This window comes from Epibacterium sp. ABV4_022 (assembly GCF_056159345.1).
Map to the genome: position 1 here is coordinate 3,967,008 of NZ_JBSWVA010000001.1, position 56,548 is coordinate 4,023,555.

Below are 56,548 nucleotides of genomic sequence, written 5' to 3' on the forward strand. Positions count from 1 at the left end.
CGAGTGGCGGTGATCGTGAACGATATGAGCGAGGTCAACATTGATGCCGATCTGGTGCGCGAGGGCGGCGCTGACCTCAGCCAGACCGAGGAAACGCTGGTGGAGATGTCAAACGGCTGCATCTGCTGCACCCTGCGCGATGACCTTCTGGCGGAGGTGCGCCGCCTGGCGGCTGAGAACCGCTTTGACTACTTGCTGATTGAATCCACCGGGATTTCCGAGCCCCTGCCCGTCGCCGCAACCTTTGATTTCCGCGATGCCGAGGGAGAGAGCCTCTCGGATGTGGCGCGTCTGGACACAATGGTCACGGTGGTCGACGCGGTGAACCTGCTGAACGATTTTGCCAGCCACGACTTGCTGGCAGACCGGGGCGAAACACTGGGCGAAGAGGACGAGCGCTCCCTCGTGCATCTGCTGACCGATCAGATGGAGTTTGCGGATGTGGTGGTGCTGAACAAGGTGAGCCTTGCCAGCCTCGAACAAGTAGACGCCGCGCGCAAGATCATCCGCAGCCTCAACGCCGATGCCGAGATCATCGAGACCGATTTCAGCGAAGTGCCTGCCGACAAGATCCTCGACACCAAGCTGTTTGATTTCGAAAAGGCACACGAGCACCCGATGTGGGCCAAGGAGCTTTATGGTTTTGCCGATCATGTGCCGGAAACCGAAGAATACGGCATCGCGTCCTTTGTCTATCGCGCACGTGCGCCGTTTGATCCCGGCAAGTTGCATGCGGTGCTGAACGGCAATCTGCCCGGCGTGATCCGCGCCAAGGGCCATTTCTGGGTTGCCACCCGCCCCGAGTGGGTGGCGGAATTTTCGCTCGCGGGGGCGCTATCAAGCGTGGCGCCCTTGGGAACTTGGTGGGCCTCCGTTCCGGCAGAACGCTGGCCGACCCACCAGCAGGCGCGGGACTATATGCAGGCGCATTGGCAGGAGCCCTTTGGTGATCGCCGTCAGGAACTGGTGTTCATCGGTGCAGGCATCGATTGGCCCGCGATCAAATCCACATTGGATGCTTGCCTGATCCCCGAAGCAACGGCCGAGAATCTGCCGGACTACGCGGATCTGGACGATCCCTTCCCGCTGTGGCGGCGGGCCGATCAGGCGGCGTAACCATGCGACGTCGGGATAAGAACGGCAACCGGGGGGCAGTCGCACTGCCCACCCGGCGCAGGCGTGAGGACCCAATGGCAGCTTATGATCGCCTGCCCGCACCTTTGCGCGCCTGGCTGCAGGAGGCCGCATTGCCCTGGTCGGCGCAGTCCTGCCAGCGCATCTGGCAAGCCGCGCGCCGTGACGGCCTGTCGCCAGAGGCCGCCTTGGCCCGGCTGGATGCCGCCGAACGTAAGACCCTGAACCGCAGCGCTCGCGTTTAATCCCGCGCGGTGCAGCGCAAGCGAACACTTTCTTTCTGCGACGAACTCATGTATGGGCGGAACTATCTGAGACGATGTGCCCAGACCCCGGCACGCGAAAGAAAGATAGCATAAGGGTCGGCGGCAATGGGGCCGCCACGCAATTAGGAGACCCGGGATACGCCTGGGAGCGCTCCGACTTAGGATACGATAGATGTTCAACGTAACGACGAAAACAATGCAGTGGGGCGAAGAAACGCTCACACTGGAAACCGGTAAGGTTGCGCGCCAGGCAGATGGCACCGTGATCGCGACCCTCGGCGAAACCTCGGTCATGGCCAACGTGACCTACGCCCGCGAACAAAAGCCCGGTCAGGATTTCTTTCCGCTGACCGTGCACTACCAGGAAAAATACTACGCCGCCGGTAAGATTCCGGGCGGCTTTTTCAAACGTGAAGCGCGTCCGACTGAAAAAGAGACGCTGACTGCACGTCTGATCGACCGTCCGATCCGCCCGCTGTTCGTTCCCGGCTTCAAAAACGAAGTTCTGGTGATGTGCACCGTGCTGTCCCACGATCTGGTCAATGACCCAGACATCGTCGCGATGATCGCGGCCTCCGCGGCGCTGACGATCTCTGGCGTGCCGTTCATGGGTCCGATCGCGGGTGCGCGCGTCGGTTATGAGGATGGCGAGTACATCCTGAACCCGACCGTCGACGACATGCAGGACCTGCGCCTCAACCCCGAGCAGCGTCTGGACCTTGTTGTTGCAGGCACCAAAGACGCCGTGATGATGGTCGAATCCGAAGCTTACGAGCTGACCGAAGAAGAAATGCTCGGCGCTGTGACCTTCGCACATGAGCAGATTCAGCCGGTCATCGACCTGATCGTCTCGCTCGCGGAAGAAACCGCAAAAGAGCCGTTCGACTTCACCCCGCCGGATTACTCCGACCTCTATGCTGCCGTCAAAGCAGCAGGCGAAGAGAAGATGCGCGCAGCCTATGCGATCTCTGACAAGCAGGAACGCGTTGCTGCCGTTGGCGCCGCCAAGGAAGAGATCATCGCATCCCTGACCGAAGAGCAGCAGGAAGACGGCAACCTCGGCTCCGCGCTGAAGAAGCTCGAATCCGTTGTTCTGCGGGGCGACGTTGTGAAAAACGGTCGCCGCATCGACGGTCGTGCACTGGATCAGGTCCGCGCGATTGAGTGCCAGACCGGCCTTCTGCCGCGTACACACGGTTCTGCTCTGTTCACCCGTGGTGAAACGCAGGGTCTCGTGGTGACCACGCTGGGCACCGGCGACGATGAGCAGTTCATCGACGCGCTGCACGGCAATTTCAAATCGAACTTCCTGCTGCACTACAACTTCCCGCCCTACTCGGTTGGTGAAGTGGGCCGCGTGGGCTCGCCCGGTCGTCGTGAAATCGGTCACGGTAAACTGGCATGGCGCGCGCTGCAGGCGGTTCTGCCAGCACCGACCGACTTCCCCTACACCATCCGCGTGGTCTCCGAGATCACCGAATCGAACGGCTCCTCCTCCATGGCCTCTGTCTGTGGTGGATCGCTGTCGATGATGGACGCAGGTGTGCCGCTGAAAGCACCGGTTGCCGGTGTGGCCATGGGCCTCGTGCTGGAAGACGACGGTTCCTACGGCATCCTGACCGATATTCTTGGCGACGAGGATCACCTCGGCGACATGGACTTCAAGGTTGCGGGTACCGAAGCAGGCATCACCTCCCTGCAGATGGACATCAAGGTTGCAGGCATCACACCTGAAATCATGAAAAACGCGCTGGCTCAGGCCAAAGCGGGTCGTCTGCACATCCTTGGTGAGATGGCAAAATCGCTGACCGAAGCGTCCGAGTTCTCGCAGCACGCGCCGCGCATCGAGACCATGCAGGTTCCGACCGACAAGATCCGTGAAGTCATCGGCTCCGGCGGCAAGGTCATCCGCGAGATCGTCGAAGTCTCCGGTGCCAAGGTCGACATCAACGACGATGGCGTGATCAAGATTGCCTCCGCAAACGGCGAAGCGATCCAGAAGGCCTATGACATGATCCACGCGATCGTGGCAGAGCCGGAAGAAGGCGCGATCTACACCGGCAAGGTTGTGAAGATCGTCGACTTCGGTGCCTTCGTGAACTTCTTTGGCAAGCGCGATGGCCTGGTGCATGTGTCCCAGATCGAAAACCGCCGCCTGAACCACCCCAGCGACGTGCTGAAGGAAGGTCAGGAAGTGAAAGTCAAGCTCCTGGGCTTTGACGACCGCGGCAAGGTGCGCCTGTCCATGAAGGTCGTGGATCAGGAAACCGGCGAGCCAATCGCAGCCGAGAAGAAAGAAGAGGCGGAATAAGCCTTTTCCCGCCACACGCGGATCTGACATAAGATGCCCGGGACAGGAGTGTCCCGGGCATTTTTTGGTCGCGCGTCACTGACGTTGCCGCAGGCCACCGGAAAGGATCACATGAGCCGCGTTACCCTTGTTACCGTTGCCTATAACTCTGCTGCCGTTCTGCCGACGTTGCTGGCCTCGGTTCCCGAAGATGTGGACTGTGTGATCGTCGACAATGGCTCGCAGGATACCGACGAGGTCCGGCACCTCGCGGCGACGCATGGCGCAGAACTGGTGGTCTCAGAGCACAACATCGGTTTTGGACCGGGCTGCAATCTCGGCGCGGCACATGGAACCGGCGAGTTCCTGTTCTTCGTCAACCCGGATGCGACGCTGTCTCCGGGCGCGGTAGAGGCGCTTTTGGCAGCGGCCGATGCGCATCCCGAGGCCTGCGCCTTCAATCCGCGCCTGCGCGAGGGCAATGGCAAGATTGCCTTCAAACGGCGCAGCAAGCTGTTGCCAAAACCGCTCTGGCTGCCGCGCGAGGCGGCGGAGCGCGACGGGGACCTACCCGTCCTGCAAGGGTCAGCGATTTTTGTGCGGCGCGCCGCCTTTGAGGCGGTTGGCGGGTTTGACCCCGAGATCTTTCTCTATCACGAGGATGACGACCTCAGCTTGCGGCTGCGCCAGACCTGCGGCCCGCTGCGCCTGGTGACAGCGGCAGAGGTTGTGCATCTGTTTGGCGAATCCACTGCGCGCTCGCCGCGGACAGCGGCGTTGAAGGCCTGGTACATGGGACAATCCCGCGTCTATGCGTGCCGCAAGCACGGTATGTCCAGCGCCTTTGCTGTGGCCCTGAGGGACGCGATGATGCAGCTCCTGTCACCATTGACACTGCTCTCGGCACGCAAGCGCGCCAAGCACTGGGCCTATCTGCGTGGAGTCTGGGCCGCGCGGAATGCGCCCAGCGCCAATCAGCCTTTCCTGACGGACTAAGCGGGCCGCGTTGCACAGCCAGCCCCAACAGGCTAAGTCCGCAGACATTGTTTCAAAGTCACAAGGTGTTTGAATGGCGCTGCCCCTCTGGAAGATCAAACGCGAGCTGACCCGTCCTTTTTTACAGCTCAAACGTTTGCCGCCGCGGCTGACGAGCCTTTTGTTTTCAAAAACCTACTATGATCGCGTTCTGGCCCCCCGCAAACAGGTGACTGAGGGCACGGCATCAACTACGGGGAAGGTCGCGATCTATCTGATCTTTCCCCAGACCGGGGTACTGGCATCGCATCTGGAAGCCTTGCGTTACCTTGCAGCCAATGGCTACGCGCCGGTCGTTGTGTCGAATCTACCGCTGAACGACGTGGACCGCAGCACGATCCATGAACACGCATGCCTGCTGATAGAGCGGCCGAACTACGGGTATGACTTCGGAGGGTATCGCGATGGCGTGCTGGAAATCGCCCAACGGTATGCAGACGTCGAACGACTGGTTCTCTTGAATGATTCTGCCTGGTTCCCTCTTCCGGGATCTACCAACTGGCTGCATGAGGCGGAACAGCTCGATCTGGACTACGTCGGCGCCGCAACCAACTATGGGCACGCCCGGGTGAATCCCGAAGAGTTTCGCACCCTGCGCTGGAGTTACTCCAGTGACCACCGAAACTTCCACTACTGCTCCTTCGCCCTGATGATCAGCGGCAAGCTGTTCTCGGACCCTTCCTTTCAGCGGTTCTGGCGCAGCTTCCCGCTCACCAACAACAAGACCGTGACGGTGCGTCGCGGCGAAATCGGCATGTCGCAATGGGTGATCCGCAATCAATTCACCCATGCCAGCACCCTGGACATCGAGGGTCTCGATCAGCACCTCTCGGCACTGCCCGATGATGAGCTGAGACATATCGCTGAACAGACCGTGATCCCGGAAATGCCGCAGATGCAGGACATTCTGGTAACGACGCTGGCGGGAACCCCAACCCGCGAAGACCTGATCGGCCTCATCCTGACCAGCATCGCACGCCAGGGGATCAGCTACACGCAGCCGCGACTGGTGCATCGTGACTTTGGCTTTGCCTTCCTGAAGAAGTCACCGATCTGGCTCGACGAAACAGCGTCGAATCTGACTTTGGCATTTGCCCGCGACCTGGATGGGCCCTTTGGTCAGGTGATCTGGGACGAGGCGCTGGATCTGCGCCGCACCCGCGCCAAAGCGTTTGCCCCCGTCGCAGACTAAGCGAACATAGAACGGGCCACGGCATACCCACCGTGGCCCATATTTTTCTTGCGATACCGAACCGCTGATGGTCGGTGCGCCCGCCTTACTCTGGCGCCTTGGTCTTGCGCAGGTAGGGGAAGATGGTCTCGAACTCACCGAACTTCGCCTTGGCGTCCTCATTGGACACGCTTGGCGGAATGATGACGTCCTCGCCCGGCACCCAGTTTGCGGGGGTCGCAACGCCTTTGCCGGACATCTGCAACCCGTCGAGCGCGCGCAGGATCTCGGCAAAGTTCCGCCCCACAGTCATCGGGTAGGTCATCGACAGCTTCAGTTGCTTGTCCGGACCAATGATGAACACAGAACGCACGGTGGCGCTGTCGGCCGGCGTGCGACCGTCGGGCAGGTAGGCCTCGGCGGGCAGCATGTCGAACGCCTTGGACACCGCCAGCCCCTCGTCAGCGATGATCGGGAACCCCGCTTCCGCCTTGCCGTAGGATTCGATGTCGCCCTTCCATTTGCGGTGATCCTCGGCGCTGTCGACAGAGACGCCGATCACCTTGGTGTTGCGGGCTTCCCATTCCTTGCCCAGTTGCGCCACGGCAGAGAATTCCGTGGTGCAGACCGGGGTGAAGTCCTTGGGGTGGGAGAAGAGAATCGCCCAGCTGTCGCCGATCCAGTCATGAAAGGTAATGGTGCCCTGATCGGTCTCGGCCGTGAAATTCGGCACCACGTCGTTAATGCGCAAACCCATTTGAGTGCTCCTTCTTGTGCAAGTCACGTGAATCGCTGGGTCAAACCTACTCCGTTTCCGCCCGTGTTAAAGCACATTGCCCATCCGCGGCGGAAATTGTCGCAGACCACCCTACCTGCCCGCCCCGGAGAAGCTTTGATCGAAAGGGCCGTGAGCAAGGCGCGGAATCGCGCGCGTCAGAATTTGATCAAAAATCCGACTTGTGGTGGGACACGGTCGCTGCCACACTGCCGGCAACGCGCCGGAAACCGGCCCGAGCCATCGTCTCGACAAGGGAGCAAACCATGCTTGAGAAACGCGAATTCTATATCAATGGTCAGTGGGTCTCTCCTGCGACCGCCAACGACTATGCCGTCATCGATCCGTCGACGGAGGAACCCTGCACGGTGATTTCTCTGGGCAGCCAATCGGATACCGATGCCGCCGTTGCCGCCGCCAAGGCCGCCCTGCCTGGTTGGATGGCCACCCCGCCATCCGAGCGTATCGCGCTGGTGGAGAAACTGATCGAGGTCTACAACACCCGCGCCGAGGATCTGGCGCAGGCCATGTCCACCGAGATGGGTGCCCCGATCGATCTGTCGCGCTCCAGCCAGGTGGGTGCAGGCACATGGCACCTGAACGGCTTTATCGAGGCGGCCAAGAATTTCCAGTTTGAACGCCCGCTTGGCGATCACGCCCCCAACGATCGCATCATCTACGAGGCGGTCGGCGTCGCGGCGCTGATCACCCCGTGGAACTGGCCGATGAACCAGATCACGCTCAAATTCGGGGCCGCCGCGATCGCGGGCTGTACCATGGTGCTGAAACCGTCTGAGCAAAGCCCGCTCAACGCGATGATCTTTGCCGAGATCGTGGATGAGGCCGGTTTCCCGCCCGGTGTGTTCAACCTCGTGAACGGCGATGGCGCGGGTGTCGGCACCCAGCTGTCCTCGCACCCGGATGTGGATATGGTGTCCTTCACCGGCTCGACCCGCGCCGGCACCGCGATCTCCAAGGCGGCAGCTGACACGCTGAAGAAGGTGCATCTGGAACTGGGCGGCAAAGGGGCGAACCTCGTGTTTGAGGACGCCGATGAAAAGGCGGTGAAGCGTGGCGTGCTGCACATGATGCAGAACACCGGCCAGAGCTGTAACGCGCCCTCCCGCATGCTGGTGCAAAAGGGCATCTACGACCGCGTGGTCGAAGAAGCTGCCGCAGTGGCCAGTAAGGTCGAAGTCGGCCCCGCATCCCAGGAAGGTCGCCATATCGGCCCCGTGGTCAATGAGCTGCAATGGACCAAGATCCAGGATCTGATCCAGAAGGGCATCGACGAGGGTGCCCGTCTGGTTGCCGGTGGCACCGGTCGCCCGGACGGTCTGAACAAGGGCTACTATGTGAAGCCGACGGTCTTTGCCGATGTGAACAATCAGATGACCATCGCGCGTGAAGAGATTTTTGGCCCGGTGATGACCATCATCCCGTTCGAAACCGAGGAAGAAGCGGTCGAGATCGCCAATGACACGCCCTATGGCCTGACCAACTACGTGCAGACACAGGACGGCGCGCGCGCCAACCGCATGGCGCGGGTTCTGCGCTCCGGCATGGTGGAGATGAACGGCAAATCCCGCAGCGCCGGTGCCCCCTTTGGCGGCATGAAGCAATCCGGCAATGGCCGCGAAGGTGGCGTCTGGGGGCTTGAGGACTTTCTCGAGGTGAAAGCCGTGGGCGGCTGGACCCCCGAAAGCTGATCCGGGCACCCCGCCTTAATACACACAGATGGACCGCCCCTGAACCGGGCGGTCCTTTTGTTTGATCCCGTTCCTGACAAGATCCGGGAGCAACGTCTTAAAACATTTACCGAAACTTGCGAGAATTCGCGCGGTATTCACGCTCTGCCCGGGCGTATTTTTCAGATCTGTTTTCAGACCCCGTGTTAGGCTGACCTCGCCCCGGAGGTGCGCAATGGACTTTTTGAACGCTTTGGGCCTGACCGGAGACTGCCCGACAGATCGCATTCCAGCCACTTTGGCAGGATCGTCAAAGCCGGTGGTGACGCGGATCGTCGCCTATCCCGACGCGCATCTGATCGCTGACAAGCTCAGCCGACTGGAGCGTTACTGCGCCAGTCCGCTGCGCCTGGAGGCAACACCTGTCGGTGGCAGCGGTCTGTCTCTGGCGCTGCATCCCGCGTCATCCCCGGCGGACCTTGAAACACGATGTGCAATCCTGCTTGGGCTGCTGCTGCGCGCCGGCTTTGACGGGGTGTCCTCCAGCGGGGCGGGCCTCACATGGCAGCAGGCGCCGGAGCCGGTCGGGCTTGATACCGGCGGATCTCCGCGGCTGTCAGACCACCTGCTGCGCCTGATCGCGGCCGACCCCGCCCGCGCCTGGCGGTTGCAGGATGCGGCGGCAGAGCTTGGCGTATCCAGCCGCAGCCTGCAACGCTACCTGTTGGCGGAGGGCAGTACGTTCTCGACCGCCCTGCGACAGGCCCGCACCAAATCCGCCGCCAGCCTTTTGCGCGCGTCACGGATCAGCCTTGCCGAGATCGGCTTTTGCTGCGGGTATGCCGATCAGGCGCATTTTCAACGCGAATTCCGCGCTGTTTCTGGCGCGACGCCCCGGCATTTCCGCGCCGGGGACGGGCAGATGCGCAAACCTGCGAGAGCCTAAAACGGGGCCTTCGCCCGAAACTTCTGCGACACCCCGCCCTCGGGATGCTTCAGCCGCAGCTCCTCGGAATGCAGCATCATGCGCGTATGCTCCAGCGCTGCCCCTGATGCGTAGAGCGGATCGCCGAGGATCGGATGACCCAGCGCAAGCATATGAACCCGCAACTGATGGGACCGGCCTGTCTTGGGGTGCAGCCGCACCCGGGTTTCATCCGCACCGTAGCTTATGACCTTCCAGTCGGTATGGGCAGGCTTGCCGGTTTCCGTGCAGACCTTTTGCAGCGGACGGTTGGGCCAATCCACGATCAACGGCAGATCAACGGTCCCCGAACGCGGCTCCAGCTTGCCGGTTAGACGGGCCACATAGGCTTTCTTCGTCATGCGCTTTTCGAATTGCAGCCCCAGATGCCGCTGCGCATGCGCGGTCATCGCAAAAACCATCACGCCGGAGGTATCCCGGTCGAGCCGATGCACCAGCAAGGCCTCGGGAAACACCGCCTGGATACGACTGATCAGACAGTCCGACAGATGCGCGCCCTTGCCTGGCACCGACAGCAACCCCGCAGGCTTGTTGACCACCAGGATCTGAGAATCATGGTGCAGGATCTCGAGCGGGTCGCTCGGCGGGCAATAGGCACTGGATACGGTCATGCGCGCTGCGTAGCGGCGTCGGGACCGCAACGCAAGCGTCCGCCGCAGGACCCGTCACGCACCACACCCGCGATCATCTGGGATATCGTGCCGGATCAGGTCGCCGCCGTCTCAGGTCTGCGCGGGGGACGTGGCGCATCCCAGACCGCGCCGCCTTCGGGGTTCAACACCCCCCACAGATAGACACCGCGGTTGTACCAGTTGACCACGATCTCCCGCTCGCCCTCAAAGATCACCACGCAATAGGATGTATCCGTGATGGTGCAGGAATCACGGTCGAGCAGCTGCGTGATGAAGGGTTCCGCAGTGTAGCTCTTGATATTAACCCATATGCGGTTGAGCTTGCTCGAAAAGAACATCGGGCCAAGGATGATCACCGCGCCGGCCAGCAGCAGGGCGGGGCCGGACAGGTTGCGAAACGGGTTCACGCCCGTGAGCTTGTCACCATAGGCGACAAACACCAGACGCCCGATCCCACCAACCAGAACAAAAACCGCAAGCAAGGACATGGATTGCGTCACCTGTTGCGTCATGCCCGTCACAGCGGACACGTCTACTCCTAAATCCAAAACGTCACCTTCGTAATATCTGAGAATCAAACTGAATCGTCGCCAGCCCGTGGCTGGTACGAGGAAGATTTGGCGAGGGTTTGAGGCCCCAAAATGGCAAAGACGAGACGAACAGATGACAACCGATGGCTGTCGTCGCGAGATGGCGTGCGTCAGGCTTCGCGTGCCGGTGCCGCCTCGGTCAGCGCCTTCCGCCCCTTGCGCCGCATCTCGCGCAGCAGCGATGTGGAATAGATCACCAGCGCGGCCCAGATCAGCGGGAAGGCCACCATGCGCGCACCGCCAAAGGGCTCTTTGAAGACAAAGACGGCGACCAGAAAAATCATCGTCGGGGCAATATATTGCAGGATCGCAATGGTCGAGAGTTTCAGCAGCTTGGCGCCATTGGCATAAATGATCAGCGGCACCGCCGTGACCACGCCGCAGCCCAGCAGCAGCAGCGTATCATGGCGCAGGGCGGCAAAATGGCTCTGTCCGGTGGCGGTGAGATAACCGATATAGCCGAGCGCCGGAATGGTGAGGATCAGCACCTCCAGCAGGAAGCCCTGATTGGGGCCGATGGGCAGGGACTTCTTGAAGAACGCGTAGAACCCCCAGGACACGGTCAGACCCAGCGCGGCCAGCGGCAGCCGCCCCGTTTCCACGGTCAGGATGATCACCGCAAGCGTCGCAAGGCCAACCGCCACCATCTGGGCACGCGTCAGCCGCTCGCCCAGCAACAAGGCGCCCAGCGCGATCGAGAACAGCGGATTGATGTAGTAGCCCAGCGCCGCCTCCAGCGCGTAGCCGGAGCCGACGGACCAGACGTAGATCCCCCAGTTCACCGAGACGAACGCCGCTGTCACACAGCCCATCGCCAGCACGCGCGGATTGCACAGCGCAGCCTTGAGGTCATTCATCCGCCCCAGCAACAGCAGCAGAACGGCGGCGATGGGGACCGACCAGATCACCCTGTGTGCCACCACTTCTGTCGGCGGGATATGGGCCAGCATTTTCATGTAGAGCGGCAGGAACCCCCACATGAAATAGGCTGTCAGTGCAAAGGCGAGGCCCTGAGGCGTGTCCTCGTTTGTCGCTGTGCTGCTCATGACCGGACCTCCCCGTCCTGCGAATCATATGCCCGGCTGAAACACGCCAACGCCTTCATACACAAAAGAAAACCGCAGCGCCGCTGATCCATCGGGCGCTGCGGTCCAATCTGGCTAGCAGATCGATCAGATCTTTACACGATCCGATTTGGGATCATACATCGGCCGGAGCGATGCCTCGGCGCGCACCCGGGTGCCGCATACGTCGATCTCGTAGGTCGACGCCAGAACCTGCGCCGCGGTTTCCCCCGCGCAAGGGACATATCCCAGGCCGATGGCGCCGCCGAGGGTGTGACCGTAGTTCCCAGACGACAGGTAGCCCACATACTCGCCATCGCGCAGGATCGGCTCGTTGTGAAACAGCAACGGCTCCGGGTCGGTGAGGCGGAATTGCACAAGACGTGTTTGAGGGCCGATCTCCTTGCGCTGTGCCACCGCAGCACGGCCGATGAAGTCGCAGCCCTTGTCGAGCTTGACCGCAAACCCCAGCCCGGCATCCACCACATGATCCTCGCAGGTGATGTCATGGCCGAAATGGCGAAAGCCTTTCTCGATCCGGCAGCTGTCCATCATGTGCATGCCGCAGAGCTTGAGATCCATCTCCTGCCCGGCCTGCCACAGGGTTTCGAACACATGACCCGCCATGTCGGTGGGCACATAGATTTCCCACCCCAGCTCGCCCACATAGGTGACGCGGTGAACGCGCGCCAGCCCCATGCCGATCTCGATCTCCTGCGCGGTGCCAAAGGGGTTCACGGTGTTGGAAAAATCATTGGGCGAGACCTTCTGCAACAGGGAGCGCGCGTTTGGTCCCATCACCGCCAGCACGCCTTCGCCCGCCGTCACATCGGTGATGACCACGTTGAAGTCCCCCTTGTGGCGCGCCATCCAGGTCTGATCGGCGAGCCGCGTGGCCGCCGGTGTCACCACGAGGTAGGCTGTTTCCGACAGCCGGGTGACGGTCACGTCGGCCTCGATCCCGCCCCTGCGGTTGAGGAACTGGGTATAGACGATCTTGCCCACCGGCACGGCATAATCACCGCCGCCGATGTGGTTCAGGAACGCCTCAGCCTCCGGCCCTTCGACGCGGATCTTGCCGAAGGAGGACATGTCGTACATGCCGACATTCTCGCGCACAGCACGATGTTCCGCGGCGGAGTTTTCAAACCAGTTCTGGCGTTTCCAGCTGTATTCATAGTCTTTGTTCTGGTCCGGCTGCGCAAACCAGTTGGCGCGCTCCCAGCCGGCCAGTTCGCCGAAGACGGCGCCCTGATCCTTCAGATGGTGATGGAAGGGCGTTCGACGCACCCCGCGTGCCGTTGCCTTCTGCCGGTAGGGGAAGTGATCCGCATACAGCAGGCCAAGCGTTTCTCTGGAGCGTTCAAACAGATAGTGTCGGTTGCCCTGAAAGGGCTGCATACGCGCGATGTCGACATCGCCGAGGTCAAAGGGTTTCTCGCCCTCCTCCATCCACTGCGCCAGCGCCATGCCCGCGCCGCCTGCGGATTGAATACCGATTGAATTGAACCCCGCCGCGACCCAGACATTGTCCATCTCCGGCGCCAGACCCAGGTGATAGGCATCATCCGGGGTGAAGCTCTCCGGCCCGTTAAAGAACGTATGTATCCCGGCCTCGGCCAGCATCGGCATCCGGTTCACCGCGGCCTCCAGGATCGGCTCAAAGTGATCGAAATCCTCCGGCAGCTGATCAAATTCGAAACTGTCGGGGATGCCCGCCATGCCCCAGGGTTTTGCATTCGGCTCAAACGCGCCAAGCAGGATCTTGCCCGCGTCCTCCTTGTAGTAGGCGCATTCGTCCGGCACCCGCAGCACCGGCAGTTGGGTGAGGTCGGGGATGTTCTCGGTGACGATATAGAAATGTTCGCAGGCATGCAGCGGGACGTTGACACCGGCCATGCGCCCCACCTCTCGGCCCCACATGCCGGCGCAGTTGACGATCATGTCGCAGGCGATGTGCCCCTGATCCGCGCCGTCATCAGAACACCAGTCGACACCGGTGACACGACGCCCGTCGCGACGGATGCCGCTGACCTTCACACGTTCCTTGATCAGCGCGCCCTGTTGCCGTGCCCCCTTTGCCAGCGCCAGCGCGATATTGGCCGGATCCCCCTGCCCGTCCCGCGGCAGCCAGACACCTGCGGTGACGTCCTCGATATTGAGGTGATCGTAGCGGGCCTTGACCTCCTGGGGCGAGATCTCCTCGACCTCCACCCCGAAGGCGCGTGCCATGGCGGCCTGGCGAAAGATTTCTTCGCGGCGCTCCTCGGTCAGAGCCACGGTGATCGAACCGCAGCGCTTGAACCCGGTGGCAACGCCGGTTTCCGCCTCCAGCGCGCCATAGAGTTCCTGACTGTATTTCGCCAGCTTGGTCATATTCGCGGTGGCGCGCAGCTGCGCGATGAGGCCCGCCGCGTGCCAGGTGGTCCCGGAGGTGAGCTGCTTGCGTTCCAGAAGCACCACATCCTTCCAGCCGAGTTTGGTCAGGTGATAGGCGACGGAACAGCCCACGACGCCACCGCCGATGATGACGACACGGGCCTGTTCGGGAAGATCTGCCATGGGGAGGCTCCTTTCATGCAGGCGGTTCGCCGGGGGTGCTGCCCCCGGACCCCCGGGATATTTGAGAGAAGATGAAGGTTCAGGCGCGCAGGCGCAGGTTGTCCGGGTCCCAGAGCGGTTGATCGGGCTGCACCACGGCGCGGTGTTTGCTGCCGTAGATTTCCACCTCGAGTTCGGTGCCCGGGGACGCAAGATCCGCCCGGACCATGCCCAGCGCGATCGAGGCGCCGACCCGGTAGCCCCAGTCGCCCGACGTGGTTTCACCGACAATCTCGTCTCCCTTCCAGAGGCAGGACATATAGGGCGCGTCCGCCTCAGCCGCGTCGACCAGAAGGGTCACAAAGCGTTTCTTTGGCCCTTCTTTCTGCTCGGCCAGGAGCGCCGCCTTGCCCGGGAAATCCTGCACTTTGTCGAGCCTCACAAACCGGTCCAACCCGCCTTCAAACAGGCTGTAGTCGGTGGACAGGTCTCCCTTCCACGCGCGATAGCCCTTTTCGATGCGCAAACTGTTCAGCGCATACATGCCGAAGGGCTTAGCACCCGCCTCCCGGATCGCGGCGTAGATCACGGGCATGTGGTCGTTCAGCGCGTGCACCTCCCAGCCGAGTTCACCGGCGAAGGACACGCGCACGAGATGGGCAGGCTGTCCGGCCACGGTGGCCGCCTGATGGCTGAGCCATCCGCGCGTGAGGTCGGCATCCGTCAGCGGGCCGAGGATCTCGCGCGATTTTGGCCCGGTGACGATCAGCGTGTCGCGCGTGGTGGTGACATCCTCCAGCCGGATCCCCTCCGGCAGGGCCGCGCGCAGGAGATCACGGTCGTGCCATTGGGCGCTGGCGGCGGTGATCAGGGTAAAGGCGTCTTCGTCGTGGCGCAGGCAGGACATCTCTGTCAGGATGCGGCCACGCGGATCAGCGACATAGACAAGGTTCATCCGCCCCACCTTGGGCAGGGCACCGGTGATGAGGCCGCGCAACGCCTCTGCCGCGCCGTCGCCGGAGATCGCAAACCGCGAAAACCCCGGCAGATCCAGCACGCCGCAGTGATCGCGCACCGCCTCGCATTCCTCCCGGATGCGTTGCTGCCAGGGACCGGAGCGTTCCCAGGTGTGGGTCGCCTCTGGCGCGGTGTCATCGCCCGGCTGCGCGAACCAGTTGGCGCGCTCCCAGCCATTGTAGACCCCCATCTGGCCGCCTTGCGCAAGAACCTGATCATGCACCGGCGAGCGTTTCTTGTTGCGCCCGGCGGGCCATTCGTGACGGGGGAAATGCATGGCGTATTCGTTGCCATAGACCTCCATGCCCTTTTGCACGCAATAGTCGTGATCGGTGTAGTCGGTGAACCGGCGCGGGTCGCAGGACCACATGTCCCATTCGGTCTGCCCGTCGACGATCCATTCCGCCAGCACCTTGCCCGCGCCGCCGCCCTGGGCGATGCCGAAGGTAAAGACGCAGGCCTCGAAGGCATTCTTGACGCCGGGCATGGGGCCGAGCAGCGGCAGGCCATCGGGGGCGTAGGGGATCGGGCCATTGATCACCCGCGAGACACCGGACCGGGCCATCAGCGGCACCCGCGCCATTGCGTCGGTGACGATATCCTCGATCCGGTCAAGGTCATCGGACCAGAGCTGGAAAGAGAAATCCTCCGGCATCGGATCATCCGATGTGTCCCAATGGGCGCGGCAGTTCGGCTCGTAGGGGCCGAGGTTGTAGCCGTGTTTTTCCTGGCGCAGGTAGTAGGAGACATCGACGTCGCGCAAGAGCGGCAGCTTCTTGCCGGTGGCCTTGGTGTGGGCCTCGATCTCGGGGATTTCCTCGGTCAGCAGATACTGGTGGCTCATCACCATCATCGGCACGGTGCGACCGCCGTAGGGTTTGAACCACTCACCGACCCGTTGCGCATAATAGCCGGCGGCATTCACCACATGGTCGCAGGCGATGTCGCCCTTGTCGGTATGCACGATCCAGCCGTCGCCGGTCTGGGTGACACCGGTGGCGGGGCAGAATCGGATGATCCGCTGCCCCATGTCGCGCGCGCCCTTGGCCAGTGCCTGGGTCACCTGTGCCGGGTCGATGTCGCCGTCGTTGGGATCATACAGCGCTCCGGCCAGATCATGCGTCTCTATAAAGGGATAAAGCGCCTTCACCTCTTCCGGTGTCAGGATCTTGATATCCATCCCCTGATAGCGCCCCATGGCGGCGGCGCGTTCGAACTCCTGCATGCGCTCCTTGGAATGCGCCAGCCGGATCGACCCGGTCTGGTGGTAGTTCATCGGATAGTCGACCTCTGCGCCGAGGCGGGTATAAAGCTCGGTCGAGTAGCGCTGCATGTTCATGATCGACCACGATGTCGAAAACGTCGGCACATTGCCTGCCGCGTGCCAGGTGGAGCCGGCGGTCAGCTCGTTCTTTTCCAGAAGAACGCAGTCGGTCCAGCCCTTCTTGGCCAGATGATACAGCGCGGAGCAGCCGACAACGCCGCCTCCGATGATGACGACGCGGGCCTGTGTGGGAAAATCAGACATGGTCGGCTCCTTCTTGCAGGGGGTGGCAGGTCAGGCGTTTTGCGGCAGGCCGTCGGCGATCTCGTAATAGTCGCCCTTGTCGGCCACGAAGATGTGCTTTTCGAGGGTGATCCCAGTGGGGGCGGCAACCGCACCGAGGGCAAAACTGGTGGTGTCTTCCTCCAGCGCCTTCCAGAACAGGAAGGAGCCGCATGTGGCGCAGAACCCGCGCTTGGCACCGGGGCTGGAGGCAAACCAGGTGACATCGCCGGTGATGGTCAGATCCGTGTCCGTCACATAGGCCGAGGACCAGATGCCGCCGGACTGGCGCCGGCATTGGCCGCAGTGGCACATCGACGGCCCCCGTGGGGCCGCCTCGGTTTCAAACTGGATATTGCCGCACAGGCAGTGTCCCTTGATCATGATGCTGTCTCCAGATTTGGGGTGCTGCTGGCGCCCAGAAGGACGCCATAGACAATGAAACAGATCGCCAGCAGGCGGCGGATCCAGACGTTGAAGACCGCTGCCAGCGCCGCACGCCCCATGCCGACGCCCAGCAATGTGAAGCCGGTGTAGCTGAGCGTTGTCAGCGTCAGCGCGGTTGGCACGAAGACGGCCATCTGCGACCAGATCGGCACATCGGGCTGCACGAACTGCGAGAAGGCGGCGAGGTAGCCCGCGACGCTCTTGGGGTTGATCGTCGCCACCGCCAGCGCATGCAGGTAGACATGCCGCGCCGGACGTTCGGCCACCGGCACCGGGTTCGTCGAATTGCGCCAGCCGCGGACACCCTGAAAGATCAGAAAACCCGCGCCGGCCAGCTTTGCGATGAAAAACCCGGTGGGCGAGGCCGCAATCAACGCCGTGATCCCAAGCGCGGACAGCAGCAGGAACGCAGTCGCCTGGGTCAGGATGCCCAGCACCCCCAGCATCGCCTTGCCGAACCCCAGGCTCATGCCGTTGGAGATGCAATTGACCGCATTCGGCCCCGGCGTGGTGACAAAAGCGGCCCAGAACAGGGCAAAGACGATCCAGGCATCAAAGCTCATGCGCAGCCCCCAGCGTGATGACAAACGCCCCTCGCGCGGCGCGCGGCAAAGGGTGGAGGACCGCAGCCAGTCGCATCAATACACCGGCGGCGCGATGACCCAGATGACGACACAGGGCACGTCATAGGGGTTCGACCACTGAAAGGGCTCGTGGCGGATACGGAAACTGTCGCCGGGGCCGACGGTGAAATGCCGGGTCCCGATCTGCAGATCGAGGTGGCCGGAGATCACATAGGCCACCTCTTGTGTCGGGCGATGGGCCGGCGCCTGCATGCGCGCGTGCGGGGCAAAGGTGGAATGCACCATCTCGAAGTCGTCAGTCAGATCGGGTGAGAGCAGTTCCTCGATCAGCCCTTCCTCGCCGGAGCCCATGGGCCGCCGGGCCCCCGCACGCACAATATAGCCCTGCTCCGCCACCGGGGCGGAGGCATGGGCAAACAGCATCGACATCGGCACATCCAGGCATTTTGCAATCTGCCGCAGGTCGGAGATCGACGGCTCCGACTTATCCCGCTCCACCTGGCTGAGCCATCCCACCGAGCGCCCCATGCGGGCCGAAAGATCCGCAAGCGTGATCCCCCGCGCCCGCCGCAGCGCGCGCAGATCAGCGCCAAGCGTGGTGAGAGCGGGCGTGTGGTCGTTCAAATGCGCCTCCAGCGGGGTTGTGAAATTTACATCTCAATTTTCACCATGCCCGATTCTCGTGAAATTCCAAAGCGAAATTTCACGGGCACTGTCAGGACAAAAAAAACCGGCGCACGCTGCGCCGGTTGTCTACAGTTTAGATCGTTGGATCGGCCGCAGGCTCAGAGCGTGCCAAAGACCTGCGCAAGCAGCGCCTGGAGATGCTCGGCATCTTCGGCGGTGAAGGCCGCGGGCCGGTCGCTATCGATATCAAGCACGGCGATCACCTCGCCTTTGCCGTTGCGCACCGGCAGCACGATCTCTGATCGGGTGGAGGAGGAGCAGGCGATATGGCCGGGGAAGGCCTCGACGTCCTCGACCAGTTGCACCTCGCCGGTGCGTGCGGCCGCCCCGCAGACTCCGCGCGAGAACGGAATGACCAGGCATCCGTGACCGCCCTGATAGGGGCCGATCTTGAGCACCTCGGGTTCGGTCACCCGATAAAATCCCGTCCAGTCGAAGCGCGCATCGGCATGATGCAGCTCACACGCCACTGTCGCCATCAACGCAACCGCGTCGGTTTCGCCCTCGGTCAATGCCGCCACCGTCTTGGCCAGCTCGGAATAGTTCACCCGCATTGGAGTTTTGCCTTTTCTGAATATGAAGAGGAGGGTCACCCCTCCTCAATTCTGTCCCATCTCGGGGACAGCGCGCGTCGCCCGGGGTCAGACCCGCTCGATGGCGATCGCCGTGCCCTCACCGCCGCCAATGCAGATTGCCGCAACGCCGCGCTGCAACCCGCGGGTCTCAAGCGCGTGCAGCAGAGTCACGATAATACGTGCACCCGACGCGCCGATCGGATGCCCCAGGGCACAGGCGCCACCGTTCACGTTCACCTTCTCACGCGACAGGCCCATCTCCCGCATGAAGGCCATGGGAACCACCGCAAAGGCTTCGTTCACCTCCCACAGGTCCACGTCTTCCACATCCCAACCGATCCGGGTCAGCAGCTTGCGCGCGGCAGGAACCGGCGCGGTGGTGAACCATCCCGGCGCCTGGGCGTGGCTGGCGTGCCCCAGAATATGCGCCTTGACCTGCAACCCGCGCGCCGCCGCCGCATCCTCAGACGCCAGCACCAGCGCCGCAGCGCCGTCCGAGATCGAAGAGGCATTCGCCGCCGTCACGGTGCCGTTTTCGCGGAACGCCGGTTTCAGCGTCGGGATCTTGTCGGGACGCGCCGATTTCGGCTGCTCGTCAGAGTCGGTCACCACCTCACCTTTGCGTGTTTTCACAAGCACTTCGGTGATTTCATTGGCAAATGCGCCACTGTCCTGCGCGGCCAGCGCATTGGACAGCGACCCCAGCGCAAACTCATCCTGCTCCTCGCGGCTGAACTGGTAGAACTCCGCGCAGTCCTCCGCAAAGGTCCCCATCAGGCGCCCCTTGTCATAGGCATCTTCCAGCCCGTCGAGGAACATGTGGTCGATGACCTGACCATGCCCGATCCGGGCGCCCGCGCGCATCTTCGGCAGCAAGTAGGGCGCATTGGTCATGCTCTCCATGCCGCCGGCGACCATCACATCCGCCCCGCCGAGCGCCAGCCGGTCGAACGCCATCATCGCCGCCTTCATGCCGGAGCCACACATCTTGTTCAGCGTGGTGGCGGGGACTTCCTCGCTCAGCCCCGCGGCGAACCCGGCCTGACGCGCCGGCGCCTGTCCCTGCCCGGCGGGCAGCACACAGCCCATCAGCACCTCATCCACCGCGGTCGCACCCGCGCGCTGCAACGCGGCCTTGATCGCCGCGCCGCCCAGCTCGGCTGCGGTTACACCTTCATACATCCCTTGGAAACCGCCCATCGGTGTCCGGGCCGCGCCTGCGATCGCAATTCTGGCCATTCTTTCGACTCCTTCAATTTTCTAAACTATCCATACTGAATGATAACATTTAAGGTCTAGGGTGAGTTCCAAGTAAGACGAGCCGAGGAACATGAAATGAGCCTGACGAGCACCGAAGCGGACGGCGCACAAGTGGTTACCGTAAACGCCCAGCGCATTGATGCGGCCATGGCTATCCAGTTCAAGGAAGACATGCGCACGGAAACCGAAGCCGGTCCAAAGCGCGTGATCCTTGACCTGTCCAGGGTCGATTTCATCGACTCCAGTGGTCTGGGCGCGATTGTCGCCGCGATGAAGCAACTTGGCAAGGAGCGCAAGCTGGACCTCGCCGGGCTGACCCCGATGGTGGACAAGGTCTTTCGCCTGACCCGAATGGACACGGTCTTTAATCTCTATGATACGCTCCAGGATGCTCTGGACCCCGAACACGTTGAAAATTGACGCAGCCCAACCCGCCTGTGGAGCCTGAACTTCATGGTTGATTCCTTCGCCTGCTCCTTCAGGGCGACCGAACTGGATGCCCGTCGGGGGATCGTCTCGGTGGTCGAGCGCCTGAAGGAAATGGGTATTCCGAATACCCGGGTCGACGAGGTACAGATCGCCCTCGCCGAGGCGGTAAATAATGTGGTGGAGCATGCCTATGCAGAAACCGCCACCGGCGATGTGCTGATCAGGTGCAATCTGCACCCCGACCGGCTCTGGGTCGAGATTCGCGATGCCGGCGCGCCCTTTCCAGCCTCCAAGCTGCCGGAGGGGCGGGCCGTCGACGTCAACACCGATACGCCGCTGGAAGATCTGCCCGAAGGAGGATTCGGCTGGTTTCTGATCCGCGAATTGACGAGCGACATCCAGTATCAGCGCAACATGGACAACAACCAGCTGTCCTTGTGCTTTGAAATTCAGCTCACCAACTGACGTTGCCCCGCGCCGCATCACCGGTCTGCGCGCGGATCAGCAAAGTGACGCGAATTTAGCTCAGATGCCCGACAACTCTGCCGCCGCTTCACAAATCTGCCGCAATCCGGACCCACGAGCGCCCGAAAGGTAAGCAACAAATCAACGTGTAGCTGAACCAAAGCTTCCCCCGGCGCTGTGTGTTTCTGCCCCCACCAAGTGCATGGCGCCGGGGTGTCTTTGCCGGTGCTGGCCACCGGCGTTTGTTTTGCTCTCCTGCCTCCTTGCGCGTTCCTCCGGTCCTGCACCGCCAGACGAGATGTTGCGACCGGCGCACTGCCATGGTCGGACTCTGCCCGCATCGCCCACTGGACAAAGCCCCCGCGTGTGTCGGTGCACGCCTCAGCCAGAGTTCCGAGGGCTGCATTTGCGGTTTTCATTGCGCTTGCTCCTGAAATCTCGTGGATTTTACGCCGGCGATATAGGATGAATGACCCTGCCACCCGGGGCCAAAAAGAGGAGGAACCGCATGCGTGATTTCCATCAACCGGGCCGCTCTGCGGTCTTTGCGCAGAACGGCATCTGTGCCACGTCGCACCCGCTGGCGGCACAGGTCGCCATCGACATTCTGAAACGCGGCGGCAACGCGATGGATGCGGCGATCGCCGGGGCGGTTCTTCTGGGCATCTGTGAACCGATGATGACCGGGATCGGCGGCGATTGCTTTGCTCTGTACACCCGCGCCGGCGAAGACACCGTCCGGGCCCTGAACGGATCCGGCCGCGCCGCCCGGGCCGCGCAGGCCGAAGCGCTGCGCGCGCGGGGGCTGCAAACAGTGCCTTTGCACTCGGTCGACGCGGTCACGATACCCGGCGCCATCGATGCGTTCTGCCATCTCTCTGCAAACGAAGGAAAACTTGACCTCGGCACGGTACTGGCCCCCGCCATTCACTACGCCGAAGAAGGCGTCCCGGTCGCGCCGCGGGTTGCCTTTGACTGGGGCAACAACGCCGGCACGCTCCAGGGGGCGGCGCGCGACAGCTATCTTCTGAACGGACGCGCCCCACAGGTCGCCGAGATGTTTCGCGCCCCGGGCCAGGCCGAGGTGCTGCGGCGGATCGCGCGCGACGGGCGCGATGCCTTTTACAGCGGTGAGGTCGCCGAGGATATGGTCGCTGCCCTGTCCCAGCTGGGCGGCGTGCAAACGGTCGAGGATTTTGCCGCGACACGCTCTACCGTGGCCGCGCCGATTTCAGGTCACTACAAGGATGTGGAGCTGTGGGAGCATCCCCCCAACGGCCAGGGCGCGACGGCGATCCTGATGCTTAATATCCTGAAGCATTTTGACATCGCCGCGCTTGATCCCTTTGGCGCTCAACGCGCGCATATCGAGGCCGAAGCCGCCAAGCTGGCCTATGATGCGCGCAACCGGTTCATCACCGACCCGGATCACATGTCCCGGCTCGACCACATGCTGGCGCCGGAGACAGCCGCCAGCCTTGCCGCATTGATCGACCCCAAGCGCGCAATGACGGCCCCGCAGGACATCAGCGAAGCGGTGCACAAGGATACGGTCTATATCACCGTGGTCGACAAGGACCGCATGAGCGTCTCGCTGATCTACTCGCTCTTCCACGGCTTCGGCTCTGGCATCGCGTCCGAGAAATTCGGCATCCTGATGCAGAACCGCGGGGCCGGATTCTGCCTTGACCCCGGCCACCCCAACGAGCTCGCGGGCGGCAAGCGCCCGATGCACACCATCATCCCCGCCATGCTGGCAGAACAGGGGCGTGTCACCATGCCGTTTGGCGTCATGGGGGGCGCGTATCAGCCAAACGGGCATGCGCGGTTTGTCTCCAACCTGCGCGATTTTGGCATGGACCCGCAGGCGGCGATCGACGCGCCGCGCGCATTCTCGGATGCGGGCGTGCTCAAGGTCGAACGCGGCTATCGCGACGCGGTGCGCTCCGAGCTGTCAGAGATGGGCCACACGGTCGAGGTTCCGGACACACCGATCGGCGGCGCCCAGGCGATCCGCCTTCACGACAACGGCGTGCTGGAAGGCGCAAGCGATCCGCGCAAGGACGGTTGCGCGCTCGGCTACTGACATCGGCCACCGATGCCGGGTCGGGCCTGGCATCGGGACGCCGCCGCACCCGCTAGTTCAGTTGATACTGTAGCTGATAGTTGCCATCGTCAAAGCCGGTGAACATCTCGTAGACATCCGGATGGCTCACCGGCTCGCCAGAATAGTCCGCAATCAGGTTCTGCTCTGAGACATACGCAACATAGTAGGTCTGATCGTTTTCAGCGAGCAGGTGGTAATAGGGCTGTTCCTTGGCGGGACGGCTTTCTTCGGGGATTGCTTCATACCATTCCTCGGTATTTGCAAACTCCGGATCCACATCAAAGACCACGCCCCGAAACGGGTGCTTGCGGTGACGAACGACCTGGCCAAGATTATATTTTGCGCGTGTTTTCAGCATGTTTCCGGCCCTCTTCTCACACTGTACTAGCGTTTTCTTCCCCCTGTTGTCCAACCTCGGTGGCGAGGTTTTGCAGAAACAATCTGTCAGAGCGGTCTTTACAGTCGGTCAACCTGATCGTTTCAAACAAACTTTTAGTGATCGGCGGCAGCCCCCCGGCCCTGTCAATAGGGATTTCTTCTGCCCCCGCAATTGGCTAAACTGCAAAAAAAACCAAATAGGCAGAGGCAATGAGCAGAATCATAAGTGCCCTGGCGCTCCTGTTGGCTTTGGCCGCCTGTGGTGGTGGGTATAATTCCCCGCCGCGCAATCTGGACAATGCCTGCAGCATCATCACCGAGCGTCCCAAATATCTTCGCGCCTTCCGCGCCGCAGAGCGCCGGTGGGGGGTTCCCGTGCATGTGCAGATGGCGACGATCCATCAGGAAAGCCGCTTTGACGGCAAGGCCCGCACACCGCACAAATATGTGCTCGGCATCATCCCGATGGGACGGATCTCCAGTGCCTATGGCTATGGCCAGGCGCTCGACGGGACCTGGGACGACTACAAGGACGACACCGGCCGCCGCTTTGCCCGGCGGGATCGGATCGACGACGCGACCGATTTCATGGGCTGGTACATGGCGCGCAGCTACCAGCGCAACGGCATCCCGCTGACCGACGCCCGCAACCAGTATCTGGCCTATCACGAAGGCCACACCGGATATGCCCGCGGCAGCTATCGCAGCAAGAGCTGGCTGTTGAGAGTGGCCAACAAGGTGGAAGCGCGCTCCAACGCCTATCAGGTCCAGTTGAGCGGCTGCCGCAAGTTTCGCTAGAACACCTGCCCCGCGCATAGGCCCGCGCGGGGCGCAATTCGATTCAGCGGTCGCGTTTGGGACGCGAAATGCTGAACAGGCTGGACCGAAACGACATCCCGGTCTGCATATCCCCCAGGATCACCGTGGTTTCCTCGCCGGCGCCGCCATGGATCACCCATTTACGCAGCTGCACCGGATTGTCGGTGAACATCAGCTCGATGCTGCCGTGCTCCGGGTTCTTGGGGTCCTGTGCCCGCACCACCGTCGACACCCCGTCAAACCCGTGCCCCACGACCATGTTGGCCTGCCCGAGATTGACCCGGCGCGCCAGGATGATCGACAACGGCGTCCGGCTCAGCGGATAGGTCTCCGGCGGCTGGTTCGACTTGGGGTCCATGATCGCAACGGTTCCGGCTTCCGCCAGCACCAGGCCGGAATGCGGTGGATCATACTCGAAGCGCACCTTGCCCGGACGGCGGATATACAGCTGCCCGGTGGACAGGCTGCCGTCGTCATTCACCTGCGTGAAGTCCGCCTGCGCGGTGGCAAAGCTGTTCAGATAGGCCGAGATTTCATTCAGGCTCAGCTTCTCCGCCGCGGTTGCCGCGGTGGAGGCCAGCGTGGTTGCGCCAAGCGCAAGAGCAAAGACAAACTGTTTCATGATGTAGAAGATATGCGCGTGTGACCCAAAGTGAAGAGGCCGGGCAGAGCGCCCGGCCTTTTGTCGCCTATTGCTCGGGAACGAGGATTTCCCTTTTGCCCACGTGGTTTGCGGGCGAAACGAGGCCTTCTTCCTCCATCTGCTCCACCAACCTCGCGGCCTTGTTATAGCCAATGCCCAGCTTGCGCTGGATGTAGGAGGTCGAACATTTGCGGTCCTTGATGACAATAGCAACCGCCTGATCGTAGAGTGCATCCTCGCCATTGGTGTTGCCGCCTGTATTGAGGCCCAGCACCGCGTCGATATTGTCGGCCTTCTCGTCATCGGGGCCTTCGACCACGCCGCCGACGTAATCGGGCGGGCCGAATTGTTTCAGGTGGTTCACCACCTCCTCGACCTCTTCGTCCGACACAAACGGGCCGTGGCAGCGGGTGATCTTGGCGCCACCCGCCATATAGAGCATGTCACCCATGCCCAGAAGCTGCTCGGCGCCCATCTCGCCCAGGATCGTGCGGCTGTCGACCTTGGAGGTCACCTGGAAGGAAATCCGCGTCGGGAAGTTTGCCTTGATGGTGCCGGTGATGACGTCCACGGAGGGGCGCTGCGTGGCCATGATGAGGTGAATACCCGAGGCCCGCGCCATCTGCGCCAGACGCTGGATGCAGGCCTCGATCTCCTTGCCCGCAACCATCATCAGGTCGGCCATCTCGTCGACGATGACGACGATATAGGGCAGTTTCTTGGGCTCGAACTCTTCGGTCTCGAACACGGGCTCGCCGGTGTCGTCGTCAAACCCCGTCTGCACGGTGCGGCTGAACATCTCGCCCTTGGCCAGCGCCTCAGAGACGCGGCCATTGTAACCCGCGATATTGCGCACGCCCATCTTGGACATCTTGCGATAACGGTCTTCCATCTCGCCCACGACCCATTTCAGGGCCACAACCGCCTTCTTCGGGTCCGTCACAACAGGCGAGAGCAGATGCGGGATGCCATCATAGACCGACAATTCCAGCATCTTCGGGTCGATCATGATCAGGCGGCAATCCTCGGGCGTGAGCTTATAGAGAAGCGACAGGATCATGGTGTTGATCGCCACAGACTTACCGGAGCCGGTGGTCCCCGCGATCAGCAGGTGGGGCATCTTGGCGAGGTTGGCGACCATACTGTCGCCGCCGATGTCCTTGCCCAGCGCCAGCGGCAGGTTCTGGGTGCCATCGCCAAAGTCCCGGCTGGCGAGGATTTCGCGCAGCACCACTTTTTCGCGGTTCTCGTTGGGCAGTTCGATCCCGATCACCGAGCGGCCGGGAACCGTGGACACACGAGCCGACAGCGCCGACATCGACCGTGCGATGTCATCCGCCAGACCGATCACGCGCGACGCCTTGAGACCGGGCGCGGGCTCCAGCTCGTACATGGTGACCACCGGACCGGGCCGGACCGAGACGATCTCGCCCTTGACGCCATAGTCGTCCAGCACGGATTCCAGCATGCGTGCGTTTTCTTCCAGCGCCTCGTCGCTGAGGTGATGCCGCTCGATGGCGGCCGGGTTGGTCAGCAGGGACAGGGGCGGCAGTTCAAAATCGCTGCTGTCGTCCTGGAACAGGGTGGGCTGGGCTTCTGCCTTCGCACGCGTCGAGGGCTGCACCGGCTTGCGTTGCGGCTGTTCGACCACGGCCTTGCGCGGCTCGGCCACCGGAATGTCCATCGGCGCCATGGCCGCCGCCGGTTTTGGATCGGCGCGCGGTGTGATCGGAACCCGCGGCAGCTCCGCCCCGCCAGTGTCGGGCGTGGCGTCCTGTACTGTCGAGACGGGAGCGTCTGGCAGGGCTGTTGGCGGGGCTTCGGGCAGGTCCTCGGTCGGGACCTGATCGCTCAGGAACACGTCCGGCGCTTGCGGCTCCACCATCGTTTCGGCCACCGGATGCGCGGGCGCCTGCGGGATCGGGGTCGGGACCGGGGCCTGCGGGGGCGTAGCCATCTCTTCCGGATGCGCCGACAGCGGCGGTTCCGCAACGTGAGATGCCTGCTGCGCCGGGGCATTGAAGATCAGCGGCTCGGGCCGTTTGCCACGCCCTTTGGTCAACGGCAGGTTTGGATCGGGTTGCGGCGGCTCGTGCTGGGCGCGACGGATCCGCACCGCATTGGCAATTTTCTGTGCGATCCGTTCGTCGCCGGGCACATCATCATCGACATGCGCAACCGGTGCCGGGTCGACCAATTCGGGCTCCGGCATTTCCACCGGTTCCGCCCGGCGGATCAAGTTGGTGGCCCGGCTGAACAAACCGCCACGTTCTTCCACCTGCGGCGCAGGCTCCGGTGCTGGCGCAGGCGCATGCAGGCCGAACTGCGGCTCGGTTCGTGCAAAATGGTTTTCCGGCAACGGGTCGCTGTAGACCAGCGGATCTTCCTCGGTCTCTGCCTCAACCGCCATGGCCCGCCGTTCGGCGCGCCTCGCCTGCCAGTTGCGCGCCGCCTGCAGACCACCGCTGGCGCCACGCCCCGTCAGGCTCGCCAATGTACCATAGGCGAGGATCATCCCCACCAGCAGGAACCGCCCGATCCGGGACAGCTCCGAACGGGTGAACCCCAACACAAACGCGCCGAGCGCCACCATCGCCAAGGCGGTCAGAAACGACAGGAACTTGACCAGAAAAGCCAGCCCGAAGGGCAGCAGCGCCAACAGGCCGCCAAGTGCGGTATTGCCGATCATGCCCCCGAGGCCAAAGCTGTGAAACGCTCTCCACTCCGCGTCCGGCACCAGGGTCTCATAGTGCAGCGCGACCACAATCAGCCAGAACACCAGCATCAGCGCGGGCCAGAGAATTCGCTCCTCGCCCTTGTGCAGCAGGAACCGCCCGCCCCAGGCAAAGAGGAACACCGAAATCGCCCAGGACCCTTTGCCCAGAAAGGTAATCAGCAGGAAAGAAATCGACGCACCGGTCTGGCCAAGCCAGTTCTGCACCGGGGCATCCGTGGACACCATCCAGTTGCTGTCGTCCGGCGTGTAGCTGCCGATCATCGCAGCCACCAGCAGCCCGATACCGATCAAAAGGAGCCCGATCAGCTCCTTGCCACGTTTCTCAATGGCTGCCTGCATGTTGCTGTCCAGAAGCGGATCCCGCCCGCGGGTTTGAAATGCCATGCCTACCTCGGTTCGCTCGCGTGGGGCATCGGCTGTTTCGCTCTTGGATCAGCCCCACCGGTGTTTCGTCTTGCTTTTGGCCTGCCCCCGACATCTGCGGAAGCAGGCAGTCCTGTCATCTCAATAGAGACAATCGCGCAGCACCGTAAGGGCGGTGCGTGTTTGTTCCTCTGACGCAACCAGCGCCACGCGGATATATCCGTGTCCGGGGTTTTCTGCCCCCTTGCCCTGCGCCAGGAACGCGCCGGGCAGCACCCGCACGCCGGTCTCCTGCCAGAGCCTCAGCGTCGCCGCCTCGCCATCCTCGACCGGCAGCCACAGGAAGAACCCTGCCTCAGGTGACATGTAGCCGTTCAGCCCTGCAAACACCTCGTCCGCGATGCGGTATTTTTCCTGATAGAGCGCGCGGTTCTCAACCACATGCGCCTCATCCGCCCAGACCCGGGCGGCCGCGGCCTGCAAGGGGCCCGGCATCGGTGCGCCGGCATAGGCGCGCAGTTTCTTCACCTGCACCAGCGTTTCGGGTCCACCGGCCAACAGGCCGGAGCGCAGCCCCGGCAGGTTGGAGCGTTTGGAGAGCGAGTTGAACAGAACCACCCGCTCCGGGTCTGCGCCCATTTCATCTGCCACGGTGAGGGCGCCGACGGGGGCCTCGTCGCGATATATCTCGGAATAGCACTCATCCGCGAAGATCTTGAAATCGTACTTCTCTGCCAGCGCAATCAACTGCTGCCAGTAGGCGCGCGAGGCCACCGCGCCCTGCGGGTTCGCGGGCGAGCAGATATAGGCCACGGCGGTGCGGTTCAGCACATCCTCGGGCAACGACGCATAATCCGGCAGGTGGCCGGTCTCTTCGGTTGCGGGCACGAACACCGGCTCCGCCGCAACCGAAATCGCTGCGATCATATAGACCTGATAAAACGGGTTCGGGATCAGAACCACTGGCCGCTGGCGGTTCTTTTCCTCGGGGCAAAGCGCCATGGCCGCATTATAAAGCCCCTCGCGGGTGCCGTTGAGGGCCATCAGCCGGGTCGCCGGATCAAGCGTCACGCCATAGCGCTGCGCCGCCCAGTCCGCCATCGCACCGCGCAACGCGTCGGTGCCCTCGTTCTGCGGGTAGTTGTTGAACGCAGAGGCATTCTCCACGATCACATCGGTGACCCATGCGGGAAATTCGTGTTTTGGCTCGCCAATGGTCAATTGCACCACATCGCCACCAGGCGCGTGATGGTCAAGAAGCGCACGCAAACGCGGAAACGCGTAGGGCGGCAGATGGGCAAACCGCTCGGGAAACTTCATGTCTGTGCCTCAATACCGGGATCGTAATCGCCCCGTTTGCCCCGCAAGTTACAGGCCAAACGGGCATGCGTCCACCCGCTGATGGCGCGGATGCAACAGTGTGTCTTTCAGGCCAGTGCGGCCTCGATACCCGCGCCTACGCGCAGCAGCGCCTCCTCGCAGTCGGGCTGACCGATCACCTGCAATCCGCAACTGGGGGTGCCCGTGGGCAGCGAGAGCGCGCAGACGCCCATCAGGTTGCCAATGCGGGTGTTGCGCAAGGTCATCAGGTTCGAGGTGACGTAGTAGTCGTGATCGCTCTGCAAGCGGGCCAGGTTGGGCGGCAGGATGGGGGCCGCAGGGGCCAGCACCGCGTCAAATCCCGCAACCGCCTGATCCCAGACCATGCGCACCTGCTCCAACTTGGCCCAGGCCGCCACGTAATCCGCACCGGAGAAGTCCGCACCGGAGCGGAACCGGGCAAGGATTTCCGGGAACATCAGATCCGGTGTCGCCTCGATCACGTCTTTCCACAGACCGTAGGCTTCGGTGGTGTAGAGAATCGCAGAGAGCGCCATGGCCTCCGGCAGCTCCGGCACTGCAAGCGGGACGATCTCCGCCCCCGCCTCGCGCAGCTTGTCCAGCGCGGCGGCATGGGCAGTGGCCACCTCCGGCGCAAGATCGTCCTGCGCCACCGTCTGAAGGTCCGCAAATCGCTTGCCCTCGACCGATGCGCCCTCCAGATCCGGCGCAGTGGCCGCGCCTTCGATCAGCGCCAGCATCAGGGCGGCATCCTCAACCGTGCGCCCAAGCGGGCCAATGGTGTCGAACTTCAGGCACAGGGGCACAACGCCCTCAAGACTGACGCGGCCGGAGGTGGTCTTGAGCCCCACAAGGTCATTCCACGCCGACGGGATCCGCACCGACCCGCCGGTATCGGACCCGATCGCACCTGCCGCCAGCCCAAAGGCCACCGAAGCCGCCGCACCTGACGACGACCCGCCGGGCACCGCCTCGGGGTCATTGACGCAGGGCGGTGTCGCCTTGACCGGGTTCAGGCCAAGACCGGAGAACGCCAGCTCGCTCATATGCGTCTTGCCCAGGCACACCGCGCCCATGGCGGTTGCATTTTCCAGCACCAGCGCATCGCGATCCGGCACCCGGCCTTTCAGCAGATCCGAGCCCGACTCGGTTTCCACCCCGGCACTGTCGAACAGATCCTTCCAGCTGAGCGGCACCCCGTCGAGCGGCGAGCGGCGCAGGCCGGATTTTGCGCGTTCCTGCGCGGCCTTAGCCTCGGCCAAGGCGCGGTCGCGGGTGACTTGCGTGTAGATTCGCGCGGTCTCGGGATGGCTATCGATGGCCGCCAGATAGGTCTCTGTCAGTGCCACCGGGTCGATCTCTCCCGCGGCGATACCGCGGCCCAGTTGGGCGGCGCTCATGGTCAGCCAGTCCTGCATCGCGTGTGCCTTCTCGTGATCCCCGTGACGGGGCGGATTTCAATGTGTCGCCACCGTAGCGAGAGCGTTCCGGGCACACAATCCCGCGCGACCCTGCCACGAAACCCGCAAGCTGCGGCAGCGTGCCTCTGGACAATGGCATGGACAATTCCCCGGCGGGGCGCATATTGCGGGGCATGACTGATACGCGTGATATCCTGATCGTGGGCGGTGGCCTCAACGGCCCCTCGCTTGCCCTGGCGCTGGCACAGGCCGGCCACTCCGTGACGCTGATTGATGCGCTGCCCGCGCCGATCCGCGAGGATGCGGGCTTTGATGGCCGGTCTTATGCGCTGGCGCTCGCGTCCACGCGGCTTTTGCAGCAGATTGGCATCTGGGCCCGCATAGAAGATCACGCACAGCCGATGAACGAGATCAAGGTCAGCGACGGCATCGCCGGGCGCGGCCCCTCACCGCTGTTTCTGCATTTTGAGGCAAGCGATCTGGACGAAGGTCCGATGGGCTATATGGTCGAGGATCGCTATCTCCGCCGCGCCTTGTTGGAGGCGCTGGAGGCGGAGCCCAAGATCACGCAGATTTCAGGCCAGCGGGTGGTTGCACAGACCGTCAGCAGGGACGCGGTCACCGTCACGCTTGAGGATGGCACGCAGCTCTCGGGCGCGCTTTTGGTGGGCGCGGATGGTCGCCAAAGCGGCACCGCCGAACGCGCCGGCATCAAGCGCACCGGCTGGGACTATGGCCAGACCGCGCTGGTCTGCGCCATCTCGCACGCACAACCGCACGACGGCATCGCGCATCAGTTCTTCATGCCGCCGGGGCCGCTGGCGATCCTGCCGCTGCCCGGCCATCGCAGTTCCATCGTCTGGAGCGAAACCCACGCGGAGGCCGCCCGCATTCAAGCACTCTCGGATGAGGATTACCTCACCGTGCTGCGCCCGCGATTTGGGTCGTTTCTCGGAGAGATCGGGCTGGAGGGAAAGCGCTTCAGCTATCCGCTGAAACTGAGCCTTGCCAATGCGTTCTACGGCGAACGGCTGGCGCTGGTGGGGGATGCCGCACATGGGTTGCATCCGATCGCGGGTCAGGGGCTCAATGCTGGTCTGCGCGATATTGCAAGCCTTGCCGAAGTGCTGACCGATGCCGCCCGGCGCGGTGAGGACATCGCAAGCCCGCTTGTGCTGGCGCGGTATCAGCAGTGGCGGCGGTTTGACACGACGTCCCTGGCACTGGCGACAGATGTGTTCAACAAGCTGTTTTCCAATGACAATCCGATCCTGCGCGCCACCCGTGACCTGGGCCTCGGGCTGACCAACGCGCTGCCCGGACTGCGCCGGGGTTTTGTGCGCGAAGCCGCAGGGCTCTCGGGGGATCTGCCGCGTCTGTTGCGCGGGCGCCCGCTCTGACCGCGCGCCCGGGGCCAGGTCACTCCAGCGGGCGCGCCTCATCCGTCAGCATCACGGGGATCCCGTTGCGGATCGGAAAGGCGAGGTTTGCAGGCCGCGAAATCAGCTCCTGCGCCTCGGCGTCATATTCCAGCACCGTCTGAGTAACCGGGCACACAAGCGCCTCCAGCATGTGCCGGTCAAAGGCAGGTGTTGTTTCATTCATTGCAGTTTTTCCTCAAGCGAGCCGCCGCGCAGGGCAAACTCCATCAATGTGACCAGCGTTTCACGCCGGGTTGTGAGGCTGGGGGCTTCGAGCAGCGCCTGCTTGTCCTCGGGTTCGAAATCCAGCAGCATCGACAGCGAGTTCACCAACAGCTCATCCCCCGCTTCATCCAGCACGCCCCAGTCGGTCGACATCCCGCGCGCCTCCAGATAGCGCCCCAGCAGCTCCAACAGCGCCGCGCGGTCAAAGGCTGCATCCCCTTCGGCGTGCCCAAGATCCGCATCAAACCCGTTCCAGTCCACCGAACAGCGCCGATAGGGGGTGAACCCCTCGACCTCGGCCATGACGCGGAACCGCGAGAGGCCGCACAGCGTGATGAAATACCGCCCGTCTTCGGTTTCGGAAAACTGGGTCACCCGCCCGGCACATCCGATCACATGCAGGCCGCTCCCCTCCGCCTTACGGGCGCTACAGGGCTGGATCATGCCGATGACGCGATGGCGGGTCTTGAGGGCATCCTCGAGCATCTGAAGATAGCGCGGCTCAAAGATATGCAGCGGAAGCTTTGCCCGGGGCAGCAGAAGTGCCCCGGGCAAAGGAAAGACTGGGATCGTATCCGGCAGGTCTGCGGCTTTTATCATGACAGAGAACCTAGCGCCGCATTCGCGTCAGGCAAATATCATCGAGCTGAGCTTGCGGCGGCCATTGAGCACCACCGGATCATTGGGCTTCAGGGCCTCGAAAATGGTGAACAGCTGGGCTTTGGCCGCGCCGTCGTTCCACTCGCGGTCACGCCGGAACAACTCCAGCAGCTCCTGCACCGCCGCCTCGGCATCGCCTGCGGCGTGCAGGGCCTGCGCCAGATCAAAGCGGACCTGATGGTCGTCGGGATTGGCCTCGACCGCGGCACGCAGATCGGCGACCGGGCCTGCGTTCTCCGCCTGCCGCGCCAGTTCGATCTGGGCATGCGCCGCCTCGATTTCGGCCGCCGTGGAAATCTCGGCGGGGGCACCGTTCAGCACCGCTTCGGCCTGATCCAGTTCGCCCAGAGCCACGTGACACCGCGCCAGGCCGCTGTAGGCCGCGGCGTTCTTGTCGTCCTCTCCCAGGATCGCGGCAAAGACCTGCGCCGCATCCGCAGCCGCGCCTTCCTCCAGCATCTGCTCTGCCGTTTCCAACGCCTCGCCCAACCCGCCATCTGCAGTACTGCCCGCGGTCTCCGCCAGCTTTTGCAGAAAGGCGTCGATTTCCGACTGCGGCAGCGCGCCCTGGAACATGTCCACCGGGCGCCCCTGATAAAAGGCGACGACGGATGGGATCGACTGCAGCGGCAGCCCCTGCTGCGCCAACGCGGCGGCCAGGCGCTGGTTGTCGTCAACGTTGATCTTGGCCATCTTGACCGCGCCCTTGGCCTTGGTCACCGCTGTCTCCAGCATCGGGCCCAGCGTCTTGCAGGGACCACACCACGGCGCCCAGAAATCCACGATCACCGGGACCTCCATGGAGGCATCGACAACCTCTGCCATAAAGGTCTCTTCGGTCACATCCTTGATGAGATCGCCCGCAGGTGCCGCGCTCGCACCACCGCCCAGAATGTCCATCATTGCTCCGCACTCCTTTCGAGTCTTGCTTGCGCCCTATATGCGATTTCAGCGCCGGAAAACCAAGGGATGAGTTTGGCACCAAGCGTGCGTCTTGCGCACGCCGCACCGGCAGGTGCGGCGCCCGGCCCAACAAAAATGCGCGCCCCTTGGGGCGCGCGTCTTTTGGCGGGAGCCTCCCCGCCCCTTGATCCCGGAGATCAGAGATCGAATGTGGCAAAGACCGGCGCGTGATCGCTTGGCTTTTCCCACCCGCGCGCGTCGCGCAGGATGCGGCTGGAATGGGTGGCGTTGGTGATGTCGGGCGTGGTCCAGACATGATCCAGCCTGCGTCCCTTGTCGGCGGCGTCCCAGTCCTTGGCCCGATAGCTCCACCAGCTATAAAGCTGCCCGTCGGGAATGTCGTTGCGCGTGACATCGGCCCAGCCGCCCGCCTCCATCACCTGCGCCAGATGCTCCACCTCGATCGGCGTGTGGCTCACCACTTTCAACAGTTTCTTGTGGTCCCAGACGTCATCCTCGCGCGGCGCGATATTGAGATCCCCGACCAGCACCGATTTCTCGGGCCGGTCCGCATGGAACCAGTCCCGCATCTCGGTCAGGTAGTCGAGCTTCTGGCCGAATTTCACGTTCTTCTCGCGATCCGGCTCATCCCCGCCAGCGGGCACATAGAAATTGTGGATGGTCACGCCGTTTTCCAGCCGCCCGGCCACATGGCGGGCATGGCCGAGGCTGGCAAAATCCTTGTCGCCCACATCCTCGATCGGCAGCCGGGACAGGATCGCCACGCCATTATAGCCCTTCTGCCCGCGCGCAACCATATGGGTATATCCCAGCGCCCGGAACGCCTCCATCGGGATCTTCTCGACCGGGCTTTTGCATTCCTGCAGGCAGAGCACATCCGGCCCCTCTTCCTGCAGCAGCTTGATCACGATCGGTTCGCGCAGGCGCACGGAGTTGATGTTCCATGTGGCGAGGGTAAAGGACATGCGGGCTCTCTATCTCTGGCAAGTGTTTGCCGGGATATTGCCTGTGCCGCGCCCGAGATACCAGTGGGGCGCCTGCGGTTTCCTGCGCAATCTCGACGCCGTGAAAGGCCTTGCAAAACACCACGCCCCATATTCTACACTTGCACAAGAGACGCACAGACACGGGACTGGCCGAACTGATGGTACCGGTATTGGGGCAACGCCCCGGGCACCCTTACAAAAAGGCCTATGACTGGTGGCCGCCGCCGGCGCCTGCTGCTTCGCCCTGACGGGGCGATTCCACCACACTCTAGTCTCCCAAACGCCAGGAGGATTCTCATGGCACAGGCCGTTTTGCAGCCCGAGGACGCGTGCGTTCTCGTCTCTTTCACCGATGGCACATCCGCCCGCTACCCCTATATCTGGTTGCGCGACAATGACCCCGCCGGGTTTCATCCCGACACGCAGGAGCGGGTCACCGATCTCTCCGCGATCCCGCCCGACATCACCGCAGCATCCGTTGCGATCTCCGGCTCGCATCTGATGGTTCACTGGCAGGATGCGGCCCAGAGCAGCAGTCGCTTTGACCTGACCTGGCTGCGTGCACATGTGCCAGGCACACGAGCGTCTGATCCGGCGCGCACCGGGTTTCAGCCCTGGCGCAGCGATCTGGGCGCCGACGGCATCCCGCGCGTCGCGGCGCAGGAGGTGCTGACCTCGGATCGCATGCTGCGCAGCTGGCTGGAGCAGACCCAGATCATGGGCCTGTCGATCATCGAGGGGCTTGCCGACACAACCGAGGCCGGCATGGAGGTTGCCCGCCGCATCGGCTTTCTGCGGCAGACAAATTTTGGCGTCACGTTTGAGGTGAAATCCAAACCCAATCCCAACAACCTCGCCTACACCCCCATCGCCCTGCCCCTGCACACGGATCTGACCAATCAGGAGCTACCGCCGGGGTTTCAGTTCCTGCACTGCCTCGCCAATGAGGCTGTCGGGGGTGGTTCGCTGTTTTGTGACGGCTACGCCATCGCCGAGGACCTGCGCGACCAAGACCCCGAGAGTTTTGAGCTGCTTTCCACCGTCTCGGTCCCGTTCCGCTTTCACGACCATGAGACCGACATTCGCAACCGCAAGAAGGTCATCAACCTCGACGAAGACGGCCGCGTGATCGAGATCTGCTTTAACGCCCATCTGGCGGATAACTTCGACCTCGAGCCCGCATTGATGCAGCGCTACTACCGGGCCTATCGGCAGTTCATGATCCTGACCCGGTCGCCTGAATACCTCGTGACGCTCAAACTCAACGGCGGCGAGATGGTGGTTTTCGACAATCGGCGCGTGCTGCACGGGCGTGACGCCTTTGACCCGCAAACGGGCTATCGCCACCTGCACGGGTGCTACGTGGATCGCGGTGAGTTCGAGAGCCGCCTGCGCGTTTTGCACCGCACAGCCTGACACGCACAAATTGACACGGCACAAAAAAAGGCCGGGCGCGAAGCCCGGCCAGTCCAACAGGGAGGATGCATATCATAACCCGGATATGCGCGGGATTTCTGATGTGTCTCGACCGCATAACGTGTGCAGCCGAAACTTGTTCCACACCTGATTGTTGCCTAGGCCACCAACCGGTAACCGCCTGATTCCGTCACAAGGAGCCTCGCATTCGACGGATCGGGCTCGATCTTCTGGCGCAGACGATAGATATGGGTCTCCAGCGTATGGGTTGTAACCCCTGCGTTGTATCCCCAGACCTCATGCAGCAAGACGTCGCGGGGCACCACGCCATCGTTGGAGCGGTAGAGGAACTTCAGGATGTTGGTTTCCTTCTCGGTCAGACGGATCTTGCGCTCGTCTTCGGTGATCAGGATCTTCATCGCGGGTTTGAACGTATAGGGCCCAAGCACAAAAACCGCGTCCTCGGATTGTTCGTGCTGGCGCAGCTGGGCACGGATGCGGGCCAACAGCACCGGGAACTTGAACGGTTTGGTGACATAGTCATTGGCGCCGGCATCAAGCCCCAGGATCGTGTCCGCGTCACTGTCGTGACCGGTCAGCATCAGGATCGGCGACTTCACACCCTGCTTGCGCATCAGGCGGCACAGCTCGCGCCCATCGGTGTCGGGCAGCCCAACGTCGAGGATGATCAGATCATAGATCGCTTCCTTGGCGCGCTCCATTGCGCCCTGCCCGTCACCGGCTTCGAAGACGTCGAAATCTTCGGTCATAACAAGCTGTTCGCTCAGCGCTTCGCGCAGATCCTCGTCATCATCAACGAGCAGGATTTTCTTCAACTGGGCCATGTGGTGTCTCCTGTTGTCTTGTGTTCACAGATGTGTGCCTGCCCGCGAAAGAACAAGCTTTGCCATCACGGCTTCACGTCGACGTGTCCCCAGGCGCGGAAATATTTCACTTTTGCAGCAATTGAGCATAGGAGTAGGCTCCTGATGTTACAGCCGGGACCAAGACCTGATGAGCCTATTGCCGACAATGCTGGAGCGGATCGCCCGTGCCCGTGTGGATCTGAGGATGGGATTGCCGGTGATCCTGACCACCGGCGACACTGCCATCCTTGCCATTGCGGTCGAAAGCCTGAGCCCCGAGCGCCTCGCCGATCTGCGCGCACTCGGGCCGGTGTCACTGGCGCTGACGGCGCGGCGCGCGGCAACGCTGAAGGCGCGTGTCTATGACGAGGACATCGCACGGGTCACGGTGCCCGCAGATTTGGGCCTGACCTGGATACAGGCGCTGGCTGATCCGGCGGATGATTTGCAAACGCCCATGAAGGGGCCGCTGACCAGTGCCCGCAGTGGCGATGCAACGCTGCCGCGCCTGGCCATCGCGCTGGTGAAATCCGCACGGCTTCTACCCGCCGCCGCTTATGTCGCGCTGGACAACGCCGGGGATTTTGCGCTCCAGCACGATCTGACCCTGCTGCCCCGCGCAGTTGCCGAGCCCCTGTTGAACACAAGTTCGCCCCTGCATCCGGTCGCCGCTGCGCGCCTGCCGGTGGAAGCCTCCGAGGCCGGACGCCTGCATATCTTCCGCCCCGAAGACGGTGGCGAGGAACACTATGCCATCGAAATCGGTCGCCCGGATCGCAGCAAGCCTGTGCTCGCCCGACTGCATTCGGCCTGTTTCACCGGCGATGTGCTGGGCTCGCTCAAATGCGATTGCGGACCGCAGTTGCGCGGTGCGCTGGCGCAGATGGGGACCGAGGGCGCGGGCGTTCTGTTGTATCTCAATCAAGAAGGGCGCGGGATTGGCCTCGCCAACAAGATGCGCGCCTATTCCCTTCAGGATCAGGGCTTTGACACGGTGGAGGCCAACCACCGACTGGGGTTCGAGGATGACGAGCGCGATTTCCGTCTTGGTGCCTCGATCCTGCGCGAATTGGGATTCGCCTCCGTCCGCCTGATGACCAACAACCCCGGCAAGATCGCGATGATGGAGAAAACCGGCATCACGGTTGCAGAACGGGTGCCGCTCAAGGTGGGAGAGAACGACTTCAACCGCCACTACCTCGCGACCAAAGCCAGCAAGTCGGGTCACATGCTATGACGCCTGCGGATCTGGTGCTGACGCCGAAGGGGCTGCGGTTTATGGGACGGGTGTTTCCCTGCAGCATCGGCAAAGGGGGCATCTCATCGAACAAACGCGAAGGCGATGGCGCCACGCCGGTTGGCATCCACCGCGTTGTCGGCATGCTCTATCGCCCTGATCGCATCACCGCGCCACAGGATTGGGCGACGCCGATTCTCCCCGGCGATCTGTGGTCGGATGACGGGGCGGCGCCGGATTACAACCACATGGTGCGCGCGCCCTACGCCTATAGCCACGAGACCCTGCGCCGCACAGATCCGCTCTATGATCTGGTGCTGCTCACCGATTGGAACTGGCCCAACTCCGTCAAGGGGCGCGGCTCGGCGATTTTCCTGCATCAATGGCGCCGGCCCGGGTATCCAACAGAAGGCTGCATCGCCTTTTCACGCCAGACCCTGCGCTGGATTGCCGAGCGTCTGCACCCGGGTGCGCGGGTCATCGTGCGCTCACGCTGAATAGGCGCGCTCGCCAAAGATCGCGGATCCGACCCGTACATGGGTGGCTCCGAGTGCGATGGCGCTCTCGAAATCGCCGCTCATGCCCATCGACAGACCGCTCAGCCCGTTGCGCGCGGCGATCTTGGCGAGCAGGGCAAAATGCAGGCTTGGCTCCTCATCCACCGGCGGGATGCACATCAGCCCCTTGATCGGCAGGTCGAGCGTGCGACACTCCTGGATGAAACCATCGGCGTCCTTGGGCAGGATACCCGCTTTCTGCTCTTCTTCACCGGTGTTGACCTGAATGAACAGCTCCGGGCAATGGCCCAGCTCCTGCGCAAGCCGCGCCAGCGTGGTGGCAAGCTTTGGGCGATCCACGGAGTGAATGGCATTCACCAACTCCATCGCCTGCCGCGCCTTGTTGGTTTGCAACGGGCCAATGAGGTGCAGGTCCACATCCGGGAATGTCTCGCGAAATCCGGGCCATTTCCCGGCCGCCTCCTGCACGCGGTTCTCGCCAAAAATCCGGTGCCCCTCTTCCAGCACCGCCTCCACACGTTCGTTGGGCTGGACCTTGGACACGGCAATCAGGTTCACCGAACCGGGGGCGCGCCCGGCGGCAGCCTCGGCAGTGGCGATACGGGATTTGATCTCACTCAGCGACATCTCGGCCTCATTTAGCTAGGGGGCTGTTTGGCCGGACAAAACACTGTTTGCGCACAAAAGAAAAGGGCGAGCTCCGAAGAGCCCGCCCCAAGAACACTGTGGTTCAGATCGGCTTAGAAGGAGAACTTCACGCCGAGGTCTGCCAGGGTGTTTTCGGAGGTGTCGCGTGCGATACCGCCTGCCAGGGTGACGCCGCCACCCAGACCGTGGGTGAAGCCCAGGCCGTAAGCGGTTTCGGAGGAGTCCAGACCACCACCGGAAACAACAGCTTGGATCGCGGTTGCGGAGGAGATCTCGTAGTTGATGGACGCACCGTAGGCGAGGTCACCGGAAACGCCGCCGGCGTCAAAGATGTCGCCGTCGCCGAGGATTACGGAGTAACCCAGAGCACCTGCGGAACCAGCAACGTTCAGGATGTAGTAGTCACCTGCGTTGTCGTCGTCACCGTAAGCAGCAGCAATGGTCATGCCGTTTGCCAGGGTGTAGCCCAGACCGATCTGGAACTCTTCGTTGGCTGCAACAGCTGCGGAACCTGCGGAACCGGGAGTTGCGGCAACAGCTGCCTGAGCGCGGGTCTCGGTGTAGGACAGCGATGCGGAGAAGTCACCAACGTTGTAGCGAGCTTTGATGGTGGTCGCGTCCGCGTCACCTGCGCCGAAGCCGCCGATGTCTGCTGCGGTGTCGTACCACACGGAGTTGTGCTCGATCAGGGCGGTCAGACCGATGCCGTAACCGTAGAAGTCAACCTGGTCGCCGGAGTCGAAAACGTCGGAGACGTTACCAACGTCAACACGCAGACCGCCGTAGGACACTGCGAAACCAGCTGCGCCCGGGCCACGACCGGAGATGTCGTTGGCGTGGGAGTCTTCGTTGGCTTCGAGACGGAAGCGAGCTTCCAGTTTCACGCCAGCGTCGGTTTCCGCGATGCCGGTGATGTTGACGCGCATACGCTGTTCGATGCGGGTCTCGTCAGTTTGAGCTTCGTTGTAAGCCAGACCAAAACGTGCGGAGCCGCCGATGGTCAGCTCTGCTGCTGCGACGCCTGCGGTCGCGACCAGTGCGGTCGAAGCGAAGAGAATCTTTTTCATGGTTTTCCCTCGGGTTTGAATTTCCAAAGAAGCAATCGGCTGACGCCACTTCGCTCCTCAAGTACGCACATCCTCTCGCTCGAATTGGGGTCGTGAAGCAAGCGCGCGCTGAAAGGGGAAAACCTTTCATCAACAAATTGATGCATCGGTGCCACAGTCGATTTCGGCGAATATCCCGTCAAAGCGCAGCAGCAGCGAGTCTATTAAAGAATAGGCTTGTTGGCGCATGCCCGCTTGTCTAGGAGTAGTCCAACTGGAAAATCAGGAGCGGGCCCGGCCAAAATGCGTGGTATAAAGACCTTTATCCTTCTTTCGTCACTGGCTTTCGTGGCGTCCTGCGGTGCCTTTCGGTCGCTGGACACCGGCACCGAGGTCAATGATGCCGACACCATCGTGCTGGCCGGCGAGGGTCGCGAAGCGCGCGAAGATCGCACCACGATCTGGGAGGCCTTTGGCCCGCGCAAGAGCGAACAGCGCGTCCAGGTGAATCGCTACCTCTGGGCTGCGAGCCTTGATGTGCTTGATTTCCTGCCGGTTCAGTCCGTCGATCCCTTCACCGGCGTCATCATCACCGGCTATGGCACGCCCCCCGGTGGCGGCCGCGCCTATCGCGCAACGATTCACATCAAGGACCCCGCCCTTGAGGCGCGCGCCCTCAATGTCGCGCTGCAAAGCCGCGGCGGCGCCGTGAGCGCGGAAACCGCCCGCGCGGTCGAAGATGCGATTCTGTCCCGCGCGCGTCAGCTACGCATGGCCGACAAGAAGATCTGACGCCTGCGCACTGGAACCCAATAGAAATTACACGTATCAGAAGCGCCGGGTCTAAAGCCCGGCGTTTTTAGTCAAAGGACCGCTCACATGTCGCGTTACGAAGCCTCGGACATCGAAGCCAAATGGCAAAAAGCCTGGGAAGAGGCCGCCATTTTCCAAGCGAAAGAAGATCACGACAAGCCCAAGTACTATGTGCTTGAGATGTTCCCCTACCCGTCGGGCAAGCTGCACATGGGCCATGTGCGCAACTACACGATGGGCGACGTGATTGCGCGCTACAAGCTGTCCACCGGCCATAACGTGCTGCACCCGATGGGGTTTGACGCCTTTGGCATGCCTGCGGAAAACGCCGCGATGGCCTCGGGCGGGCACCCCAAGGACTGGACCTATTCCAACATCGACACGATGGTCGAACAGATGAAGCCGCTGGGCCTCTCGCTCGACTGGTCGCGCATGTTTGCCACCTGCGACCCGGAATACTATGGCCAGCAGCAGGCCTTGTTCCTTGATTTCCTTGAAAAAGGTCTGGTCTACCGCAAGAACGCCGTGGTCAACTGGGATCCCGTGGACATGACCGTTCTGGCGAACGAGCAGGTCGAGAACGGTCGCGGCTGGCGCTCCGGTGCGCTGGTGGAACGGCGCGAACTGACGCAGTGGTTCTTCAAGATCTCTGACTACTCGGATGAACTTTTGCAGGCGCTCGACGGGCTGGAGAACTGGCCCGCCAAGGTGCGCCTGATGCAGGAAAACTGGATCGGCAAGTCCCGCGGCTTGCAGTTCAGCTTTGAGCGCACCGATGGGGAAGAGGCGATCGAGGTCTATACGACTCGCCCAGACACGCTGATGGGCGCGAGCTTTGTTGGCATCTCGCCCGATCACCCGATTGCCAAGCAGCTTGAGGCCGAATCGCAAGAGGTTGCAGAGTTTGTCGCCGAATGCCGCAAGGGCGGCACCACCGAAGAAGCGATCGAAACCGCCGAAAAGCTGGGCTACGACACCGGCCTGCGGGTCAAGCACCCGCTGGACCCGAACTGGGAGCTGCCGGTCTGGATCGCCAACTTCATCCTGATGGACTACGGCACCGGCGCGATCTTTGCCTGCCCGGCGCATGACCAGCGCGACTTTGAATTCGCCACCAAATACGACCTGCCGATCATCCCGGTGATGGAACCGGTCGAAGGCGCAGGTGAGCTGACCGAAGCCTATGTGCCAACCAAAGCCGAGAAAGTCCGCTATGTGCGCGGCTTTGCAGGCGCCGAAGAACAAACCGGCGAAGAGGGTGTCAACACCGCCGTCGACAAGGCCGAGGCCGAAGGCTGGGGCGAAGGCGTCACCAAATTCCGCCTGCGCGACTGGGGTCTGTCCCGTCAGCGCTACTGGGGCTGCCCGATTCCCGTCGTCCACTGCCCCGACTGCGGCGTGGTGCCTGAGAAGAAAGAAAACCTGCCCATCGCGCTGCCTTATGATGAGGACGGCAAGGCGATTGATTTCTCGGTCCCCGGCAACCCGCTGGACCGTCACCCGAGCTGGCGCAACTGTGCCTGCCCCGCCTGTGGCAAGCCCGCCCAGCGCGAGACCGACACGATGGACACTTTCGTGGACTCTAGCTGGTATTTCGCCCGTTTCACTGCACCGCGCGCCGAGACGCCGACCGATCTGGAGGCGGCCAGCTACTGGATGAACGTCGACCAATACATCGGCGGCATCGAGCATGCGATTCTCCACCTGCTCTATTCGCGGTTCTTTGCCCGTGCGATGCAGATCTGCGGCCACCTGCCCGAAAGCGCCAAAGAACCGTTTGATGCGCTCTTTACGCAAGGCATGGTGACACACGCGATCTATGAGAATGCCGAGCGCAAGGACGACAACGGCCGCGCGATCTATCATTACCCGAGCGAGGTCGAGGAGCGCGACGGCGGTGTCTTCGTCAAGGAGACGGGCGAGCGGATCAAGGTGATCCCCTCCGCCAAGATGTCCAAGTCCAAGAACAACGTGGTCGACCCGCTGGCGATCATCTCCACCTACGGCGCTGATACCGCCCGTTGGTTTGTTCTGTCCGATTCGCCGCCCGAGCGGGATGTGGAATGGACGGCATCTGGTGCCGAAGCCGCCTATAAGCACCTGAACCGGGTCTGGAACCTCTGTGATCGCATTGGCGAGATGGACCCGGATGCCAAGGGCGAAGGCGACGAGGATCTCTTGCGCGAGATGCACAAGGCGATCCGTGATGTAACGCTGGGGGTCGAGAGCTTTGGTTTCAACGCCGCCATCGCCAAGCTTTATGGCTTCACCAACACGCTGTCGAAATCCAAGGCCAGTGCCGCGGTGCAAAAGCAGGCGATCAAGACCCTGGCGCAGCTGATGTCGCCGATGACCCCGCACCTGTCCGAGGATATCTGGGCACACCAAGGTGGCGAAGGTCTGATTGCCAATGCCCCCTGGCCGGTCGCGGATGAGGCGATGCTGGTCGAGGACACTGTGACCCTACCCATCCAGGTGAATGGCAAACGGCGCGGCGAGCTGACAGTGGCCAAGGATCTCGACAAGGCGGAGGTTGAAAAACTGGCGCTGGCGCATGAAGCTGTGCAGCGGGCGCTGGACGGTGCGGCGCCCAAGAAGGTGATCGTTGTACCGGGGCGGATCGTCAATGTCGTTGCCTGACCGACGCAAATTCCTGAAATTCACGCTGGCGCTGCCTCTTGGCGCCAGCCTCTCGGCCTGCGGGTTTGAGCCGGTCTATGGGCCAAACGGAGCGGGCACCGCCCTGCGCAACCAGATCGCGTTTCAGGCGCCCGAAACCATCGGCGCACCTCGCGACAGCGATGCCTACTACTTCGTCCGCCAGCTGGAGACACGTCTTGGCCGCGCGGGGGCGCCAGCCTATCGCATGGATCTGACGCTCGACACGGCCGAGGTCGGCCAGGCGATCACCGCCGAGGGCGACATCACCCGCTATTCGCTGACCGGCACCGCGGGCTACAGCCTCGTGCGCCTGTCGGACGGGCAGATCGTGGCCAGCGGCGAGGTCGAGAATTTCTCGGGCTATTCCGCCAGCGGCACCACTGTGCAGACGCTCGCCTCCGAGACCGACGCACACGAACGCCTGATGGTGATTCTGGCCGATCAGATCGTGACCCGGCTTTATGCGGTGCCCGGATTGGGCAGGACGACCGGCACATGAAACTCAGCCCGCGCGAGGCCGAGGGCTATTTCGCCCGCCCCGACCCCGGCAAGACCGGGCTGTTGATCTACGGCGCGGACGCGATGCGCGTGTCGCTCAAACGTCAGCAGATGCTGGCCGCCCTCCTTGGCCCTGCCGCCGAAGAGGAAATGCGCCTGACCCGCATGCCCGCAAGCGACCTGCGCAAGGATCCGGCCCGGCTGCTGGACGCGGTCAAGGCGGTGGGCTTCTTTCCCGGCATCCGCGCGGTGTTTGTCGAGGATGCCAATGACACCGCCACCCCGGCGATCACCGCCGCCTTGCAGGAATGGCAGTCGGGTGACGCGCAGATCGTGGTCACCGCCGGGCAGCTCAAGACGTCGTCCAAGCTGCGCAAGGCCTTTGAAACCCACAGCAATGCCTACGCCACGGGCATCTATGACGACCCGCCCTCGCGCGCGGAGATCGAGCGCATCCTGGGCGAGGCGGGCGTGCGCGATGTGCCCGGCGACAGCATGTCGGCGCTGACCGACATTGCCAATGAGATCGGCCCCGGCGATTTCTCCCGCATGATCGAAAAGCTGAGCCTCTACAAACACGGCGACAGCAGCCCGCTGACGCTGGAGGACATCGACGCGGTTGCACCGCAATCCACCGAGGCGGCGCTGGACGATCTGCTCAACGTGGTGGCCGAAGGGCGCAGCACCGAGATCGGCCCCGTGCTGCGGCGTTTGCAGGCGCAGGGCACCAATGCGGTCAGCCTTTGCATCGGGGCCACCCGGCATTTTCGCACGCTTTACAGCATCGCCGCTCATCCCGGCGGCCCCGCGCAGGGCATCGGGGGCCTGCGTCCGCCGCTCTATGGCAAGCGGCGCGACCGGATGCTGCGCCAGGCCCAGGGCTGGGGTGCGCAGAAATTGCAGAATGCGCTGACGATCCTGACCGACACCGACCTGCAGTTGCGCTCCGCCGGGCAAAGCGCCCCGGCGCAAGCGCTGACCGAGCGCGCCCTGATCCGGCTCGCCATGCTGGCCCGCTCCCGCTGATAACCATCCCGCGACGACGCGACGGCCAGCTTGACCTCTTTCGCAGGTGCAGCAAACCTGACTGCAACCGAGGAGGACACATCATGTACAAAGTGATCGGCAAGCCGATGACCCGCACGTTCCGCGTGCTCTGGGCGCTGGAGGAACTGGAACAACCCTACGAACTGGAGGATGCGGCACCGCAAAGCGCCGAAATCCGCGCCTACAACCCATCAGGCAAGGTGCCCGCCCTTGTGGTGGACGGCACGACCGTGAGTGATTCCGTGGCGATCATCACCTATCTCGCCGACAAGCACGGCGCGTTGACCGCGCCCGCCGGCACTTTGGCCCGCGCACGGCAGGATTCGGTCACCAATATGCTCAACGACGAGATGGATGCGCTTCTCTGGATGGCTGCGCGGCACAGTTTTGCCCTGCCGGAAGAACAGCGGGTGCCGGCGATCAAGGAGTCCTTGCGCTGGGAATTTGCCCGATCCGTCAGCCGTGTCGAGGCCCGGTTGACCGATGAATTCATCGCCGGCGACAGCTTCTCCATCGCCGACATCCTGCTCACCCATTGCCTCAACTGGGCCCGTGGAGCGAAGTTCGAGGTCGAGAGCGACGCGTTGCTGGCCTACGGCAAACGCATGCGCGCCCGCGAGGCGTTTCAGCGCGTGGCGGCGCTGTCCAAGTAACGCGCGGCGGCCTGCCCGGCCCAGCGCCCGGTCGCAAAACAGGCGGTCAGCAGATAACCGCCCGTGGGCGCATCCCAATCCAGCATCTCTCCGGCGCAGAACGTGCCGGGGAGCGCCTTCAGCATCAGCCCCTCGTCCAGCGCATCGCGCCGCACGCCGCCCGCGGTGGAGATCGCCTCGTCCATCGGGCGCAGCCCGGAATGACGGATCGGCAGATGTTTGATGACAGCGGCCAGCGCTTGTGGATCCTGTGGCAAGGGGCGGCCAAATTCCTGCAACAGCGCCAGTTTCACCGGCGCGAGCTTCAGCACCCGCCGCATGTGGTTGGACCAGCTGGCCTTCCCGCGCGGCTTGGCAAGACGCGCCGCCAGCGCGGCCTCGGTGAGATCGGGTGCAAGATCCACATGCAACGGGTACCCCTGGCGCAGCGCCGGGGTCAACGCATAGAGCCCGCCGCCCTCAAGCCCCCGCCGCGAAAGCGTCGCCTCGCCGCGCCCCCGCTGCGTCCCGACCTGCCAGGCCACGGCCTTGAGCGCGGCGCCAAAATGCGGGGCCATGTGATCACTCCAGTTAACCGAGAGCGCGGCATTCGAGGGCTGAAATGGGGCCAGCGCCACGCCGCGCGCCGCCAGCATCGCCGCCCAGGCGCCGTCGGACCCGAGCCGCGCCCAGCTGGCACCGCCCAGCGCCAGAACCGTCGCGCGTGTAGAAATCCGCTCTGGCCCGGCGGGCGTGTCGAAGGACAGGTGCTCATCCTGCCAGCCCGTCCAGCGCCACCCCAGCTGCCGCGTGACACCACCGCCATCCAGCGCCGCCAGCCAGGCCCGCAGCAGCGGCGAGCCTTTCATCACGCTGGGAAAGACACGCCCGGTCGAGCCGGTGAACAAATCCTGCCCCAGCCCCCGGGCCCAGTCCTGCACGGCGCGGGCATCAAAGGCGCGGATCATCGGCGCGAGCCACGCCTCGGCCTCGCCGTACTGCGACAGCAGCGTCTCGACAGGTTCGTCCTTGGTCAGGTTGAGGCCGGATTTGCCCGCCATCAGGAATTTGCGGGCGGGCGAGGGCTTGGCCTCCACCAACAGCACCCGATGCCCCATCCGGGCGATCTCGCCCGCCGCCATCAAACCGGCCGGGCCGCCCCCGATCACCACCGCATCCCAATCTTGCATACGACTTTGCCTTTTGCTGTCCCTGCCGCATCTTGACCTGCGTGCTTTCATAATTCGTGACCGACCATGCCCGATCAGACCACCGACCCCACATGCCCGCTCTGCAACCGGCCGATCCCGCCGGACGTCCCGCAGAGCCTGCATCACCTGGTGCCAAAACTCAAAGGGGGCAAGGGCGGACCGACGGTGCTGTTACACCACATCTGCCACAAGGAAATCCACGCCACCCTCAGCGAGGCGGAGCTGGCCCGTGACTACAGCACCATCGCGGCCCTGCAACAGCACCCGAGACTGGCGAAGTTCATCGCCTGGATCCGCAAGCGCCCGCCCGCCTTTACCTCCCGGGTGCCGGGAACCCGGCGCAAACGCTAGCGATGGTCCGGCACGCGGTCGCAGGCCTGCAAGATGGCGCGGGCCACGTCCGGCGCCGCACTCAGGGACGGCTCCACAAGGGATGCCGCCACGGACATCAGATCCTCCGGGGCGACAATGCGGTCGATCAACCCGTAGTCATAGGCCTCCTGCGCAGAGAGTTTCTGCCCGGCCGCCAGCACCATCTTGGTCCGCGCCGGTCCGATCAGCGCCCGCATCCGCGCCGCATCCGAGGGCTGCGGCAGGTAGCCAAGCTGCATCACCGGATAGAAGATCTTTGCGCCCGGCACCGCGATGCGGATATCGCAGGCCAGCGCCATGCCATTGGCGCCACCGGCCAGCGTGCCGTTCAGGGCCGCGACCTTCAGGCATGGCATCGCCGCAAGCGTGCCCGACAGTTCCTCCCACAGCGGCGAGGTCGCCAGGCCGGCCCGGGCAGCGTCCAGATCCGCCCCGGCGCTGAACACCTTGCCGGTGCCGGTCAGGATCACCGCACGCGCGTCCTGTGCTGACCGCAATTCCGCGATCAGCCGCTCCAGCATCTCCGGCGTCAGCGCATTGGCCTTGTCCGGACGGTCAAGCCGCAGGACCAGGCAGCCGCGCGCGTCCTGATGGCTCTCGATCATATCAGACCAACCCGCTTGCGAATCCCCTCATCCCGCAGGGAGATCTCGGTCCCGACAAAATCGTCCGCATCCGCGCTGCACATCCACAGCAGCGTGCGCGCCGGCCATTCCGCCGGGATATGGTCCTCCCAGTCCAGCTGGCTGACCGGGTTGATGCCGCTGGCCTTGATCTCGCGCTGCATCTGCGTGGCCACGGTGCCCGGCGACAGCCCCATGACGCGGATGCCGTTGGCAGCCTCTTCGAGGTGCAGCGCCTGCGTCAGCATCGCCGCCCCGGCCTTGGAGGTGCAATAGGCGCTCCAGCCTTCCAGTGGTCGTTGCGACGCCCCCGACCCGATGGTCAGAACCGAGCCACCACCCGCCGCCTTCAGATGCGGCAGCCCTGCCCGCATCATGTTGAACACACCGGTAATATTCACATTAATGAGCTGCGCCCAGGCATCAGGCTCTGCCTGCTCCAACCGAGAGATCGGCTCGATCATGCCGGCGTTGCAGATCAGCACGTCGAGACTGCCAAAAACCGCATGCGCACGCGCAAAGGCGGCGTCGACCGCGGCGTAATCCGCCACGTCACAGGCCAGTGCGAGCGCTTTTTCGCCGATCTCCTGCGCCAGCGCCTCCAGCGCCTCTACGCTGCGGGCCAGCAGGACCACATTTGCCCCGGCGGCGGCAAAAACCCTTGCTGCATCCGCCCCGATGCCGCGACTGGCGCCGGAAATCACGACCGTTTTATCTCTGAATTCCATAAATTCTCTCCCAACCTATGTTTTCTTCTGTGTTAATCTGCCTTGGGGGGAACGGTCCAGTCATTGGCTCCCTTGACCGTCGGTGCAAGAGCGGAGAGGTTCGCCCCAATTCTTCGCTAGGAAAGGTTCTTCTATGTCTGTTTCTCTAATTCGTGGCCTGGGTTTTGTTGCCCCCGTAATGCTCGTAGCACAGGCGGCACATGCCGACCTGAGCGCCCAGGAGGTCTGGTCGGACTGGAAGGACTACATGTCCAGCACCGGCTATGAGGTCACCGCGTCGGAAGACCTCTCCGGCAACACCCTCACCGTTTCCGACATCAAGATGTCGATGGACATCGAGGGCGATTCCTTTGGCATGACCATGGGCACGCTGGAATTCGTCGAAAACGGCGACGGCACCGTCAATGTGGTGATGCCGGGGGAATTCCCAATGGCCTTTGACATCAATGCCGAGGGCGAGGCGATCACCGGCACGCTGCTCTATACCCACGACGGCAGCCCGATGGTGGTCAGCGGCGATGCCTCCGAAATGGAATACAGCTACGCCGCCGCCACCGGCGCCATCACGCTGGCGGATCTCGAAATCGACGGCGAGGCGGTGCCCTCCGACATCGCGGCGCTGACGATCAACGTGACCGACCTCGACAGCAACACGGTGATGAAGATCGGCGACGTCCGCGCCTACACCCAGTCGATGACCATGGCCGCGCTGGCCTATGATTTCATGTTCCAGGATCCCGACAGCGATGACGGCGCCAAGATCGACGGCGCCATGCAGGGCCTGGAATTCACCGGCGACGTGACCGTGCCCGACATCGCAGATCCGACCGATGTGGCGGCGATGCTGAAGGCCGGCATGGCCTATACCGGCACCTTCACCTTCGAGTCCGGCAACAGCAATGTCAAAGGCGCCGACGGGTCTGATACCTTTGAGATGCAGACCTCCTCGCAGGGTGGAACCTTCGACATCGGCCTCAGCCCCGATGGTCTGGCCTATGATGTCACCCAGTCCGACACCACCCTGAACCTGATGGGGTCCGACATCCCGTTCCCGATCGCGCTCAGCATGGAAGAACTGGGCGTCAACTTCGCGATGCCGCTGACCAAATCCGACGAGGAACAGGATTTTGCCCTTGGCCTGGCGCTGCGGGAATTTGCGGTTCCGGAGATGCTCTGGGGTCTGATCGACCCGACCGGCGAGCTGCCGCATGATCCGGCCACCCTGGTTGTGGACATGTCGGGCACCGGCAAACTGTTCTTTGACCTCGTGGACGAAGAGCAGATGGCTGTGGTCGAAAGCGGCGAGGAAGCCCCGGGCGAGCTGAACTCCGTCACCATCAACGAAGTGCTGCTCTCCGCGGCTGGCGCTGAACTGACCGGCACCGGGGCCTTCACCTTCGACAACTCCGATCTGGAGAGCTTTGACGGCATGCCCGCGCCCTCCGGCGAGGCGAACCTGAAACTGGTCGGCGCCAACACCCTGATCGACAAGCTGATCGGCATGGGCCTGATGTCCGAGGATGACGCCATGGGTGCGCGCATGATGATGGGCATGTTTGCGGTTCCTGCCGGTGATGACACGCTGACCTCGAAGATCGAAGTGAACGACGACGGTCACGTGCTCGCCAATGGCCAGCGCCTGAAATAACCTGCGGCCCGCGGGCCTGGTTGCACAGATGAAGGGGCTGTTCCTGAGCGGAGCAGCCCCTTTTTATGGTGCACAGCCCTTGCGGTGACCCTGCTGTCTGGCTAGCTCTTTAGCATTGCCGCCCACGAGTGAAGGTGCCCATGACACACACGCCCGAAACCCTCTGCCACGCCCTGCTTGATGCTGCCCGCAAGGCCGGCGCCGATTCCGCCGATGCCATGGCTGCCGAGGGCAGCTCCCTCTCGATCGAGGTGCGCGACGGCACGCTGGAGCATGCGGAACGCTCCGAAGGGGTGGACATCGGGCTGCGTGTGCTTGTCGGGCAACGACAGGCGCAGGTCTCCTCCTCCGACACCCGGGCCGAAACCCTGACCGCCATGGCAGAACGCGCCGTTGCCATGGCAAAGGAAGCACCGGAAGATCCCTATGCCGGCCTCGCCACGGCAGAGCAACTGGCGCAGGGCTGGGATATTGGGGCGCTTGAAATGGCCGACCCCAGTGCGGAGCCTGCGCCGGATCAGCTGCAACAGGACGCGCTCTCGGCCGAGGCTGCCTGCGCGGCCATTGATGGGATCACCCAGGTCCAGTCCGCCGCCGCTGGCTATGGGCACCATGATATTCACCTGGCGGCCAGCAACGGGTTTTCAGGCGGCTACGCCCGCACCAGCCGTTCGATCTCCTGCGTCGGCATCGCCGGCACCGGCACCGGCATGGAGCGCGACTACGACGGCGATTCGCGGATCTTTCAGTCCGACCTGCGCGACGCGGGTGACATCGGTCGCACCGCCGGGGAACGGGCCATCGAACGGCTCAACGCCCGTCGCCCCAAGACCGGCGCCTATCCGGTGCTGTTTGACGAACGCATATCCTCATCGCTGATCGGTCACCTGCTCAGCGCCGCAAATGGCGCGGCAGTGGCGCGGGGCTCTTCCTGGCTCAAGGACAGCCTCGGCGCGCAGATCCTGCCGGACGGGCTTTCGGTGATCGAAGATCCCTTCCGCCCCCGCGCCACCGGATCGCGTCCCTTCGACGGCGAGGGCCTGCCCACGCAGCGCCGTGCGATCATCGACAACGGCATCCTTACCGGATGGACCATGGATCTGGCGTCGGCCCGGAAACTGGGGCTGCAGAGCACCGGCAACGCCGCGCGCGGCATCGGGTCGGTCCCGTCGCCCTCGAACTGGAACATCGCGCTCACGCAGGGCGACCGGTCCCGCGCCGACTTGTTGCGCGACATGGGCACCGGGCTGCTGGTGACCTCGATGATCGGCTCCACCATCAACCCCAACACCGGGGATTATTCGCGCGGGGCTTCCGGCTTCTGGGTCGAGAATGGCGAAATCGCCTATCCCGTCAACGAGGTGACCATCGCCGGCAACCTCCTCGACATGCTGAAAACGCTGGTGCCTGCAAATGACGCGCGCATCTATCTGTCGCGGGTGGTGCCATCGCTGCTGGTCGAAGGGATGACCCTTGCCGGAGACTGATCTGACGCTCCTCATCACCGCCGCCCAAAAGGCAGGCGAGATCGCGGGGCAGTTCACCGGCACCGTCGCGAAGAAATGGGACAAGCCCGATGGCGCCGGACCGGTCACCGAAGCCGACCTGGCGGTGAACCGCTATCTGGAGGACCACCTGCGCGCGGCCCGACCGGATTATGGCTGGCTGTCCGAGGAAAGCGAGCACGATCCCACCCGCCACAGCCGCGAACAGGTCTTTGTGATCGATCCCATCGACGGCACCCGCAGCTTTGCCGACGGGTCCCGCACCTGGGCGCATTCGCTGGCGATCGTGAAAGCCGGGCAGCCGGTCGCGGCAGTGGTCTATCTGCCGCAGCGCGACCTGCTTTATGCCGCCGCGGCAGGGGCCGGGGCGACCTGCAATAACCTCGCCATCACCGCCAGTGCCGCCGACGACAGCGATACCGCCCATGTGCTCAGCGCCAAACCGACGCTGGAGGCGCAGCACTGGACCAATGGTGTCGCGCCCGGCTTTCGGCGCAGCCACCGGCCCTCGCTGGCCTATCGCATGTCGCGGGTGGCCGACGGCACCTATGACGCCATGCTCACCCTGCGCCCGACCTGGGAATGGGACATCGCCGCCGGGGTCCTGATCCTTCAGGAAGCGGGGGGCGTCGTCACGGACCGCAGCGGTCGCGCGATGATTTTCAACCGTCCGGACGCGTTGCAGAACGGCGTCGTTGCAGGCAGTGGCGCCCTGCATCGCCAGCTGCTCTCTCGTCTGGTCTACAGCGCGGAGGCGAATGGGCGGTAATGCCCTGGCGCACGGAGGAACACAGGCCCATTGGCACCGCCCGCATGACCCGCCCCGAAGGGGAACTGGTCTGGGCCCATGCGACCACGCAGGAACGGTTGCTGGGGTTGTGCGACGTCGGCAACCGGCTGAAATCGAACCGCCCCGATCTGATGATGATGCTGACCTGGGAGGACGACATGCGTCCCTCGCAGCTGCCCGAAGGCTGCGACATCGCGCTGGGGCCGCTGACCGTGGAGCAACCCACGGAGATCCGCAGTTTCCTGGACAATTGGCGGCCCGATGTCTGTATCTGGACCGGCGGTCGCCTGCGCCGGTTGTTGATGCGACAGCTGCGGGAACGCGCGCTTCCCTCCTTGCTCGTCGACATCGATGTGGACGAGCTGCCGGGACGGGCGTCACGCTGGCTGCCGGACCAGCGCCACCGGCTGCTGAACGGGTTTGCCGAGATCCTGGTGCCGGGTCGTGATGTCACCGAGCGGCTGAAACGGGCGGGCGTTCCCGCCGAGCGTATTCGGTCCTCGGGGCGGCTGTTCCAGTCCAGCACCCCGCCCGGCTGCAATGATGATGAACTTGCACAATTGCAGACCCAGCTCAGCAGCCGCCCGCTCTGGCTTGCGGCCCATCTGTCCCTGACCGAACTGTTGCCGATCCTCTGCGCGCATCGCGCCACCCTGCGGCTGCTGCACCGGCTGCTGCTGGTGATGACGGTCGACACGCTGGAAGATCTCGATGCGGCGCGCAGCCTCCTGCGCAAGGAGGGGCTGAACTTTGCCGACTGGGACATGGGCGAAGAGCCCGAAGACCACACGCAGGTGATCCTCGGCCTGTCGGAGGATCTGGGGCTCTGGTATCGCCTCTGCCCGCTCTGTTTTCTCGGCAACAGCCTGATCCGTGGCGCCCAGGGCAGCAATCCGCTGGACGCCGCCGCGCTTGGCTCTGCCATCCTGCACGGGCCGGGCACGGTCTCTCATGCGCAGGCCTATCATCGACTGGCCGCCCTGGGCGCGGCCCAGCGCATCTACGGCGAAGAAGAGCTCTCCGAGGCGGTCTACCGCCTGTCCTCACCGGACCGCGCCGCCGAAATGGCGCTTGCAGGCTGGCAGGTGGTGACCGAAGGTGCGGTGATGACCGACACTCTCCTCGACCGGGTCCAGGACCTGCTGGATCAAAGCGAAAACGCCAATGCGACCACCTGAATTCTGGAACAAGGCCCCCGGGGATTTCGACCTGCGCGCCTGTCTGCTGTCCCCGCTGGGCCGGCTCTATGCGCATGGGACCGCGACCCGCCTGCGCAAGGGGGCGCCGGTGCGGGTGCCGGTCCCGGTGATCTGCGTCGGCAACCTCAATGCGGGCGGCACCGGCAAGACCCCGACCGTCATCTGGCTGATGGAGCAGCTGGGCGCGGCCGGGCATACCGTGCACGTGGTCTCGCGCGGGTACGGTGGCCGGCTGGAGGGGCCGGTGCAGGTCGACCCTTCCCGTCACAGTGCCGCCGATGTGGGCGATGAGCCGCTGCTGATGGCGGCCTTTGGCGAGGTCTGGGTCGCCAGGGACCGCGGCACCGGTGCCAAGGCCGCGGCGGCGGCGGGCGCAACCGTGATCGTCCTGGATGACGGCTTCCAGAACCCGGCGGTGGCAAAGGACTTTTCCGTCGTGGTGGTGGATGCCCAGCGCGGCTTTGGAAATGGGCGTTGCCTGCCCGCAGGCCCCCTCCGCGAGCCGGTCGAGGTCGGCCTGCGCCGGGCGGATCTGGTACTGTCGCTGGGGCCGGACAGCGCGCAGGAGAACTTCCTCAAGGTCTGGAGCCCGTCACTCACCGTTCCGCATGCGCTCGGTCATGTCGCCCCGCTGCCCACGGGCATGCCATGGCAGGGCACCCGCGTCCTTGCCTTTGCGGGGATCGGGCATCCGGAAAAATTCTTTGCCACTTTAAGGGAGCTGGGGGCAGAGCTGTGCCGGGCCGAAGCGCTTGACGATCACCAGACACTGGCCCCCGCCCTGCTGACCCGGCTGGAACAGGAGGCCCGGCTGCTCGGGGCGCAACTGGTCACCACCGAAAAAGACGCCGTGCGCCTGCCGCAAAGCTTTCGCCAGAAGGTCATTACCCTGCCGGTCCGCCTTCAGGTGGCGCAGCCCGACCTGATCCTGACCCCGCTGAAACAGATCGCGCCGCCCCCCGGCTGAGGGAGCGGCGCGCCTGTCATCTTGCGGGATCTGCGGCTCAGCCTTCGAGCTCGGCCTCGATCAGTGCTTTCATGTCGGCATAGGGCTGGTTCGAAACCTTGGTGCCGTTCAGGATGAAGGACGGCGTGGACTGCACCTCATCGGCCGTGGCGTTTTCCTGATACCAGGTCACCAGCGTCTGCGCCTTGGTGGCATCCTGCATGCAGGCTTCCAGCTTGTCGTTGTCCAGCCCGGCGAGGCGGCCGATCTTCTTCAGCTCCTCGACGATCTCAGCCGGGCCTCCGGCGCGGGTCCATTCCGACTGGCCCTTGAAGATCAGGTCGGTGATGCCAAAGAACTTCTCTTCTCCGCCGCACCGCGCCACCATCGACGCCCAGAGACCGAAGCGGTCGAAATAGACTTCGCGATAGATGAACTTCACCTTGCCGGTGTCGATGTAATCCGCCTTCAGCTTCTTGTAGGCATCGGCATGGAAACTGGCGCAATGCGGGCAGGTGTAGGACGCATATTCGATCAGGGTCACCGGCGCATCTTCGGCGCCCTGCACCATTTCCACGATGGTGGAGGTGTCCACATCGGCGGCTTCGGCGCTCTCCTGCGCGTTGGCAGCCCCCACCAGTTGCAGGTCCAGCAGGCTGGCCTCGCCCTGGCGATTGGAAAAACTGTTGATTGCATATACGCCTGCCGCAACGGCGACTGCCGCGCAAATGCCTGTCATGAGACGGGTCATTACTACCCCTTTCGCAGTGTTTTTTGTCGTGTCATCACATTGCGCCCAAGCCGCTCGAGGGCTGCGCGCAACTCGTCATTCTCCACCCCCGTCGCGGATTCGCGCGCCGCCGCCACGTCTTCGGGGGCGGGTTCGACCGGCTCTCGGGTTCTGGGGGCATAGCGGAAATCAACCTGGCCATCCGCAA

At 63.3% G+C, this 56,548-nt stretch carries 54 protein-coding genes (2 of these 54 only partly in view); 26 read left to right on the forward strand and 28 right to left on the reverse strand.

What is annotated here, in order from left to right; all coding sequences use genetic code 11:
• From zigA to ACXAF5_RS18795, 5 genes are all read left to right on the forward strand, one after another.
• Positions 1–1,116, forward strand: the 3' portion of a protein-coding gene (gene zigA, locus ACXAF5_RS18775; RefSeq protein ID WP_474947732.1) for a zinc metallochaperone GTPase ZigA. The gene continues 99 nt to the left of window position 1, outside the view; the window shows 1,116 of its 1,215 coding nt (coding positions 100–1,215); its start codon lies beyond the left edge, outside the window; the stop codon is at positions 1,114–1,116.
• 2 nt (positions 1,117–1,118) lie between these two features.
• Positions 1,119–1,379: a DUF6525 family protein gene (locus ACXAF5_RS18780; protein ID WP_227431736.1), complete on the forward strand. Its 261-nt coding sequence runs from the start codon at positions 1,119–1,121 to the stop codon at positions 1,377–1,379.
• A gap of 193 nt (positions 1,380–1,572) precedes the next feature.
• Positions 1,573–3,711, forward strand: a complete 2,139-nt coding sequence (pnp, locus tag ACXAF5_RS18785; RefSeq protein WP_474947733.1) for a polyribonucleotide nucleotidyltransferase — start codon at positions 1,573–1,575, stop codon at positions 3,709–3,711.
• A 111-nt stretch (positions 3,712–3,822) separates the two neighbouring features.
• Positions 3,823–4,686, forward strand: coding sequence for a glycosyltransferase family 2 protein (locus ACXAF5_RS18790; RefSeq protein ID WP_474947734.1), 864 nt, complete (start codon positions 3,823–3,825; stop codon positions 4,684–4,686).
• A gap of 73 nt (positions 4,687–4,759) precedes the next feature.
• Positions 4,760–5,917, forward strand: coding sequence for a rhamnan synthesis F family protein (locus tag ACXAF5_RS18795; protein WP_474947735.1), 1,158 nt, complete (start codon positions 4,760–4,762; stop codon positions 5,915–5,917).
• Positions 5,918–6,002: 85 nt separating this feature from the next.
• Here the strand turns inward: ACXAF5_RS18795 and ACXAF5_RS18800 are convergent, their stop codons facing one another.
• On the reverse strand, positions 6,003–6,653 hold the full coding sequence (locus ACXAF5_RS18800; protein ID WP_239324517.1) for a peroxiredoxin: 651 nt from the start codon (positions 6,651–6,653) through the stop codon (positions 6,003–6,005).
• Between the two features lie 284 nt (positions 6,654–6,937).
• Here ACXAF5_RS18800 and ACXAF5_RS18805 point away from each other — a divergent pair, with 284 nt between their 5' ends.
• Both ACXAF5_RS18805 and ACXAF5_RS18810 read left to right on the forward strand, forming a co-directional pair.
• On the forward strand, positions 6,938–8,380 hold the full coding sequence (locus ACXAF5_RS18805; protein ID WP_474947736.1) for an aldehyde dehydrogenase family protein: 1,443 nt from the start codon (positions 6,938–6,940) through the stop codon (positions 8,378–8,380).
• Positions 8,381–8,594: 214 nt separating this feature from the next.
• Complete coding sequence (locus tag ACXAF5_RS18810) at positions 8,595–9,305, forward strand: helix-turn-helix transcriptional regulator (protein ID WP_474947737.1); 711 nt, start codon at positions 8,595–8,597, stop codon at positions 9,303–9,305.
• Here the strand turns inward: ACXAF5_RS18810 and ACXAF5_RS18815 are convergent.
• From ACXAF5_RS18815 to ACXAF5_RS18860, 10 genes are all read right to left on the reverse strand, one after another.
• Positions 9,302–9,955: an RluA family pseudouridine synthase gene (locus tag ACXAF5_RS18815; protein WP_239324523.1), complete on the reverse strand. Its 654-nt coding sequence runs from the start codon at positions 9,953–9,955 to the stop codon at positions 9,302–9,304. The two genes, ACXAF5_RS18810 and ACXAF5_RS18815, sit on opposite strands and share 4 nt — an antisense overlap.
• A gap of 95 nt (positions 9,956–10,050) precedes the next feature.
• Positions 10,051–10,506, reverse strand: a complete 456-nt coding sequence (locus tag ACXAF5_RS18820; protein WP_239368082.1) for a hypothetical protein — start codon at positions 10,504–10,506, stop codon at positions 10,051–10,053.
• 170 nt (positions 10,507–10,676) lie between these two features.
• Positions 10,677–11,612 (reverse strand): EamA family transporter RarD, encoded by a 936-nt coding sequence (gene rarD / locus ACXAF5_RS18825; protein ID WP_474947738.1) that lies wholly within the window; start codon positions 11,610–11,612, stop codon positions 10,677–10,679.
• Positions 11,613–11,738: 126 nt separating this feature from the next.
• Positions 11,739–14,192: a GcvT family protein gene (locus ACXAF5_RS18830; protein ID WP_474947739.1), complete on the reverse strand. Its 2,454-nt coding sequence runs from the start codon at positions 14,190–14,192 to the stop codon at positions 11,739–11,741.
• 79 nt (positions 14,193–14,271) lie between these two features.
• Positions 14,272–16,716, reverse strand: coding sequence for a GcvT family protein (locus tag ACXAF5_RS18835; RefSeq protein WP_474947740.1), 2,445 nt, complete (start codon positions 16,714–16,716; stop codon positions 14,272–14,274).
• Positions 16,717–16,746: 30 nt separating this feature from the next.
• Positions 16,747–17,118 (reverse strand): GFA family protein, encoded by a 372-nt coding sequence (locus ACXAF5_RS18840; protein WP_474947741.1) that lies wholly within the window; start codon positions 17,116–17,118, stop codon positions 16,747–16,749.
• Entirely contained in the window at positions 17,115–17,744 is a 630-nt protein-coding gene (locus ACXAF5_RS18845) for a LysE family translocator (RefSeq protein ID WP_474947742.1), read from the reverse strand. Before ACXAF5_RS18845 ends, ACXAF5_RS18840 begins: the two co-directional genes overlap by 4 nt.
• Before the next feature lie 75 nt (positions 17,745–17,819).
• On the reverse strand, positions 17,820–18,389 hold the full coding sequence (locus tag ACXAF5_RS18850) for a helix-turn-helix domain-containing protein (protein ID WP_239324545.1): 570 nt from the start codon (positions 18,387–18,389) through the stop codon (positions 17,820–17,822).
• 161 nt (positions 18,390–18,550) lie between these two features.
• Positions 18,551–19,006, reverse strand: coding sequence for a GAF domain-containing protein (locus ACXAF5_RS18855; protein WP_474947743.1), 456 nt, complete (start codon positions 19,004–19,006; stop codon positions 18,551–18,553).
• Positions 19,007–19,093: 87 nt separating this feature from the next.
• Positions 19,094–20,266: a thiolase family protein gene (locus tag ACXAF5_RS18860; protein WP_474947744.1), complete on the reverse strand. Its 1,173-nt coding sequence runs from the start codon at positions 20,264–20,266 to the stop codon at positions 19,094–19,096.
• A gap of 96 nt (positions 20,267–20,362) precedes the next feature.
• Between ACXAF5_RS18860 and ACXAF5_RS18865 the strand changes: the two genes are divergently transcribed.
• From ACXAF5_RS18865 to ACXAF5_RS18875, 3 genes are all read left to right on the forward strand, one after another.
• Entirely contained in the window at positions 20,363–20,707 is a 345-nt protein-coding gene (locus ACXAF5_RS18865) for an STAS domain-containing protein (RefSeq protein ID WP_239324551.1), read from the forward strand.
• Positions 20,708–20,740: 33 nt separating this feature from the next.
• Positions 20,741–21,181, forward strand: a complete 441-nt coding sequence (locus ACXAF5_RS18870; RefSeq protein WP_239324553.1) for an ATP-binding protein — start codon at positions 20,741–20,743, stop codon at positions 21,179–21,181.
• Positions 21,182–21,689: 508 nt separating this feature from the next.
• Positions 21,690–23,267, forward strand: a complete 1,578-nt coding sequence (locus ACXAF5_RS18875; RefSeq protein ID WP_474947745.1) for a gamma-glutamyltransferase family protein — start codon at positions 21,690–21,692, stop codon at positions 23,265–23,267.
• Positions 23,268–23,319: 52 nt separating this feature from the next.
• Here the strand turns inward: ACXAF5_RS18875 and hspQ are convergent, their stop codons facing one another.
• Complete coding sequence (hspQ, locus tag ACXAF5_RS18880; protein WP_239324556.1) at positions 23,320–23,646, reverse strand: heat shock protein HspQ; 327 nt, start codon at positions 23,644–23,646, stop codon at positions 23,320–23,322.
• A gap of 230 nt (positions 23,647–23,876) precedes the next feature.
• On the opposite strand from hspQ, the gene ACXAF5_RS18885 reads away from it, so the two are divergent.
• A complete protein-coding gene (locus tag ACXAF5_RS18885) occupies positions 23,877–24,464 on the forward strand; it encodes a transglycosylase SLT domain-containing protein (RefSeq protein WP_239324557.1) in 588 nt (195 codons plus the stop codon).
• Positions 24,465–24,507: 43 nt separating this feature from the next.
• Here ACXAF5_RS18885 and ACXAF5_RS18890 read toward each other — a convergent pair whose 3' ends face one another.
• The 4 genes from ACXAF5_RS18890 to ACXAF5_RS18905 all read right to left on the reverse strand — a co-directional run bounded on the left by ACXAF5_RS18890 (position 24,508) and on the right by ACXAF5_RS18905 (position 30,987).
• On the reverse strand, positions 24,508–25,107 hold the full coding sequence (locus tag ACXAF5_RS18890) for a LolA family protein (RefSeq protein ID WP_239368064.1): 600 nt from the start codon (positions 25,105–25,107) through the stop codon (positions 24,508–24,510).
• A gap of 67 nt (positions 25,108–25,174) precedes the next feature.
• Positions 25,175–28,249 (reverse strand): DNA translocase FtsK, encoded by a 3,075-nt coding sequence (locus tag ACXAF5_RS18895; RefSeq protein ID WP_474947746.1) that lies wholly within the window; start codon positions 28,247–28,249, stop codon positions 25,175–25,177.
• A 120-nt stretch (positions 28,250–28,369) separates the two neighbouring features.
• Complete coding sequence (locus tag ACXAF5_RS18900; RefSeq protein WP_474947747.1) at positions 28,370–29,548, reverse strand: aminotransferase class I/II-fold pyridoxal phosphate-dependent enzyme; 1,179 nt, start codon at positions 29,546–29,548, stop codon at positions 28,370–28,372.
• Between the two features lie 107 nt (positions 29,549–29,655).
• Complete coding sequence (locus tag ACXAF5_RS18905) at positions 29,656–30,987, reverse strand: amidase (RefSeq protein ID WP_474947748.1); 1,332 nt, start codon at positions 30,985–30,987, stop codon at positions 29,656–29,658.
• A 176-nt stretch (positions 30,988–31,163) separates the two neighbouring features.
• On the opposite strand from ACXAF5_RS18905, the gene ACXAF5_RS18910 reads away from it, so the two are divergent.
• Positions 31,164–32,390 carry a UbiH/UbiF/VisC/COQ6 family ubiquinone biosynthesis hydroxylase gene (locus tag ACXAF5_RS18910; protein WP_474947749.1) on the forward strand — a complete coding sequence of 409 codons (1,227 nt, stop codon included), beginning with the start codon at positions 31,164–31,166 and terminating at the stop codon, positions 32,388–32,390.
• A 19-nt stretch (positions 32,391–32,409) separates the two neighbouring features.
• On the opposite strand, the gene ACXAF5_RS18915 is transcribed toward ACXAF5_RS18910, so the two are convergent.
• From ACXAF5_RS18915 to ACXAF5_RS18930, 4 genes are all read right to left on the reverse strand, one after another.
• Positions 32,410–32,595 carry a Trm112 family protein gene (locus ACXAF5_RS18915; RefSeq protein WP_474947750.1) on the reverse strand — a complete coding sequence of 62 codons (186 nt, stop codon included), beginning with the start codon at positions 32,593–32,595 and terminating at the stop codon, positions 32,410–32,412.
• On the reverse strand, positions 32,592–33,236 hold the full coding sequence (locus ACXAF5_RS18920) for an LON peptidase substrate-binding domain-containing protein (RefSeq protein ID WP_474947751.1): 645 nt from the start codon (positions 33,234–33,236) through the stop codon (positions 32,592–32,594). The genes ACXAF5_RS18915 and ACXAF5_RS18920 overlap by 4 nt, the downstream gene beginning before the upstream one ends.
• A gap of 27 nt (positions 33,237–33,263) precedes the next feature.
• The gene (locus ACXAF5_RS18925) at positions 33,264–34,199 is read right to left on the reverse strand and encodes a tetratricopeptide repeat protein (protein ID WP_474947752.1); all 936 of its coding nucleotides are present in this window, start codon (positions 34,197–34,199) and stop codon (positions 33,264–33,266) included.
• Between the two features lie 197 nt (positions 34,200–34,396).
• Positions 34,397–35,185, reverse strand: a complete 789-nt coding sequence (locus ACXAF5_RS18930; protein WP_474947753.1) for an exodeoxyribonuclease III — start codon at positions 35,183–35,185, stop codon at positions 34,397–34,399.
• Positions 35,186–35,503: 318 nt separating this feature from the next.
• Between ACXAF5_RS18930 and ACXAF5_RS18935 the strand changes: the two genes are divergently transcribed.
• Positions 35,504–36,622, forward strand: a complete 1,119-nt coding sequence (locus tag ACXAF5_RS18935; RefSeq protein WP_474947754.1) for a TauD/TfdA family dioxygenase — start codon at positions 35,504–35,506, stop codon at positions 36,620–36,622.
• Positions 36,623–36,780: 158 nt separating this feature from the next.
• Here ACXAF5_RS18935 and ACXAF5_RS18940 read toward each other — a convergent pair whose 3' ends face one another.
• Complete coding sequence (locus ACXAF5_RS18940; protein ID WP_005617145.1) at positions 36,781–37,467, reverse strand: response regulator transcription factor; 687 nt, start codon at positions 37,465–37,467, stop codon at positions 36,781–36,783.
• A gap of 169 nt (positions 37,468–37,636) precedes the next feature.
• Between ACXAF5_RS18940 and ribA the strand changes: the two genes are divergently transcribed.
• Positions 37,637–38,725: a GTP cyclohydrolase II gene (gene ribA / locus ACXAF5_RS18945; RefSeq protein WP_474947755.1), complete on the forward strand. Its 1,089-nt coding sequence runs from the start codon at positions 37,637–37,639 to the stop codon at positions 38,723–38,725.
• On the forward strand, positions 38,722–39,222 hold the full coding sequence (locus ACXAF5_RS18950; protein WP_474947756.1) for a L,D-transpeptidase family protein: 501 nt from the start codon (positions 38,722–38,724) through the stop codon (positions 39,220–39,222). Before ribA ends, ACXAF5_RS18950 begins: the two co-directional genes overlap by 4 nt.
• Here ACXAF5_RS18950 and ACXAF5_RS18955 read toward each other — a convergent pair.
• Complete coding sequence (locus ACXAF5_RS18955; RefSeq protein ID WP_474947757.1) at positions 39,214–39,870, reverse strand: YggS family pyridoxal phosphate-dependent enzyme; 657 nt, start codon at positions 39,868–39,870, stop codon at positions 39,214–39,216. The two genes, ACXAF5_RS18950 and ACXAF5_RS18955, sit on opposite strands and share 9 nt — an antisense overlap.
• A 113-nt stretch (positions 39,871–39,983) precedes the next feature.
• Entirely contained in the window at positions 39,984–40,958 is a 975-nt protein-coding gene (locus ACXAF5_RS18960; protein WP_239368044.1) for a porin, read from the reverse strand.
• Between the two features lie 282 nt (positions 40,959–41,240).
• Here ACXAF5_RS18960 and ACXAF5_RS18965 point away from each other — a divergent pair, with 282 nt between their 5' ends.
• From ACXAF5_RS18965 to ACXAF5_RS18985, 5 genes are all read left to right on the forward strand, one after another.
• The gene (locus ACXAF5_RS18965) at positions 41,241–41,729 is read left to right on the forward strand and encodes a DUF3576 domain-containing protein (protein WP_239324584.1); all 489 of its coding nucleotides are present in this window, start codon (positions 41,241–41,243) and stop codon (positions 41,727–41,729) included.
• Between the two features lie 87 nt (positions 41,730–41,816).
• Complete coding sequence (leuS, locus tag ACXAF5_RS18970) at positions 41,817–44,390, forward strand: leucine--tRNA ligase (protein WP_474947758.1); 2,574 nt, start codon at positions 41,817–41,819, stop codon at positions 44,388–44,390.
• The gene (gene lptE / locus ACXAF5_RS18975; RefSeq protein WP_239368038.1) at positions 44,377–44,910 is read left to right on the forward strand and encodes an LPS assembly lipoprotein LptE; all 534 of its coding nucleotides are present in this window, start codon (positions 44,377–44,379) and stop codon (positions 44,908–44,910) included. The genes leuS and lptE overlap by 14 nt, the downstream gene beginning before the upstream one ends.
• On the forward strand, positions 44,907–45,935 hold the full coding sequence (gene holA / locus ACXAF5_RS18980; RefSeq protein WP_474947759.1) for a DNA polymerase III subunit delta: 1,029 nt from the start codon (positions 44,907–44,909) through the stop codon (positions 45,933–45,935). Before lptE ends, holA begins: the two co-directional genes overlap by 4 nt.
• Positions 45,936–46,018: 83 nt before the next feature.
• Positions 46,019–46,609: a glutathione S-transferase family protein gene (locus ACXAF5_RS18985; RefSeq protein ID WP_474947760.1), complete on the forward strand. Its 591-nt coding sequence runs from the start codon at positions 46,019–46,021 to the stop codon at positions 46,607–46,609.
• Here ACXAF5_RS18985 and ACXAF5_RS18990 read toward each other — a convergent pair.
• Positions 46,582–47,778 carry a TIGR03862 family flavoprotein gene (locus ACXAF5_RS18990; protein WP_474947761.1) on the reverse strand — a complete coding sequence of 399 codons (1,197 nt, stop codon included), beginning with the start codon at positions 47,776–47,778 and terminating at the stop codon, positions 46,582–46,584. The two genes, ACXAF5_RS18985 and ACXAF5_RS18990, sit on opposite strands and share 28 nt — an antisense overlap.
• A gap of 66 nt (positions 47,779–47,844) precedes the next feature.
• Here ACXAF5_RS18990 and ACXAF5_RS18995 point away from each other — a divergent pair, with 66 nt between their 5' ends.
• Complete coding sequence (locus tag ACXAF5_RS18995) at positions 47,845–48,150, forward strand: HNH endonuclease (protein WP_474947762.1); 306 nt, start codon at positions 47,845–47,847, stop codon at positions 48,148–48,150.
• Here the strand turns inward: ACXAF5_RS18995 and ACXAF5_RS19000 are convergent.
• Together ACXAF5_RS19000 and ACXAF5_RS19005 are read right to left on the reverse strand one after the other, a co-directional pair.
• Positions 48,147–48,776: an enoyl-CoA hydratase/isomerase family protein gene (locus ACXAF5_RS19000; protein ID WP_239368032.1), complete on the reverse strand. Its 630-nt coding sequence runs from the start codon at positions 48,774–48,776 to the stop codon at positions 48,147–48,149. The genes ACXAF5_RS18995 and ACXAF5_RS19000 overlap by 4 nt on opposite strands.
• Positions 48,773–49,522 (reverse strand): SDR family oxidoreductase, encoded by a 750-nt coding sequence (locus tag ACXAF5_RS19005; protein ID WP_474947763.1) that lies wholly within the window; start codon positions 49,520–49,522, stop codon positions 48,773–48,775. Before ACXAF5_RS19005 ends, ACXAF5_RS19000 begins: the two co-directional genes overlap by 4 nt.
• A gap of 133 nt (positions 49,523–49,655) precedes the next feature.
• Here ACXAF5_RS19005 and ACXAF5_RS19010 point away from each other — a divergent pair, with 133 nt between their 5' ends.
• From ACXAF5_RS19010 to lpxK, 5 genes are all read left to right on the forward strand, one after another.
• Positions 49,656–51,170, forward strand: a complete 1,515-nt coding sequence (locus ACXAF5_RS19010; protein WP_474947764.1) for a DUF2125 domain-containing protein — start codon at positions 49,656–49,658, stop codon at positions 51,168–51,170.
• Between the two features lie 140 nt (positions 51,171–51,310).
• A complete protein-coding gene (locus tag ACXAF5_RS19015; protein ID WP_474947765.1) occupies positions 51,311–52,657 on the forward strand; it encodes a TldD/PmbA family protein in 1,347 nt (448 codons plus the stop codon).
• The gene (locus tag ACXAF5_RS19020; protein ID WP_474947766.1) at positions 52,644–53,444 is read left to right on the forward strand and encodes a 3'(2'),5'-bisphosphate nucleotidase CysQ; all 801 of its coding nucleotides are present in this window, start codon (positions 52,644–52,646) and stop codon (positions 53,442–53,444) included. Before ACXAF5_RS19015 ends, ACXAF5_RS19020 begins: the two co-directional genes overlap by 14 nt.
• Positions 53,444–54,643, forward strand: coding sequence for a 3-deoxy-D-manno-octulosonic acid transferase (locus tag ACXAF5_RS19025; RefSeq protein WP_474947767.1), 1,200 nt, complete (start codon positions 53,444–53,446; stop codon positions 54,641–54,643). Before ACXAF5_RS19020 ends, ACXAF5_RS19025 begins: the two co-directional genes overlap by 1 nt.
• On the forward strand, positions 54,630–55,631 hold the full coding sequence (gene lpxK / locus ACXAF5_RS19030) for a tetraacyldisaccharide 4'-kinase (RefSeq protein ID WP_474947768.1): 1,002 nt from the start codon (positions 54,630–54,632) through the stop codon (positions 55,629–55,631). Before ACXAF5_RS19025 ends, lpxK begins: the two co-directional genes overlap by 14 nt.
• A gap of 37 nt (positions 55,632–55,668) precedes the next feature.
• Here lpxK and ACXAF5_RS19035 read toward each other — a convergent pair whose 3' ends face one another.
• Both ACXAF5_RS19035 and ACXAF5_RS19040 read right to left on the reverse strand, forming a co-directional pair.
• Entirely contained in the window at positions 55,669–56,361 is a 693-nt protein-coding gene (locus ACXAF5_RS19035) for a DsbA family protein (protein ID WP_474947769.1), read from the reverse strand.
• Positions 56,362–56,363: 2 nt separating this feature from the next.
• A protein-coding gene (locus tag ACXAF5_RS19040) for a DUF721 domain-containing protein (RefSeq protein WP_239324608.1) crosses the window boundary here: on the reverse strand, positions 56,364–56,548 show its final stretch. 337 nt of this gene lie beyond the right edge of the window; only the last 185 of its 522 coding nucleotides appear in the window; the start codon falls outside the window, past its right edge; its stop codon occupies positions 56,364–56,366.

Coding starts and splice junctions, on each gene's coding strand:
- ACXAF5_RS18780 (WP_227431736.1), top strand. CDS start 1,119: ATGCGACGTCGGGATAAGAACGGCAACCGGGGGGCAGTCGCACTGCCC.
- pnp (WP_474947733.1), top strand. CDS start 1,573: ATGTTCAACGTAACGACGAAAACAATGCAGTGGGGCGAAGAAACGCTC.
- ACXAF5_RS18790 (WP_474947734.1), top strand. CDS start 3,823: ATGAGCCGCGTTACCCTTGTTACCGTTGCCTATAACTCTGCTGCCGTT.
- ACXAF5_RS18795 (WP_474947735.1), top strand. CDS start 4,760: ATGGCGCTGCCCCTCTGGAAGATCAAACGCGAGCTGACCCGTCCTTTT.
- ACXAF5_RS18800 (WP_239324517.1), bottom strand. CDS start 6,653: ATGGGTTTGCGCATTAACGACGTGGTGCCGAATTTCACGGCCGAGACC.
- ACXAF5_RS18805 (WP_474947736.1), top strand. CDS start 6,938: ATGCTTGAGAAACGCGAATTCTATATCAATGGTCAGTGGGTCTCTCCT.
- ACXAF5_RS18810 (WP_474947737.1), top strand. CDS start 8,595: ATGGACTTTTTGAACGCTTTGGGCCTGACCGGAGACTGCCCGACAGAT.
- ACXAF5_RS18815 (WP_239324523.1), bottom strand. CDS start 9,955: ATGACCGTATCCAGTGCCTATTGCCCGCCGAGCGACCCGCTCGAGATC.
- rarD (WP_474947738.1), bottom strand. CDS start 11,612: ATGAGCAGCACAGCGACAAACGAGGACACGCCTCAGGGCCTCGCCTTT.
- ACXAF5_RS18830 (WP_474947739.1), bottom strand. CDS start 14,192: ATGGCAGATCTTCCCGAACAGGCCCGTGTCGTCATCATCGGCGGTGGC.
- ACXAF5_RS18835 (WP_474947740.1), bottom strand. CDS start 16,716: ATGTCTGATTTTCCCACACAGGCCCGCGTCGTCATCATCGGAGGCGGC.
- ACXAF5_RS18840 (WP_474947741.1), bottom strand. CDS start 17,118: ATGATCAAGGGACACTGCCTGTGCGGCAATATCCAGTTTGAAACCGAG.
- ACXAF5_RS18845 (WP_474947742.1), bottom strand. CDS start 17,744: ATGAGCTTTGATGCCTGGATCGTCTTTGCCCTGTTCTGGGCCGCTTTT.
- ACXAF5_RS18855 (WP_474947743.1), bottom strand. CDS start 19,006: ATGCGGGTGAACTATTCCGAGCTGGCCAAGACGGTGGCGGCATTGACC.
- ACXAF5_RS18860 (WP_474947744.1), bottom strand. CDS start 20,266: ATGGCCAGAATTGCGATCGCAGGCGCGGCCCGGACACCGATGGGCGGT.
- ACXAF5_RS18865 (WP_239324551.1), top strand. CDS start 20,363: ATGAGCCTGACGAGCACCGAAGCGGACGGCGCACAAGTGGTTACCGTA.
- ACXAF5_RS18870 (WP_239324553.1), top strand. CDS start 20,741: ATGGTTGATTCCTTCGCCTGCTCCTTCAGGGCGACCGAACTGGATGCC.
- ACXAF5_RS18875 (WP_474947745.1), top strand. CDS start 21,690: ATGCGTGATTTCCATCAACCGGGCCGCTCTGCGGTCTTTGCGCAGAAC.
- hspQ (WP_239324556.1), bottom strand. CDS start 23,646: ATGCTGAAAACACGCGCAAAATATAATCTTGGCCAGGTCGTTCGTCAC.
- ACXAF5_RS18885 (WP_239324557.1), top strand. CDS start 23,877: ATGAGCAGAATCATAAGTGCCCTGGCGCTCCTGTTGGCTTTGGCCGCC.
- ACXAF5_RS18890 (WP_239368064.1), bottom strand. CDS start 25,107: ATGAAACAGTTTGTCTTTGCTCTTGCGCTTGGCGCAACCACGCTGGCC.
- ACXAF5_RS18895 (WP_474947746.1), bottom strand. CDS start 28,249: ATGGCATTTCAAACCCGCGGGCGGGATCCGCTTCTGGACAGCAACATG.
- ACXAF5_RS18900 (WP_474947747.1), bottom strand. CDS start 29,548: ATGAAGTTTCCCGAGCGGTTTGCCCATCTGCCGCCCTACGCGTTTCCG.
- ACXAF5_RS18905 (WP_474947748.1), bottom strand. CDS start 30,987: ATGCAGGACTGGCTGACCATGAGCGCCGCCCAACTGGGCCGCGGTATC.
- ACXAF5_RS18910 (WP_474947749.1), top strand. CDS start 31,164: ATGACTGATACGCGTGATATCCTGATCGTGGGCGGTGGCCTCAACGGC.
- ACXAF5_RS18915 (WP_474947750.1), bottom strand. CDS start 32,595: ATGAATGAAACAACACCTGCCTTTGACCGGCACATGCTGGAGGCGCTT.
- ACXAF5_RS18920 (WP_474947751.1), bottom strand. CDS start 33,236: ATGATAAAAGCCGCAGACCTGCCGGATACGATCCCAGTCTTTCCTTTG.
- ACXAF5_RS18925 (WP_474947752.1), bottom strand. CDS start 34,199: ATGATGGACATTCTGGGCGGTGGTGCGAGCGCGGCACCTGCGGGCGAT.
- ACXAF5_RS18930 (WP_474947753.1), bottom strand. CDS start 35,185: ATGTCCTTTACCCTCGCCACATGGAACATCAACTCCGTGCGCCTGCGC.
- ACXAF5_RS18935 (WP_474947754.1), top strand. CDS start 35,504: ATGGCACAGGCCGTTTTGCAGCCCGAGGACGCGTGCGTTCTCGTCTCT.
- ACXAF5_RS18940 (WP_005617145.1), bottom strand. CDS start 37,467: ATGGCCCAGTTGAAGAAAATCCTGCTCGTTGATGATGACGAGGATCTG.
- ribA (WP_474947755.1), top strand. CDS start 37,637: ATGAGCCTATTGCCGACAATGCTGGAGCGGATCGCCCGTGCCCGTGTG.
- ACXAF5_RS18950 (WP_474947756.1), top strand. CDS start 38,722: ATGACGCCTGCGGATCTGGTGCTGACGCCGAAGGGGCTGCGGTTTATG.
- ACXAF5_RS18955 (WP_474947757.1), bottom strand. CDS start 39,870: ATGTCGCTGAGTGAGATCAAATCCCGTATCGCCACTGCCGAGGCTGCC.
- ACXAF5_RS18960 (WP_239368044.1), bottom strand. CDS start 40,958: ATGAAAAAGATTCTCTTCGCTTCGACCGCACTGGTCGCGACCGCAGGC.
- ACXAF5_RS18965 (WP_239324584.1), top strand. CDS start 41,241: ATGCGTGGTATAAAGACCTTTATCCTTCTTTCGTCACTGGCTTTCGTG.
- leuS (WP_474947758.1), top strand. CDS start 41,817: ATGTCGCGTTACGAAGCCTCGGACATCGAAGCCAAATGGCAAAAAGCC.
- lptE (WP_239368038.1), top strand. CDS start 44,377: ATGTCGTTGCCTGACCGACGCAAATTCCTGAAATTCACGCTGGCGCTG.
- holA (WP_474947759.1), top strand. CDS start 44,907: ATGAAACTCAGCCCGCGCGAGGCCGAGGGCTATTTCGCCCGCCCCGAC.
- ACXAF5_RS18985 (WP_474947760.1), top strand. CDS start 46,019: ATGTACAAAGTGATCGGCAAGCCGATGACCCGCACGTTCCGCGTGCTC.
- ACXAF5_RS18990 (WP_474947761.1), bottom strand. CDS start 47,778: ATGCAAGATTGGGATGCGGTGGTGATCGGGGGCGGCCCGGCCGGTTTG.
- ACXAF5_RS18995 (WP_474947762.1), top strand. CDS start 47,845: ATGCCCGATCAGACCACCGACCCCACATGCCCGCTCTGCAACCGGCCG.
- ACXAF5_RS19000 (WP_239368032.1), bottom strand. CDS start 48,776: ATGATCGAGAGCCATCAGGACGCGCGCGGCTGCCTGGTCCTGCGGCTT.
- ACXAF5_RS19005 (WP_474947763.1), bottom strand. CDS start 49,522: ATGGAATTCAGAGATAAAACGGTCGTGATTTCCGGCGCCAGTCGCGGC.
- ACXAF5_RS19010 (WP_474947764.1), top strand. CDS start 49,656: ATGTCTGTTTCTCTAATTCGTGGCCTGGGTTTTGTTGCCCCCGTAATG.
- ACXAF5_RS19015 (WP_474947765.1), top strand. CDS start 51,311: ATGACACACACGCCCGAAACCCTCTGCCACGCCCTGCTTGATGCTGCC.
- ACXAF5_RS19025 (WP_474947767.1), top strand. CDS start 53,444: ATGCCCTGGCGCACGGAGGAACACAGGCCCATTGGCACCGCCCGCATG.
- lpxK (WP_474947768.1), top strand. CDS start 54,630: ATGCGACCACCTGAATTCTGGAACAAGGCCCCCGGGGATTTCGACCTG.
- ACXAF5_RS19035 (WP_474947769.1), bottom strand. CDS start 56,361: ATGACCCGTCTCATGACAGGCATTTGCGCGGCAGTCGCCGTTGCGGCA.